46 protein-coding genes and 1 pseudogene (1 of these 47 running past the window's edge) are annotated in these 57,671 nt (G+C 64.7%); 31 read left to right on the forward strand and 16 right to left on the reverse strand.

Annotated features, from left to right (window positions below):
* The first annotated feature begins 309 nt into the window (after positions 1-309).
* From HH308_RS04525 to HH308_RS04545, 5 genes are all read left to right on the forward strand, one after another.
* Positions 310-972, forward strand: coding sequence for a lytic murein transglycosylase (locus HH308_RS04525; protein WP_170192995.1), 663 nt, complete (start codon positions 310-312; stop codon positions 970-972).
* A 17-nt stretch (positions 973-989) separates the two neighbouring features.
* On the forward strand, positions 990-2,654 hold the full coding sequence (locus tag HH308_RS04530) for a glycoside hydrolase family 183 protein (protein WP_170192996.1): 1,665 nt from the start codon (positions 990-992) through the stop codon (positions 2,652-2,654).
* An 82-nt stretch (positions 2,655-2,736) separates the two neighbouring features.
* Positions 2,737-3,075 (forward strand): WXG100 family type VII secretion target, encoded by a 339-nt coding sequence (locus tag HH308_RS04535; protein ID WP_170192997.1) that lies wholly within the window; start codon positions 2,737-2,739, stop codon positions 3,073-3,075.
* A 45-nt stretch (positions 3,076-3,120) separates the two neighbouring features.
* Positions 3,121-3,414, forward strand: coding sequence for a WXG100 family type VII secretion target (locus tag HH308_RS04540; RefSeq protein WP_170192998.1), 294 nt, complete (start codon positions 3,121-3,123; stop codon positions 3,412-3,414).
* A 79-nt stretch (positions 3,415-3,493) separates the two neighbouring features.
* A complete protein-coding gene (locus HH308_RS04545; RefSeq protein WP_170192999.1) occupies positions 3,494-8,473 on the forward strand; it encodes an RHS repeat-associated core domain-containing protein in 4,980 nt (1,659 codons plus the stop codon).
* A gap of 708 nt (positions 8,474-9,181) precedes the next feature.
* On the opposite strand, the gene HH308_RS04550 is transcribed toward HH308_RS04545, so the two are convergent.
* The gene (locus tag HH308_RS04550; protein ID WP_170193000.1) at positions 9,182-9,586 is read right to left on the reverse strand and encodes a DUF4259 domain-containing protein; all 405 of its coding nucleotides are present in this window, start codon (positions 9,584-9,586) and stop codon (positions 9,182-9,184) included.
* Positions 9,587-9,655: 69 nt separating this feature from the next.
* Between HH308_RS04550 and HH308_RS30640 the strand changes: the two genes are divergently transcribed.
* The 3 genes from HH308_RS30640 (at position 9,656) to HH308_RS04565 (ending at position 11,579) form a co-directional block, all read left to right on the forward strand.
* Positions 9,656-10,132 carry an RHS repeat-associated core domain-containing protein gene (locus HH308_RS30640; protein ID WP_376767172.1) on the forward strand — a complete coding sequence of 159 codons (477 nt, stop codon included), beginning with the start codon at positions 9,656-9,658 and terminating at the stop codon, positions 10,130-10,132.
* 608 nt (positions 10,133-10,740) lie between these two features.
* Entirely contained in the window at positions 10,741-11,190 is a 450-nt protein-coding gene (locus tag HH308_RS04560; protein WP_170193002.1) for a hypothetical protein, read from the forward strand.
* The gene (locus HH308_RS04565; RefSeq protein ID WP_170193003.1) at positions 11,190-11,579 is read left to right on the forward strand and encodes a hypothetical protein; all 390 of its coding nucleotides are present in this window, start codon (positions 11,190-11,192) and stop codon (positions 11,577-11,579) included. The genes HH308_RS04560 and HH308_RS04565 overlap by 1 nt, the downstream gene beginning before the upstream one ends.
* On the opposite strand, the pseudogene HH308_RS30645 reads toward HH308_RS04565, so the two are convergent.
* Positions 11,509-11,766 (reverse strand): annotated as a pseudogene (locus tag HH308_RS30645) (hypothetical protein); the annotation flags it as partial. The gene HH308_RS04565 and the pseudogene HH308_RS30645 overlap by 71 nt on opposite strands.
* 474 nt (positions 11,767-12,240) lie before the next feature.
* Here HH308_RS30645 and eccCa point away from each other — a divergent pair.
* The 4 genes from eccCa (at position 12,241) to HH308_RS04585 (ending at position 17,867) form a co-directional block, all read left to right on the forward strand.
* A complete protein-coding gene (gene eccCa, locus HH308_RS04570; RefSeq protein ID WP_211188185.1) occupies positions 12,241-16,344 on the forward strand; it encodes a type VII secretion protein EccCa in 4,104 nt (1,367 codons plus the stop codon).
* Positions 16,345-16,387: 43 nt separating this feature from the next.
* Positions 16,388-17,137 (forward strand): hypothetical protein, encoded by a 750-nt coding sequence (locus tag HH308_RS04575; RefSeq protein ID WP_170193004.1) that lies wholly within the window; start codon positions 16,388-16,390, stop codon positions 17,135-17,137.
* A gap of 89 nt (positions 17,138-17,226) precedes the next feature.
* Complete coding sequence (locus tag HH308_RS04580; protein WP_170193005.1) at positions 17,227-17,553, forward strand: hypothetical protein; 327 nt, start codon at positions 17,227-17,229, stop codon at positions 17,551-17,553.
* Positions 17,554-17,573: 20 nt separating this feature from the next.
* A complete protein-coding gene (locus HH308_RS04585; protein WP_170193006.1) occupies positions 17,574-17,867 on the forward strand; it encodes a WXG100 family type VII secretion target in 294 nt (97 codons plus the stop codon).
* Positions 17,868-17,928: 61 nt separating this feature from the next.
* On the opposite strand, the gene HH308_RS29675 is transcribed toward HH308_RS04585, so the two are convergent.
* Positions 17,929-19,422, reverse strand: coding sequence for a MinD/ParA family ATP-binding protein (locus tag HH308_RS29675; RefSeq protein ID WP_446684911.1), 1,494 nt, complete (start codon positions 19,420-19,422; stop codon positions 17,929-17,931).
* Positions 19,423-19,776: 354 nt separating this feature from the next.
* Between HH308_RS29675 and HH308_RS04595 the strand changes: the two genes are divergently transcribed.
* Positions 19,777-19,989, forward strand: coding sequence for a hypothetical protein (locus HH308_RS04595; RefSeq protein WP_170193007.1), 213 nt, complete (start codon positions 19,777-19,779; stop codon positions 19,987-19,989).
* Between the two features lie 5 nt (positions 19,990-19,994).
* Here the strand turns inward: HH308_RS04595 and eccD are convergent, their stop codons facing one another.
* From eccD to HH308_RS04620, 5 genes are all read right to left on the reverse strand, one after another.
* Complete coding sequence (eccD, locus tag HH308_RS04600; protein WP_170193008.1) at positions 19,995-21,317, reverse strand: type VII secretion integral membrane protein EccD; 1,323 nt, start codon at positions 21,315-21,317, stop codon at positions 19,995-19,997.
* A 47-nt stretch (positions 21,318-21,364) separates the two neighbouring features.
* Entirely contained in the window at positions 21,365-22,192 is an 828-nt protein-coding gene (locus HH308_RS04605) for a hypothetical protein (RefSeq protein WP_170193009.1), read from the reverse strand.
* A 47-nt stretch (positions 22,193-22,239) separates the two neighbouring features.
* Positions 22,240-22,911, reverse strand: coding sequence for a hypothetical protein (locus tag HH308_RS04610; RefSeq protein WP_170193010.1), 672 nt, complete (start codon positions 22,909-22,911; stop codon positions 22,240-22,242).
* 10 nt (positions 22,912-22,921) lie between these two features.
* Entirely contained in the window at positions 22,922-24,622 is a 1,701-nt protein-coding gene (gene pgi / locus HH308_RS04615) for a glucose-6-phosphate isomerase (protein WP_170193011.1), read from the reverse strand.
* Between the two features lie 87 nt (positions 24,623-24,709).
* Positions 24,710-25,075, reverse strand: coding sequence for a chorismate mutase (locus tag HH308_RS04620; protein WP_376767164.1), 366 nt, complete (start codon positions 25,073-25,075; stop codon positions 24,710-24,712).
* Between HH308_RS04620 and HH308_RS04625 the strand changes: the two genes are divergently transcribed.
* Positions 25,074-27,044, forward strand: a complete 1,971-nt coding sequence (locus tag HH308_RS04625) for a hypothetical protein (RefSeq protein ID WP_170193013.1) — start codon at positions 25,074-25,076, stop codon at positions 27,042-27,044. The genes HH308_RS04620 and HH308_RS04625 overlap by 2 nt on opposite strands.
* 364 nt (positions 27,045-27,408) lie before the next feature.
* Here HH308_RS04625 and HH308_RS04630 read toward each other — a convergent pair whose 3' ends face one another.
* On the reverse strand, positions 27,409-29,028 hold the full coding sequence (locus tag HH308_RS04630) for a Tox-REase-5 domain-containing protein (protein ID WP_170193014.1): 1,620 nt from the start codon (positions 29,026-29,028) through the stop codon (positions 27,409-27,411).
* A 257-nt stretch (positions 29,029-29,285) separates the two neighbouring features.
* Positions 29,286-30,884: a Tox-REase-5 domain-containing protein gene (locus HH308_RS04635; protein ID WP_170193015.1), complete on the reverse strand. Its 1,599-nt coding sequence runs from the start codon at positions 30,882-30,884 to the stop codon at positions 29,286-29,288.
* 139 nt (positions 30,885-31,023) lie between these two features.
* Between HH308_RS04635 and HH308_RS04640 the strand changes: the two genes are divergently transcribed.
* The gene (locus HH308_RS04640) at positions 31,024-33,507 is read left to right on the forward strand and encodes a UvrD-helicase domain-containing protein (RefSeq protein WP_170193016.1); all 2,484 of its coding nucleotides are present in this window, start codon (positions 31,024-31,026) and stop codon (positions 33,505-33,507) included.
* Between the two features lie 736 nt (positions 33,508-34,243).
* Here HH308_RS04640 and HH308_RS04645 read toward each other — a convergent pair.
* Entirely contained in the window at positions 34,244-35,371 is a 1,128-nt protein-coding gene (locus HH308_RS04645) for a M23 family metallopeptidase (RefSeq protein WP_170193017.1), read from the reverse strand.
* A 400-nt stretch (positions 35,372-35,771) separates the two neighbouring features.
* Between HH308_RS04645 and sucC the strand changes: the two genes are divergently transcribed.
* The 4 genes from sucC (at position 35,772) to HH308_RS04665 (ending at position 38,882) form a co-directional block, all read left to right on the forward strand.
* Positions 35,772-36,935 (forward strand): ADP-forming succinate--CoA ligase subunit beta, encoded by a 1,164-nt coding sequence (sucC, locus tag HH308_RS04650; RefSeq protein ID WP_170193018.1) that lies wholly within the window; start codon positions 35,772-35,774, stop codon positions 36,933-36,935.
* A gap of 13 nt (positions 36,936-36,948) precedes the next feature.
* Positions 36,949-37,851, forward strand: a complete 903-nt coding sequence (gene sucD / locus HH308_RS04655; protein WP_170193019.1) for a succinate--CoA ligase subunit alpha — start codon at positions 36,949-36,951, stop codon at positions 37,849-37,851.
* 88 nt (positions 37,852-37,939) lie between these two features.
* Positions 37,940-38,407 carry a hypothetical protein gene (locus tag HH308_RS04660; protein ID WP_170193020.1) on the forward strand — a complete coding sequence of 156 codons (468 nt, stop codon included), beginning with the start codon at positions 37,940-37,942 and terminating at the stop codon, positions 38,405-38,407.
* An 82-nt stretch (positions 38,408-38,489) separates the two neighbouring features.
* A complete protein-coding gene (locus HH308_RS04665; protein ID WP_312870379.1) occupies positions 38,490-38,882 on the forward strand; it encodes an RDD family protein in 393 nt (130 codons plus the stop codon).
* Between the two features lie 9 nt (positions 38,883-38,891).
* Here the strand turns inward: HH308_RS04665 and HH308_RS04670 are convergent, their stop codons facing one another.
* Both HH308_RS04670 and HH308_RS04675 read right to left on the reverse strand, forming a co-directional pair.
* Complete coding sequence (locus tag HH308_RS04670; protein WP_170193022.1) at positions 38,892-39,353, reverse strand: SRPBCC family protein; 462 nt, start codon at positions 39,351-39,353, stop codon at positions 38,892-38,894.
* Positions 39,354-39,363: 10 nt separating this feature from the next.
* Complete coding sequence (locus HH308_RS04675; protein ID WP_170193023.1) at positions 39,364-39,831, reverse strand: SRPBCC family protein; 468 nt, start codon at positions 39,829-39,831, stop codon at positions 39,364-39,366.
* A gap of 69 nt (positions 39,832-39,900) precedes the next feature.
* Between HH308_RS04675 and HH308_RS04680 the strand changes: the two genes are divergently transcribed.
* The 4 genes from HH308_RS04680 to HH308_RS04695 are packed head-to-tail and all read left to right on the forward strand — an operon-like array spanning position 39,901 to position 42,283.
* Positions 39,901-40,365: an NUDIX domain-containing protein gene (locus HH308_RS04680; RefSeq protein ID WP_170193024.1), complete on the forward strand. Its 465-nt coding sequence runs from the start codon at positions 39,901-39,903 to the stop codon at positions 40,363-40,365.
* A gap of 38 nt (positions 40,366-40,403) precedes the next feature.
* Positions 40,404-40,832, forward strand: coding sequence for a hypothetical protein (locus HH308_RS04685; RefSeq protein ID WP_170193025.1), 429 nt, complete (start codon positions 40,404-40,406; stop codon positions 40,830-40,832).
* Between the two features lie 41 nt (positions 40,833-40,873).
* On the forward strand, positions 40,874-41,509 hold the full coding sequence (locus HH308_RS04690; protein WP_170193026.1) for a TetR/AcrR family transcriptional regulator: 636 nt from the start codon (positions 40,874-40,876) through the stop codon (positions 41,507-41,509).
* Between the two features lie 42 nt (positions 41,510-41,551).
* Complete coding sequence (locus HH308_RS04695) at positions 41,552-42,283, forward strand: DUF5336 domain-containing protein (protein WP_170193027.1); 732 nt, start codon at positions 41,552-41,554, stop codon at positions 42,281-42,283.
* 246 nt (positions 42,284-42,529) lie between these two features.
* Here the strand turns inward: HH308_RS04695 and map are convergent, their stop codons facing one another.
* Positions 42,530-43,318 carry a type I methionyl aminopeptidase gene (gene map / locus HH308_RS04700; RefSeq protein WP_170193028.1) on the reverse strand — a complete coding sequence of 263 codons (789 nt, stop codon included), beginning with the start codon at positions 43,316-43,318 and terminating at the stop codon, positions 42,530-42,532.
* Positions 43,318-43,974 carry a TetR/AcrR family transcriptional regulator gene (locus tag HH308_RS04705; RefSeq protein ID WP_170193029.1) on the reverse strand — a complete coding sequence of 219 codons (657 nt, stop codon included), beginning with the start codon at positions 43,972-43,974 and terminating at the stop codon, positions 43,318-43,320. The genes map and HH308_RS04705 overlap by 1 nt, the downstream gene beginning before the upstream one ends.
* Before the next feature lie 100 nt (positions 43,975-44,074).
* Between HH308_RS04705 and HH308_RS04710 the strand changes: the two genes are divergently transcribed.
* Positions 44,075-45,601, forward strand: a complete 1,527-nt coding sequence (locus tag HH308_RS04710; protein WP_170193030.1) for a DHA2 family efflux MFS transporter permease subunit — start codon at positions 44,075-44,077, stop codon at positions 45,599-45,601.
* A gap of 98 nt (positions 45,602-45,699) precedes the next feature.
* Here HH308_RS04710 and HH308_RS04715 read toward each other — a convergent pair whose 3' ends face one another.
* Positions 45,700-49,227, reverse strand: coding sequence for an indolepyruvate ferredoxin oxidoreductase family protein (locus HH308_RS04715; RefSeq protein WP_170193031.1), 3,528 nt, complete (start codon positions 49,225-49,227; stop codon positions 45,700-45,702).
* Positions 49,228-49,543: 316 nt separating this feature from the next.
* On the opposite strand from HH308_RS04715, the gene HH308_RS04720 reads away from it, so the two are divergent.
* The 7 genes in view from HH308_RS04720 to HH308_RS04750 are tightly spaced (at most 59 nt apart) and all read left to right on the forward strand, a layout consistent with a single transcriptional unit that may run on beyond the window.
* Positions 49,544-51,076, forward strand: a complete 1,533-nt coding sequence (locus HH308_RS04720; protein ID WP_170193203.1) for a carboxyl transferase domain-containing protein — start codon at positions 49,544-49,546, stop codon at positions 51,074-51,076.
* 3 nt (positions 51,077-51,079) lie between these two features.
* Entirely contained in the window at positions 51,080-53,101 is a 2,022-nt protein-coding gene (locus HH308_RS04725; protein WP_170193032.1) for an acetyl/propionyl/methylcrotonyl-CoA carboxylase subunit alpha, read from the forward strand.
* 6 nt (positions 53,102-53,107) lie between these two features.
* Positions 53,108-54,271, forward strand: coding sequence for an acyl-CoA dehydrogenase family protein (locus HH308_RS04730; protein WP_170193033.1), 1,164 nt, complete (start codon positions 53,108-53,110; stop codon positions 54,269-54,271).
* Positions 54,268-54,771, forward strand: coding sequence for a MaoC family dehydratase (locus tag HH308_RS04735; RefSeq protein WP_170193034.1), 504 nt, complete (start codon positions 54,268-54,270; stop codon positions 54,769-54,771). The genes HH308_RS04730 and HH308_RS04735 overlap by 4 nt, the downstream gene beginning before the upstream one ends.
* A gap of 3 nt (positions 54,772-54,774) precedes the next feature.
* Positions 54,775-55,623, forward strand: a complete 849-nt coding sequence (locus tag HH308_RS04740; protein ID WP_170193035.1) for an HpcH/HpaI aldolase/citrate lyase family protein — start codon at positions 54,775-54,777, stop codon at positions 55,621-55,623.
* 59 nt (positions 55,624-55,682) lie between these two features.
* Positions 55,683-57,314 carry an AMP-binding protein gene (locus HH308_RS04745; protein WP_170193036.1) on the forward strand — a complete coding sequence of 544 codons (1,632 nt, stop codon included), beginning with the start codon at positions 55,683-55,685 and terminating at the stop codon, positions 57,312-57,314.
* On the forward strand, positions 57,314-57,671 hold the 5' end (the start) of the coding sequence (locus HH308_RS04750; protein ID WP_170193037.1) for an acetoacetate--CoA ligase. 1,589 nt of this gene lie beyond the right edge of the window; the window shows 358 of its 1,947 coding nt (coding positions 1-358); it begins with the start codon at positions 57,314-57,316; its stop codon lies off the right edge, out of view. Before HH308_RS04745 ends, HH308_RS04750 begins: the two co-directional genes overlap by 1 nt.

Consider the following 57,671-nt stretch of genomic DNA (forward strand, 5'->3'; position numbering starts at 1 on the left):
TTAGTCCGCGTCGATCATTCAGGGCGGATTGCTTGGGCTAGGCCCGAGTTCGAGGCCGGACCCTGTGTCCAATATGCAGATAATGTCGGATATGGGCTCTTTGTGGAGCGAAACTTCTCGTGGCCGCGAATGACGCTCGTGAGAGTGACCAACATCACCCTCAAAACGAGTATATCGACCTGACCAGGGCGACTACCGCAAGTGTCGTCTATCAACGCAAGGTGGTCGTATGCGCCAGCCCCGCACGTAGTTCGTTCGACTCACGAGTGGGGTAGGCTGCTGCGCGATGGGTCGGAGGGAATAGCAGCAATGCGAAAATTGGCGGGCTTTGTGGGCGTCCTGGTGATGGTCGCTGTTTTGGCGGGGTGTACGTCGCGGTTGAACAAGGATGACGGTCAGGCCAAGCAGGACGCGCCGTCGGTGCAGTTGCGGGCGTGGTCGCAGTTGCATAGTGAGCCCTACGGGATTCCGGTGCGGGTATTGCAGGCGTACGCCTATGCGGCCGCGGCGATGGACAAGGCGGTGCCGGGCTGCGGCATCGGCTGGTCGACGCTCGCCGCGATCGGCGAAGTATCGAGTGATCACGGCAGCGCCAGTGGGGCATCGGTCGACGCTAACGGGAATGTGTCGCCGAAGCTGCGCGGCCTGTCGCAGGCGAACCCGGCTCACGCGACGCCCGTCGCCGACACCGACGCGGGCCGCTATGACGGCAACTCGCTGATCGATGTCACGATGGGCCCGATGCAGATGATGCCCAGCAAGTGGGAGCAGTTTGCCACCGACGCCAACAATGACGGCGTCGCCGACCCCGACAACTTCGATGACGCGGCATTGACGGTGGCCCGGTTCCTGTGCGCGGCGGGCGGCGATCTGCGCAAGTCAGATGGGTGGGCAGCGGCTGTGGCGCAATACAATTCGACGCCGGGGTTGGTGGAGAAGGTGCACGCGTATGCGGGTCGGTACGGACGATGATGGGGAGAACAACGTCCATGGCAGGACAACGTAAGGCGCACCCGCGGGTGTTGGTGGGGTGTGTGCTGAGTGTGTCGGCGATCGTGGCGCTGGCGGGGTGTTCGTCGAACTCGGGTGGTGCACAGTCGACGCAGGTTCCCAATCTCAATGCTCAACCGCAGTTGAGTGTGCCGAATGTGGCGAACGCGGCGATGATCGTGCCGCCGGCACCGGCGGTCCCGGAACTGCCCAAGCCCACCGATGACCAGAACAAGAATCAGATCACCATCGTTCCCGGTGATAAGACAACCGCGCCGACCGGTCCGGGCAATGATCTCTATCCGGCGGCGAAGCCGGAGAACGTCGGTGACAAGCGGGGTACCGGGCAGCCGATCACCAAGGGTGGCGTGACCAACGGGTTCGTCACCAAATTGACCGGCGCCGATTCAGCCGATCACACCGACACCAAATGGAATGTCGCCGGTGCGGGCAGCGCGGTCATGTGGGACAACGGTAGCGGGCAAATCATCACGATGTTCGGCGACACGTTCGGCACGCCCCGCCCGCAGGGCGAGGGCAGTGATCAGCCGCCGCTGGTCAGTGGCGCCGGAGTCAATCTGCCGGTGATGTCGAAAGACATCCCGTTCCCGGCGTTGCCGTATGTCAATCTGAAGCAGGGTGGCACTCTGGGGTCGGGTTTCGCCGGGGACACCGGCACCACCTCGCCCACCGGATTCGACTGGCGCGTCAATACGCTGGCGTACAGTTCGACCCGCAATCTCAACCAGATGAGTTACAGCTCATTTCTGACCAACCGTGCCAACCATGCGCGGGAAGTGATCCCGGCACGCAGGGTGTACGGGTCGGAGATCACCACGTTGCCGACGTCGGGTATTTCCATCGGCGGCCGCCAGTACGTGTCGTATGCGTCGATCCGCCGGTACGGTCCCGCGCCGGGGTCGTGGACGTCGAACTATGCGGGTATCGCGGCGTCGGATGACAACGGCGCCACCTGGCGTAAGTCGGGGAGCGCCTTTTGGACCAATGCGGGCCCGGCCCGCAACTTCCAGATGCCCGCGCTGGCCAGGCGCGGCGGCATGGTCTACATGTTCGGCACCGAACAGGGCCGCATCGGCGGCGTGTACGTGGCGCGCGTCCCCGCGGGCCAGATCCTCAACCGGGCCGCCTACCAGTACTGGATGGGTGATCACTGGCAGACGGGGCTCACCGCCGAACCCCGATCCGTCGTCTCCGGCGGCATCGGTGAGGTGTCGGTCCAATACAGTCCCTCGCTGCGGCGGTGGCTGATGCTCTCGACCGACGTGTTCAACAACGGCATCGTGCTGCGGCAGGCCGCGAATCCGCAAGGACCGTGGACAGCGCCGCAAGTGGTCGCCTCGGCGTCGAACTACCCGTCGATCTACGGCGCGAGCATCCACCCCTGGTCGAAAGGCAACGACCTGTACTTCACGATGTCGCAGTGGTCGAGCTACAACGTGTACCTGATGCACGCGACCATCACTCGACGCGGCATACCCGCGCCCGCGCCCACCGTCCCCGAGATCCCGCTGCCCGGCGGTGCGCGTATTCCCTTCGGTCCCGCGCCCGACCTGGGCACACCCAAGCTCCCGACGCTGACGCTGCCGGACTCCATGCAAGGACCAGGCGGCGGCGGTGGCGCACCACGAGGACCGGGAGGCTGAGCCGAACGATTGCAGGAGTTCGTTGCCGCGGCTAACGTTATCGATTGTCCAAGGTTTTGTTTAGGCTAATGGGAGGGTTATCATGGCTGGTTTCTTTTCGGTCGAGCACGCCGCAGTCAAGGGGCATGCGACGAACCTGCAGGATGCCGTAGGAAAATTCACGTCGAATTCATCTGAGTTCGAGTCGGCGATGGATGACCTGCTGGGAAAGATTGAGGGCGGTGCGAAGGACGCGCTGTCAGGGTTGAAGGACCAGTGGAAGTCTGCGGCGGATCAGGTCAATAAGGCCCTGGGACAGTTGGGGAGTCGCACCGAGCAGGTGTCGTCGGACTACACACAGGGTGAATCGTCGCAGAACGACACGGTTCGTGCATCGGGGTCGCACATGAATTTTCACGATGCGGAGAGCACCCACATCTAAACTCGCTTGTTCTGTTGATTCATTCAAACGTGATTGGAGTTCGTGATGGCAGATTATTCGTATGACCACACCGCTGCGCAGCATGCGGAGCAGCGAGTAGAGACCGCGGCGACAAATCTTCAGTCAGCTGTCGACGATTTGGAAGCGCACGTCAAGAAGTTGGCGGCGGCGTGGTCGGGTGACGAGCATGATGCGTATTCCGGTGTGCACTCGAAGGTGTCTCGTGGTTTTGAATCGATTACCCAGGTGCTGACCCAGATCCGGCAGACCCTCGGCGATAATTCTCAGCAGGTGTTGTCGATGCAGAAGGGCATCAACAACACAATTCTTCATGGCTAGTTCATAGAGTTTGTGCGGGCCGCCCGCGCTCGGTGATCGATCGATTCGTTGCTGACCTTTTTCGGGAGGATGAGGGTTCGTGCCTGCTCCGTTGTTGCCGCAGTTGGAGACATTTACCGCGCAGATCGATCCGCGGCCGATGTGGTTGAGTGGAACGCCGTCGTCGGTGATGGACGGTGCAAAGAAGTATCTGAAATTCGCCGATCAGGCCGACGACGCCGCCCGGTTACTGCGGTCGTTGAACACGGCAGACTTCCAGGGCAGCGAGGCAGAGAAGTTTCGATCGAAGCTCGATAGTCATCTGCCGGATTGGCTGACGAAGGCCGCGACGGCTCACCGCAACGTGGGTCTGGGAATCAAGGCGTTTGGTGCGGTCTTCACCACCCAGCACACGTTGATGACATCAATCCGCACGCAAGCGCCGGGCTCACATCAGGCGGTGCAGACTGCAGCTCACAACGTGAATCGCCTGGAGGGGGAGTTGACTGCGGCTGAGGGGGCTGAGGCGACGGCGTCGGGCAATCTGGCGCAGGCGAAGGTTGCGGTGACAGCGGCGGCTGCCACCCCGGGCTTGCCCGCTGCAGTCGCGAATGAGAGTCAGGCGGATGCGGCGTTCACCGCTGCGGAAGCGCATACCAATGCTGTGCGCGCAGAGTTGGCGGCGGCCTGGACCCACTACCACGCGATGATGGCGGTGTGGAATGGTTTGTTGACGCAGGCCAACGGCGTCCACGAGGCGATGGAGACCGCGTCGGTGACGGCGAAGGGGATCGTCGACAAGGAACACGACACCCCGTTCGAGAAGAATCCGTCTGGGTGGGACGCCTTTTGGAAGGGTGTTGGTGATTGGATTGACAGTCACGCCGACATTTTGGGGAAGATATCGGAGTTGCTGACGTTCGTCGGAAGCATCTTGATGATGTTTCCTGGGCTGGGGACAATAATCGGTGGGGCGCTGGTGGGTATTGGGCTGGCGATCAGCGCCGCACTCGTGTTGACGGGAAATCGGTCGTGGGGTCAGTTCGCGATGGATGCGGTGGGGGCGATACCCGGGGTGGGAAAGCTGGGAGAGCTAGGAAAGCTCGGAAAACTGGCAAGCGAAAGTAAGTTCGCCAAAGGTGTAAAGAATGTTTTCGATTGTGGCGAACCAGTGGATGCCGCATCGGGACACTTGATTGATACGGAAGTAGATCTTCGAATCGATGCTGCGTTTCCGTTCATCTTGGAACGCTCGCATATATCGTCGTTCGGAGCGGGCCGATGGTTCGGTCCTTCGTGGTGCTCGACGATCGATTCGCGCGTCGAGATAGATGCCGAAGGGATTTCGGTTCTCACCGGGGAGGCTGCAGTGCTTCGATATCCCCATCCTCTTGGGGACGCCGAAGTGTTGCCCGAAATTGGCACGATGCCCCTGTCCTTTGTCGACGGCGCGTACCGCGTGCGTGATGTGCGTACGGGTGTGACTTATGAGTATGCGATGTTCGGTGAAACATCGTCGCTGGAGTCTGCTTCGGTCGTCGGTGAGGCGACCATCGTCGGCATACTCGACATGTCGTTGGTCGTGGGTCTGTCTGCGATCGTGCATCACACGGGGCATCGAATCGATGTCGAGTATGACGCTCACACCGGGTATCTGTCTCGTATGCTTCATTCGGGCGGCGCGATTGTCGAGGTGGCTACTGATGACATGACAGGCCTGGTCACCCAGCTGAGCGTCTATTCCGAGGATTCCAATCCGATAGTTGCGCGCCGGTTCGAGTATTCACCCGCGAATAATCTTGTCGCCGTGACCAATTGGTCGGGCCGCGCCATGCGCTATGAGTACGACGCTCAGCATCGATTGACCGGCTGGATTGACCGTAATGGACACGCTTACCGCCATCGTTATGACGTGAACGGGCGCGTCGTTGTTCAGGCGGGATCGGGTGGGGTTTACGCGAACGCGTTCGTGTACTTGCAAGACATCTACCCGGGTGCCCCTGCGGGTGGGCGCATGCTCGCGTTGATCGAGTCCGTGACGGAACTTGATTCGAGTATCGACGGTCCCGCGGTCGAGGCACGGCTGGATCGGCTGGCGTCGTTGCCGTTGGCGTCGGCGCTCGGCGAGCGGGGACTCGGCGCGGCTGGTATCGCCTTCGTGGGCGATGCGGGCGGCGTCGAAGTTCGCCCCGATGAGGCATCGGTTTCGTTATTCGACGAGGTATTGGGCAAGCTCCGGGTCCACGTGTATCGGTCGACGTCTGAGGGGGACGTGTGGCAGCACATTGATCCGGCTGGTGGGAGTACGACATATCGTCATCGGGCTCATGACGTGGTGTCGGTGATTGATCCCGTTGGTGGCGAGACGGTGATCGAGCGCGATGAGTTCGGCGCCGTGACTGCGACGGTGGGGCCTGACGGCGTGAGGTCGGCGACGCAGTTCGGAACGCTCGGCGTCCCGGTTCGACAGGTTGATCCGTTGGGGCGGGTCACTGAGATCGAGCTCGATGCGGCGGGGAATGTCGTCGGGGTGGTTGATCCCGCGGGACGTCGGACCGGCTACGAGTTTGACTACCGGGCAACGGGGTCGGTGTTGTCCGAGGTTGTGGACTCGTCGGGACTGGTGACCGAGGTGACCTGCGATGATGCGGGGCGTCCGATTCTGGTCGTGGAGCCGGGTGCTCGTGCGTGGACATACGTGTATGACGTGTTTGGCAATGTTGTCGAGTCGACGGACCCCGACGGTAATACGACGTCACAGGTGTGGAATGCGGATCATCTGTTGGTGTCTCTGAGGAATTCTGATGGGACTACGCAGTTCGGTGAGTACGACGGGGAAGGGAACCTGGTTGCTGCGGTAGATGAGGCTGGTCATCGTGTGACGGCCGAGTTCGGGCCGATGGATCTGCCGATTGTGTCGCTGGCTGCTGACGGTGGACGCCTGCGGATGTCGTATTCGACGCAGGGTGAGCCAATCGCGGTGACCAACCCCGACGGTGACGTCTGGGAGTTTGATCGGGACCGGGCCGGCCGTGTTCGGGCAGAGACTGATTTCAACGGTGCGATGACGTCGTACACGTATGACCTCGCTGGACGTGGGGTGATGCGGATCGACGCGTTGGGGCGACGGTCTGAGACGGTGTATGACGCTGCGGGGCGGGTTGTCCGAGTTGTCGCTGACGACGATGTGAAGGAGTTCGTGTTCAATGCTGCGGGCGAGATCATGTCTGCGGTTAATGGTGATGCCCGGGTTGAGTATGTCCGTGACGACGCCGGGCGTGTGATCCGTGAGTCGGTGAATGCGGTGTCGGTGTCGTGGGAGGAGGCTCCTGACCGAACCAGTGTCACTCGTAGGGTCGATGGATCGGGACTTGGGCCGGCGGGCGGTGTGTGGACGACGGTGTTTGGTTTCGACCCTGATGGTCTGATCGGGTCGGTGGTGACGACGGGGCCCGATGGTGGGGTTGGTGGGGCGTCGGGTGTTGATGGGTTGCGGTTCTCCTATGATCGGGTCGGTCGGGAGTCGGGTCGTGCAATTGGTGCGTCGTCGCGGGTGGAATTTGGGTACGACGCTCGGTCGCGTTTGACGTCGTTGCAGATCGGGTCTGCCGGTGGCGGTGGCGGTGGCGCGGTGGGTGGTCGACGAGTGGTCGGTGGGCGGCGGTGGTCGTATCGGGCCGATTCGTATGTGGAGTCGTTGACTGAACTCGTGTCGGGGCGGACTAGCCGTTTCGGGTTGGATGCGGTGGGTCGGGTCTGTTCGGTGTCGGCTGATGGTGTCGGCGGCGAGCGGTATGGATATTCTGCGGCGGGTGTGTTGGCCGCGAGTGGTGGTGCTGATGCCAGTGCGGACGGGGTGGCCTCGTCCCCGGTAGCTGGGGCAGCTCGGGTCGGTGGGTCGGAGCGGGTGGGCTCGTCGGGAACATTGGTGACGCGGGCCGGACGGTCACGTTATTCGTACGATGCCGCCGGTCAGCTTGTCACGATTGCGACGTCGCGGTTGTCGCGTAAGCCTGCGTTGACGCGGTTTGAGTATTCGTCGACTGGTCAGATTCGGGCGGTCGTTGCGTCGGATGGGACGCGGTGGAGGTATGGGTACGACGCGTTCGGACGTCGGGTATCGAAGTGTCACACCTCTGCTGACGGTGGTGTGTTGGATTCGGTGGTGTTTGGTTGGGATGGTGATGACCTGGCGGTTCAGGTGAACACTGCTCATACGTCGCGAGGCGGGATGGGTGCGGGTGGTGCGTCGGCGTGGGTGTGGACGTATCACCCCGTTTCGGGTGAGCCGTTGGAGCAGCATGGTCGGCATTTCAGTCCTGGGGAACGTCGTCGTGGTGCGGTGTCGGGTGAGATGCCGCAGGGGCGGGTTGATGCTGAGTTCTTTGCGATTGTGGCGGATCTGAATGGTGCGCCGACGGAGTTGATTGATCCTGTCACGGGGGAGGTGGCGGGTAGGGCGTCGGCGTCGGTGTGGGGGCAGGCGCGGTGGGTGGGTGCGTCGACGGTGTTGCGGTTCGCGGGTCAGCAGTATGATGCTGAGACGGGGTTGCATTACAATCGGTACCGGTATTACAACCCTGTGACCAGTGCGTATACGTCGACTGATCCGTTGGGTGTGGCGCCGAACCCGGCGTCGGCGACGGCGTATGTGCACAATCCGTACACGTGGATCGACCCACTCGGGCTGAAAATGTGTGGAGGTGTGTACGGCCTGTTCGACAAATCCACCGGGGAACTAAAATACATCGGTAAGGCAACAAATTTCGCGAGCAGAAGGATAGCGCATAAGGCGAATCCATTCCGTTCCGGATTGGACTTCCGTCAGTTAGAAACCATCTCGGGAAGGACCTCATCTGCCCGGGATCTTCGGTCTGGTGTCGAGCAAGTCTACATGAACCACTTCCCGCAAACGCAAAGCAACGGACAAATGGGCAACCTAATTCGTGGACTCTCTCAAAGTGGACCAAACGCTGGAAATAACCTCTATAAATATCAGATCGGAAGTCAGTATATATCGCAAATCAGAGGCGGAAGCTTTGGTATACTGGAGAACGTACTGAGGGTGGGGATGGCGTAATCTGAGGAGTTTGAGATGCTAGAACCGTTGACCGTGAAGAACCTCGTCCCTTCATTGTGGGTCAAGGTGCCACTCGAGAATAGTGGTCGAGCGGTAGGATTTGTGTCTAGGGTTGGGAGGCAGACAAAGGGTGTGGCTACTGCCATTGGCTACTTTTTCGTACCCTCTCTCGCTGCCACGGTTGAAGAGTGTAGGCAAAGCCACAATGCCGGCAACGCCGATTTAATCAAGGTGTTCTACGGTAGAAATCGTGACTTCAAGCGGTGGGCTGTGATTGGGCACGATGGGGCAGACTGGGCGGAAAGGTGGATTGAGCCTCTCTTTTATGAGCCCTCTTCTTCGCAGCTAGTTCAGTTAGGCGACCCGGAGCTGTCCTCGTGGCTACCAGTGGGTGATGTTGGTACCCGTAGTATTGACGGGCTTCCTATTGCCGGCGAGACTGACGCTGAGGGCATCGAAATACGATTGGCCCGAATTGAGCGTGATCGGCGGTTGTAAGCCTCGCGGAACTTCGAGTAGCTGCATTGTCATCGTTGCCGGGACGGAATTTGGGCAGATCAGGTTGAGATTCACCCGTCGATAGCGGGGCCACTTTTGGGCTCTGGTAATCTGGGACCGTATGCCTGGTGGTATGAGCCCGTTCGTCGATAGCATAGGCCGTTGCCAAAATGGCCGATTCCTCAATGGTGGATGGGCGATCGTTAGCGGCTACTTTGCTATGAGTGCCTGCAGCACAGCGTGTAGGGCTTCGAGTGCTTCATCGCGCCCATCGACCTCAGCCCATAGTTCCGACCATTCGCTTCCTGCTGCCGTAGCGACGATGAGTGATCGCCTAGCGTTGTCTCTGAGGTCCGGTGTCACTAGGACCCCCGACTCGTTCAACGACTGTGGCCCATAGGCCTCGTCGACGCTCGGGCCTCCGGGAATGAGGGCAGCGACAGTCGCGGCAGCCGCGATTATTGTCAAACATCGATCGATTTCAAGATTGTCGCCATCCGTCTGAAGAGTTGACCTCAGCAGGATCAACCGTTCGTCGGGTGAAGCCTCATCGAACTCGTCGACCCAGTCGCCCGCGTCGTCGTTGTCGAAAGGGCCGGTGTCCCATACTCCCATGGTCGTATTCGCGTTCCAATTCGTCGTGTGGGCTTAATGGGCAATCTTGTGTCCTGCTGTACCGACGCTATGCGAGGGCACGATCGGAGTCATACGACATGCTTGACCTTCCGGCTGCAATGCTATCAGGTCTCTTGCGGACCCGATCAGAACTGCGGTAAAGATGAGATATCGGTGTCGGTGTGGGGGCAGACGCGGTGGGTGGGTGCGTCGACGGTGTTGCGGTTCGCGGGTCAGCAGTACGATGCTGAGACGGGGTTGCATTACAATCGGTACCGGTATTGCAAGCCTGTGACCAGTGCGTATACCTCGACTGATCCGTTGGGTGCGGGGCCGAATCCGGCGTCGGCGACGGCGTATGTGCACAATCCGTACACGTGGATCGACCCACTCGGGCTGAAAAGTGTGTGGGCTCGCCAGCGTCTTGAAGGGAGACAAGGGAGTCGGGCGCGCTGCACGGGACCTTGCGTCAAGGAATTGGGAGGTTGTAGGCAAAGAGGTGACTCTCAAAGGAGCAGGAAAACGAATGAGGTAACAAGGCCATAGTCGAAGTCGAGAATGGTCCTTTCGCGAGATTTACGAGAAACCAAAAGGTATTGATACCGCACGTCGAGAATGGCGGTGCTATTACTTTCCACGGAAATAATGCTGCCAGAATGTCGAGCAAGATTCTTGACCAGAGTGGCCAGGTCGTTGATCTCGCTAAATCTCACACCGATTTCTCGTCGATCATCATGAAATACTAAAGTCTCTTGGAGTTCGCTATGAGTGATTCTGCAATCCAGAAGTTACAGGAGTCCGTTGAAGAAGTTGTACGGGGGTGGTTGGCGAAGAGGCTATGTTATCCAAATTGTGATGGCAAGCGATTAGTAGTCAAGCTGTCAGACGATATCTGCTTAGAGGTATGCGCGTACGTGTTTGCACTATACATCGATGACGGTTGCCGAGGGACCGGTCAGCCAACTGCGGAAATAGATACGAGCCTGTCATTACATTCTGAACGCGTGGCCGCGCTTCGCGGTGTAGCGGGACTCGACTCCGATGACCGTGCCTGGGCCTCCGGTCTAGCGACCGTCGCAGCTTCCCCAAGTAGTTGGAAATTTACCTTGCGGGAGAGCGGAGAAGTGGCTGCGTCTGACCGTACGGAGCGTTACGTGTCTACTGTTGAAGGAGCTGTCAATAGACTCCGTCATGAGATATCTGATCTTGACGACATATCCGCTCTATACCTTGCCAACTCGGACCAGGCTTGGCGGTTTAATGGTCTCCATTGCCTGGCTGTGACAGGTCTTGCTGGCGAGGTCGATGCAGGATACAGACTCTTCGAGAAGCTCTGCCTATCTGGGCCGCTCTCAGATGAGGGCCGTGCCGATCTCGCTGATGATGGAGCTAAGCTTCTCCAAGCGCTTGATCGTCGAGAGTTGGGTCGGCAGCTGATCGAATCGGTTGCCGAGCAGGCTCGTCGCAAACGAGAGGGTGAGGCTCAGCGGGAGGTTGAGCGTCGTGAGCGTATTGCTGCAAATGCAGAGCGGGATAGGACACGCGTGATCAAGCCATTGACGGTAAAGAAGGAATTTCGTCGACCGGGTAGGAGTGGTGAGTGATGTCGTATGATATCGCGGCGTTTGATGTGCGGGTGGCGCCACGTGAGCCTGATGAGTTTGTCGGGTGGTACGAGGATGTAATGGATGATGAGACCGAGCCGGGGGGTGTCGATCCGAGCTCGGCTTTGGGGCGTTGGTGTGCGTTGATGCAGAATGAGTTTCCGGACGGTGGTGGTGACGATGATGGTGGGCCTGCGGCTGATTATTCGTCGAGTTATCCGGCTTTGGTGTATGTGGCTGGTGGATGGGGTGACGCAGAAGAGATTCGAGCGGCGAGCTTGCGGTATGCGCGTTCGGAGGCAGTCGGAGTGTTCGCGCTCAGTGACGACGTACCGGCGTTGTGGTGGCCCGATGGCTCGGGTGGGTTAGAGTTGATCCACGAGTTTTGAGGTGTCCGGCGGTTCGTGGACAGTCGATTGTCCGAGAAATGTCACGCTGTACCGCGACCGAACCATTCACCTCTACTTGACTAGGCGTCGAATAGTCCAGCGCCGAATGGCGGCGCCTGCTATTGTATCGTAGTTCGACATACCGCGTGATGGCCTTTGCCGCACGCTCTCGTGTCGGGTATTGCTTTCGGTTGACACACTAGTTATTCAGAGTGCCGTTGAACGACTCGGCCCACGCATTGTCCTAACAGACGCTGGTGCGTCCAACAAACCGCTTGACGTTGTGTTTCGTGGCGCAGTGAGCAAAGTCTGACGACATATACTGACTTCCGCGGTCGCTGCGAAATATTGTGACGTCAGGAACGATAGGAACGTTCTCGGCGGCCATGTCGAGGGCGGCGATAACCAGACGATTGGCGCGGACCTGTGTCTACCGCGACGAATCTGAAGTGTAATTCCTGCGCATTCGCTATTCATCGGGATGGTGTTCGTTGTCACCAGACTCCCGATGTAGGGGAGTATCGTCCGAGCTCGGACTGAGAATTTGTAGCGCTATGGAATCTGATTGGGGCGGTTTCGGCACCCGGTCGCGGCGACAACTTGACCGCAATGGATGATAGGCGCAGCAGCAAGATAAACTGCGTCGGCGAAGTATCAAGAGATGGATCGGCGGGTACTGTGGAAGCCGCTTGCTGAGCGCAACCGAGGGGTGATTCTGTTGGGTACCAGACTGGTCCACCGACCAGCGCGTCTCCATAGCGACCCGCTACCCAAGGATCCGCTGGTCATTGCGCGTGTGCCGTCGATCGAGTCGACCGGCGGGGGCCAGTCGGCACTCCGCGCGATCCTGCCGTTGTTCGCCGGGTTGGGCATGATGGCGATGATGATGTCGTCGGGCAACCCGATCAGGATGATCGCTGGTGGCGCGATGGTGACGGGAGCGATCATCGGCGGCATCGCGATGCTGGTCTACGCCAAGACGGGCGCGCGCAAGAAGGCCGAGCAGCAGCGCGGCGTCTACGTCCAATATTTGGCCGGCACCCGGTCCGACATCGAGAACGAGATCCGCGATCAGCGCGAGCTGGCGACGCGGCGGCATCCAGCGCCGGCGAACCTCCTCGAAGTGATTCGCGACCCGTCAAGGTTGTGGGAGAGACGACCGACCGACCCCGATTTTCTGACTGTTCGCATCGGGAGCGGCGTCGGACCGCTGGCACGCACGGTACGGACCGCAACCGACGATGACCCCCTTAAACGGCCCGAGCCGGTTGCTCAAGCGCACCTGGACCGCGTCCTCGCGCTGACCGAGCGCATCGACAATCTGCCGATCGCGGTCCCACTCGCGGGAGTCGTCTCGGTCGTCGGGCCACCCGAACTCACATACGAGGCCGTCCGCGCGATGGCTGCGCACGTCGCAGCGTTCCACGCCCCCGATGATGTCCGCATACACCTTGCACTGCCGGTCCGCGGTCTATCCGAGGCGTACCGCTGGGCGCTGTGGCTTCCACACATCCTCGACCCCGAGAGGTTCGACGGCCCACTCGGGCGCCGACAGACGTCCACCGACGCAGACGACCTCACCGCTTTGACCGAGGAGATCGCCCGTCGCCGCGACGACCTGGCCGAGAAGGGTAAGCGCTACGGCGATCACATCGTCGAGGGCCACCACCTGATCATCGTGATGGACTCCACCGACCCTCACGGCCGAGAAGTATTGTCCAGGGTCCTCGTCGGCCCGGAATTGCGACAGCTCAAGATCGTTCTGGTCGTTCTGAACACCGACCGTCAGCTGGAGCCCGGCATCGTCGACTCCCGCGTGACGATCGCCGACGATCGTTCAGTCACAGTCGAAGTCGTTACCGAGGGCCCCAAACGGATCGGCGACGACGACATGTCTCAACGCGAGCGCCGACTGACCCGGGGGGCCACCCGTGGTTCGCTCGACGTCGTCAGCGTCGCGCTCGCGGAGAACATCGGACGCAGGCTGGCGCCGATCCGGCTTGTCGAGGACACCGTCCCGGACGCCCCGCTCGAAACGACGATCACGTTGGATCGGCTCCTCGGTATCGACGATTTCGGCTCCTACGACATCGACGCAATGTGGGCGCCACGGCCCCTCGACGACTTCCTCAATGTCCCGTTCGGCGTCGACGCCACCGGCTCACCGGTGCGGTTGAACCTCAAGGAATCAGCACAGGACGGAATGGGCCCGCACGGGCTCTGTGTAGGTGCCACCGGATCGGGAAAGTCAGAGGTGCTGCGCACTCTCGTTCTGGCACAAGCCGTTTGGCATTCGCCTGAGCGTCTGGCTCTCGTACTTGTCGACTACAAGGGTGGTGCGGCGTTCGCCGGACTCGACCAATTGCCGCACACCACCGCGATGGTGGACAACCTTTCCGACGACGCGGGACTCGTCGACCGCCTGCATGATGCGATTCTCGGCGAAATGCAGCGGAGGCAACAGGTATTGCAGGCCGCCGGGTCGTTGCCGAACGTCACTGAATACAACCGACGCCGTGACGCCGGGCAAGACCTGGAGCCACTTCCCGACCTGTTGGTGATCATCGACGAGTTCGGTGAGATACTCACGGCCAAACCGGATTTCATCGATCTCTTCGTCCAGATCGGCCGCATCGGCCGCTCCATCGGCGTACACCTCCTCTTAGCCACTCAACGTCTTGAAGAGAGCAAACTGCGAGGTCTTGAATCGCACCTGTCGTACCGCATCGCGCTACGCACCTTCTCTGCCCAAGAGTCCCGTACCGTGATCGGATCGCCCGACGCCCACCAACTTCCACCCATTCCGGGTTCCGGCATTCTCAAAGTCGATCCCGATATCTTCTCGCGATTCAAAGCCGCCTACGTGTCGGGCAAATACGTTCCACCCGCCGAGGCCGAAGACACCACCCTGCCGCCCATACCGATGCCGTTCGGACTGAACAACTCAACGTCGGCCTGGCTCGCAGACAAGCAACTCGAATACACGCGATCCATTCGCGGCACCGACGTCGACGCCGACGATGATCCATTCAGCATGACCACCCTCGACATGCTCGCCGTCCGACTGGGCCGGCATGCCGACAGAGTTCGCCAGATCTGGCTTCCTCCGCTACCGTCGTCGCTGACTTTCGACGCCGTCGTCGGTCCGATCGAGATCGCCCGTGACCGCGGCTTGACCGCCGCTGACCGAACCGATTGGGGTCAGTTGCGGTTCCCGATCGGGCTCAAAGACCGCCCGCTTCGGCAATGGCAGGGGCCGTTCATCCTCGACCTCGCGGGATCTGGCGGCCACATGGTCTTCATCGGATCACCTCAGTCCGGCAAGACGACGGCGCTGCGCGCATTGGTCCTGGGCGCGGCCCTTACGCACACCCCAGACGAAGCAGCGTTCTATCTGATCGACATGGCCGGAAGCGGGCTGCGACCGATGGCCCGTCTGCCGCATGTCGGCGACGTCGCAACGCGCTTCGACACCGACCGTATTCGGCGCACAGTCGCCGAGATGATGACCCAACTCGCCGAACGGGAACGGATCTTCGCCGACCACCAGCTGGAGACCGTCGAACAGATGCGTCAGCTGCACCGCGTCGGGAAACTACCCGAATTACGTTGCGCCGACGTATTTTTGGTCATCGACGGTTGGTGGACGTTCCGTGAGGAATACGAAGAACTCGCGCGGGAGGTGCAGGAATTCGCCGCCCGTGGCCTCGGCTTCGGACTACACCTCATCGTCACCACCGGCCGCTGGGCCGATTTTCGGGTGCAGATGCAGGGCATGCTGGGCACCCGCGTCGAGATGCGATTGAATGACCCGCTCGATTCGACGATCGGTCGCCGCCTCATCGAGACCATACGTCCCGACAATCCGGGGCGATGCGTCGACCAAGAACAGCTGATGTGCCAGGTCTCGACGCCCAGTTACGGGGCTGAGGCGTTGACGACGTCGGAGGCCACGATTACCGCCATCGCCGACGCCTGGCGCGGTGCCAACGCGCCGGCGGTACGGATGTTGCCCGACGAGATCTCGCTCGACGCGATAAAGCGTGAGCATCCTTCTGTCGGTCACGTCGTCATCGGAGTCAACGAATCCGACCTGATGCCCGCGCGCCTCGATTTGCTCGGGACCGATCAGCATTTGCTGGTCCTCGGTGATTCCGGCAGTGGCAAGACCAACATCGCGCGCACCATCGTCGACGACCTGTGCCCGCGATTCTCCGAGGGACAACTGGTGTTCGCCGTGTTCGACCTCAAACGGCAGTTGATGGACATCGTGCCGACGGAGTTCATCGGTGGCTACGCCGGGACGGTGAATGTCGCTGCGCAACTGGTGCTTTCGATCGTGAAGGAACTCGAGCGACGTGTGCCGCCTGATGACATCACCACCCAGCAACTGCGCGAGAGGTCTTGGTGGTCCGGCCCCGAAGTCGTGATCATCGCCGACGACTACGATTTGATGGAGGGAACGAACAGCCCGCTGCGCCCCCTCGTTCCTTTTCTGCCGCAGGCGCGTGATCTCGGGTTCCACGTGGTGGTGTTGCGGCGCGGAGGTGGCGCATCGCGTGCCATGTACGAGCCGGTGATCCAGGCGCTCAAGGAAAGCGGTTCAGCCGGTCTGCTGCTTTCGGGAGATCGGCAGGAGGGACAGATGTGGCCGAAAGCATGGATGTCGCAGTTGCCTCCCGGCCGAGGCGATCTCATTCAACGTGGCAAGTCTCCGCGACGAATTCAATTGGCGTTGGTGCCGGCCGACGCACACGGCGATTAGTTGTGACCGATCCAGACTCGATACGACAACCGAAGGGCAAGCAGTGACCGTTGACGGCGAGACAGACGACCGTACGGAGGATTCCGCACACGATGACCGGATATCTCCTCGTGAACTCGCCATCGAGTGGCACCCGGATGCTTTGCGGCCCAACTTCGAGTGGTCAGTCGCGTTACCCACCGATTGGGCGGTACTGCAGACGCACCCTTCGCTCTGGCAGCGTCAGAACGAGCGCATCGTCGACGACTATTACGGTGGTAAACGGGTCGCCGCAAGAGTGCGTCGTGCATTACTGCGGTCGCTGGAAGACGCCGTTGCGGTCACCCAGAAGAATCGCGTTCTGCTGACCTTGATTCGACCCGGCGTCGACGCGGAGGGGAGGATCGAAAATGTGGCCCTCAACGTTATGTTCACATCGAGTTCACCGCGGCTTGCGTCGATGGCTCCGATCCGGAAAGCCCTCGAAACAAAACCGGGTACGACCGAAGAACTGACCACGCCGTCGGGCAACGCGTACGTCGTCTTTGTACGGACCGACGAGCAACAAGACGGTGACACCACCAGGGAGTCAGTGTCGGTGCAGGCGTTCTATCCGCTGCCGTCGACCACCTGGACGCTCGTCGTCGGTACGACCGCTCCGCGGCCCGACCTGACCGAGGCCCTGCGGGACATGGTCATTCGCTTGATCGCCAGTGTGTCCTGGGGATCAGACGCGGTCCCGACTGAACCGGCTCCGGCCGCTGACCTGCCCGACGCCGTCTCGCTGGTCTCCTACCGAGTGAACAATGGCTGACGAGAGTCGGGGCCCGGGTGGCCGACACGATGTGATGATGTTAGCCTCGGCAACGAGTGATGCCGTCGACGGGGAAGGGGTGTTCTCGCGTGGGTGACTACATTCGCGTGCCCAAGCAGCACATGATCAGGCTGGGCCAGGATCTGCAGAACGTGAAGACACAGCTCGACGCTGAGAACGCCGCAGGCACCACGGTCACGGGTTACGACCACCGCCACGGCGCCAAGGTGGAGAGTTCCGAAGACGCCTTCCAGGGGGCGTGGAAAACCAGCATCAAGATGCTGTCGGAAGCTATCGGCGATCTCGGTAAAGTCGCTGAAGCGATCGGCAATGGCGCCGAGGCCATCGACAGCCAGTTGGCAGACGCTGCGAACAAAGCCGCGGGCAATTTGTCGCAATTCAATTTTCACATCTGAGATTGGGGACGGATCTCATCATGGCTGGAGATATCTTCGCTTGGCGTGACTCGGCAGCGACGTCGGCGAAAGACCGCGTGCTGAACATTTCCCATGCCCTGCAAGCCGACATCACAGACCTGGACGGCAAGATCAAAGGCCGCGGCGGGTGGGTGGGTACCGAACATGACACATTCGTCGACGTCTTCGACAGTTGGGACAAAGCGGCCACATCGGTGAGTCAGATTCTGGATGCCGTATCCAAGCTGATCGGTGCGGGTGGCGACGCGGTAGTCGGCTACAAAGACAAGGTCAATCAGGCGTTGGGGGATTGATTCCGACTCGATTCGTTCCTCCCCGACGCTCTGCAGAATGGCACATAACAGTCGTTACGCATCACCCTTTCCATTGCGGCGGAGCGCCATTCGGCGGCATTCCTACCGTGACCGGAAAACCGTCGGCAATAGTCGCGCCCAATTCGATGAACGCATCGCGGGTGGCTCGGTCGATGAGATCGAGGTCCACCTGGGATCCCTCAGCGAGGTGGTTGTCGTACGGGATCACCTGAACTGCACGAGTGCGCCCGAGGAAGTGTTGGGCCATCATGTCGATGTCGACCGCCGCTGAGCCCGGCTTCGACGACGATATGACGACCACCGACTGACTCACCAAGCGTTCGTGCCCGTGATGGTTGAGCCAGTCCAGTGTCGCCGACGCGCTCTGCGCGCCGTCGATCGCCGGCGACGTCACCAAGACGATTCCGTGCGCGAGCTCCAACACACCCTTCATCGCCGAATGCATCAAGCCGGTGCCGCAATCGGTCAGCACGATGTTGTAGTGATTGCGCAGGATGTCGACGACTCGACGATAGTCAGCCTCACTGAACGCCTCCGACACCGCCGGATCCCGTTCGGACGCAAGCACTTCCAAGCGGCTACGCGCCTGGCTGGTGTGCGCACGGACATCCGAGTACCGCACGACGTTGGGGTCGTTGAGCAGGCCACGGACATTCGACTGCGTCTGCTGCGGAACGCGGCTCGCCAGCGTTCCGAGATCGGGGTTGGCGTCGACCGCGATCACCCGATCCCCGCGCAGCGACGCGAAGATCGATCCGAGGCCGATCGTCGTAGTCGTCTTGCCGACGCCACCCTTCAGGGAGAGGACGGCAAGACGATAGTCGCCTCGGATCGGTTGCCGGACCCGCTCGATCAACGCGTCGATGTGCTGTTGGTGCGCACTATCGCCGAGATTGACGACGCCGCCGGTCGCACTGTGCACCGCCCGCCGCCATCCCGACTGCGGTGCCTTGCGCGAGCGCTGGATCAGCCGAATCTGATCCAAACCCGGTGGGGGAGTGAGGTTTCCGTTGCCTGCGGACGGGACTATCGGCTGTCCGGGGCCGGTCGGCGGCGGCTGCATGCGTTGGCGGAAGTCTCCCGACTGCGGTTGCCCGCCCGAGCCCTGCGGAGGATACGGTCGGTGTGATGGCTGCATCTGGGGTTGCGATTGCGGCGGAAATTGCGGTTGCGGTTGCGCGTAGTGCCGGGGCTGGTCATTCTGCGGACCAGGACTGAACTGCTGGGGCGTTCCGAACTGCTGCGGCGGGATCTGTGGGTGTGGTCCCGACTGCGGGAACGGCTGCATCGGAGGAGTCTGCTGCGTGGGCGGCTGATAGTGACGCGGCATCGAGGATTCGTCGGGCGCTGGGGGCAGCGGAGGAGTCGCGGGAAGCGCGGGTGCGGCCGGCTCGTCGTTGCGAGTGGTCAGTGGGATCTGCGTGGTCGTCGACGAGTCGAATGGTTCGTCGCGGACCGCGTCGACCTCAGAGTCAGCCTGGCCCCCGACCTCGTCGTCGACCTCGGCCGGGATCCACCCACGACGCGGCGGCATCGGAGCGGGGGCCGACGGGGAGACCGCGGCGGACGGAGATTCCGTTCCCGCGTCGACGCGCTTCTCGGCGTCGACGCCGGGTTCAGCCGGCGAACCGCCAACGACTGGCGCGGATTCAGCTGCGGACGGGGCGTCGAACTCGTCGGCGTCGTCGTCGGTCAGCCAGGACGGCACTCCTGCGTGGTCGTCGCTACTCAAGATTCCTCCCGGGGTTGTGCTCTGTGCTGCTGTTGTGCGGTTGTGTTGCGGCGGTCTCGATGACGGGACCGCGCTCCGCGCTGGTCTCTACTCGACTATCCGGTGGGCGCCGATCTCCCTACTCCACCATCTCCGCCGTTTAGTAGGATCGCCGACATGACCACTGGGGGTGACCCGCGCACAGTCTTGCAGGCGCACCGGCTTCGCACGCAACTGGCATCGTCGGCGCTTGTCCACGGAAGTCAGCAGGCGCGTGGCCGTGACCTCGCGATCCGGCTCATCGTGATCTCCCTGATCCTCGCGGGCGTGATTCTGGTCGGCATCATCGCCACTGGCTACATCATCGACTATTTCGCTTCTCGACGCTGATCCCCTCAGTTCGGCCAGAAGAAGCCGTAGATCCCCTGCCCGACGAACACGACAGGGAAGTACGCCAGCGCCAGCGGAAGGTCGATGCCGTCGAGGAATCGACGTAGCCGCGCGGCCGGAACATCGTCGAGCCCGGGCAGCTGCCCCGCCAGCACCACCGCACCGACGACCAGAGTCGCCACCACGCCGGCACCGATCACCGACGTTCCCGTCATCGAAAACCATTGCGGCACAGCGCAACCCAGTATCAAGGCGGAAACTCCCGCGGCACCCAGCATCGGCGCTACGTGTCGCACATGCGTGAAGGAACGACTGCGCAACGCGAAAATGAGCACCAACACGATCGCGACCAGCGCCTGCTCCCACACGCCGGTGACGGCGATCGTCGCGACCACTGGCACCACCAACACAGACTCCGCCCATACCAGCCCGTCCACGACGTCGCGCCCGCGGCGCAGCCCGGCGTCGACCGCTGCGCGATCGGCCAGTTCCATCTGCTCGCTGCGTCGAATCTGCGCCAACAGCCCTGACGACGTCAGCGCGATCCGCGGGGTCACGATGCAGCCGACGACCAGTCCGATCGACGCCCACACCGTGAACGCGGTCGGATTGGCACCGGCCGCAAACGCCGCACCCGCTATCAGGAAGAGCGCCGAGACGATCCCCGCCGCGACCATCACGGGTCGCGACCGCGCGGTCGCATACCCCGCGAACGCGACGACGGCCCCGGCAGCCGCCAATGACCAGCACAGCGGCGCCGCCACCGCAGAGGTGTGCGTGATCCGCCACACCGCCGCGCCGACGATCGGCGCGCCCGCCCAAATCAGGTAGCCCAGCGCACCCCGACGGCCGGCTATGCCCACCGCCATACATACCGCCGCAAGCACCGCGAGCGCACCGGCCACCACGGCGTCGTCGCCGGGCCGCAGATACACGAAGCCAGACCCGATGAGCATCACTGCGGCGAGCGTCGCGCTGAGCCAGCGTCGTCGAGTGTCTGGAGTCCACCGCTCGTACCCGCCGTCGACGCTGCGCTGCATTTCGGCGATCACGTCGTCGATGAACGGCGGCGGCGCGGCGTCGGGCGCTTTGGTGAGGAACAGCGTGGCACCGTCGGAAACCGAGTGGTCGGCGAGGGAGTCGTCGAGTTCGATCGGTCCGTGAGCCGACGACGACAGCGCCCACGCCGTCGTCGGTGACGCCGCCGAGGGCCCGAACATAGAGACCACGTCGTCGATGTACTCGACCACCGGCCGGTGTGCCGGGAGGCTTATGTCCAGCTGGTTGTCATCGGCAAGGATCGTTAGTCGCACAAAGTTTGCGGCCATGGTTGTCCATCATCGCAGACCTTCGCCGAACAGGTGCAGGCAGGCGATCAGCCGCGCGGTGAATCGTCCGGCTGCCCGTCAACTGTCGCCGACGCGCAGACCCGACGCAGCAACACCGCGTAGGCCAGCAGATCGTCGGGATCGTCGGGCAGTTCGACGCTGCCCGTTCGATAGCCCGTGCTCTGCAGTTGCGGCACCGGGACGATGTCGCCGTGCGCGCACTGAGTGCGCACGGCGTCGGTGCCGCCGAGCGCGGCGATCGTCACCGCGTTGCGGCGAGCGGATCGAGCCAGAATCGACTTCCCCTCGTGCAGCCAGCCGTGCCCGAGGTCGTCGGGGTCGCCGACCAGCAGGATGTGGGTCGCGAGGGCCGTTGCGACTGCGATCGTCGACTTCGGGACGCCACGCGGTACGTCGACGATCATCGAGGGGAACCGTCGTTTCAACTTCCACGCCGCAGACCGCAGCGAGTCGGGCGGAATTGCGCCCGGGCCGTCGAGCCAGCAAGTCGCGAGCGGGACGTCGGCGGCCATATCGAGATAATCGATCACCCGCGCTCGCTTGAGTGAGGCGTCGTGCGACGCCGCCAAGCCGATCAGATCGCCGGCGCCCGACGACGACAGCAGCTTGCGCAGCGGCTGAGACATTCCGTCGGCGTCGACCGCGACCACCGGATGCGGGAGCGTCGCTTGCATCAACAGCGCCAGCGTGGCGGTGACCGAGCTCGTGGTGGTGCGGGAATCGAGCGGCAGTACGACGACGGTCAGCGGAAGCTGCGCAGTCGGGTCGAATTCACGTTGCAGCCGGGCCAGTCGCCCCGTCGAACGCACCCCGCGCCATCGCCCCTGCCTGGACTGCCTCTGCCCCGTTCGCACCGTGCCAGTGTACGGACCGCCACCGACACCCGGCGAAGCTATCGACGTCAGCTGGTCGGTGCGGGCTTTGCGGGCGACGCGGGCGCACTGCTCGCCGGCGTCGGCGACGACCACACCACCGGCGACTGCTGGTAGTTCAGCGCGGGGTCGGTCGTCGTGTTGGCCCAGTAGATCACCGACGTCAGCGTCTTATCGGCGTCGACGACGGCGAGCTGGCACGTCGCATACGACTCGCCCGACTTCATCTTGTCCGGCGGCGTCGTGGCGACGCAGTCCTTGTTCTTCGACGGCGGCGCAACCATGAGCGCGGCCGTCTTACCGTCGACGGAACCGGCCAGACCGGTGATGTCGGGGGCCGGGGCCTCCTTGGGGTCCAGGGACGTCACGGTGAGGTAGACGTAGTAGGCCTTGCCGTCCTTGGTGGTGGAGTCGGGCACATTCGACGCCGGATTGACGCCGGTGACGGTGTACATCGCCAGCCCGGTCGTCGGGGCGAAGGTGTGAGCGGGAAGGAAAGCGCTTTGGCCCCAATGCAATCGAGTTCCGGTCGCCGTGAGCGCGGCCGGGGTTGCGGGAACCTTCACCGCCGCCGACGTCGCCACCGAACTGGTCGTCGGGCCGGTGTCCTTGTTCATCGTGCACGCCGACGTCGCGGCGAGGACGGCGAGTCCGGTGACGGAGACGGCGATGGCGCGCACGGTGGTCGGCGTCGGCTTCATGCGGGTAAGGCTACCGCGCGCGTCCGCGCTCGCCGCGATACCACCGCACCAACTCGTCGGTCGACGAATCGCCCTGCGGTCCTGGCGCGGACTCTTCGGTGATCACTCCGAGCAGCTCCTTGGCCTGCGTCTTGCCGAGTTCGACGCCCCACTGGTCGAATGGATTGATACCCCACACCGCGCCGGCGACGAACACCTGATGCTCGTAGAGGGCGATCAACTGCCCGATCACCGACGGCGTCAGCTTGGGCGCGAGGATCGAGGTCGACGGCCGGTTGCCCGGCATCACCTTGTGTGCGACGACGTGCGGGTCGACGCCTTCGGCGGCGATCTCGTCGGCCGTCTTGCCGAAGGCCAGCACCTTCGACTGCGCGAAGTAGTTGCTCATCAACAGATCGTGCATGGATCCCTGACCGTCCGCGGTGACCGGCAGATCGTCGGTCGGCCGGGCGAAGCCGATGAAGTCGGACGGAATCATGCGCGTGCCCTGATGCAGCAGCTGGTAGAAGGCGTGCTGCCCGTTGGTGCCCGGCTCGCCCCAGAACACTTCGCCGGTGTCGGTGATCTCGTGATGTCCGTACATGCCGACGGATTTGCCGTTCGACTCCATCGTCAGCTGCTGCAGATAGGCCGCGAACCGCATCATGTCGTTGGAGTAGGGGAGTACCGCACGTGATCCGACGTCCCAGAAGTTGTTGTACCACAAGCCGATCAGTGCCAGGATGACCGGCGCGTTGGTCTCCAGCGGCTCGGTGCGGAAATGTTCGTCGACGATGTGGAAGCCGTCGAGGAACTCGGCGAAGCCCTCCTTGCCGACGGCCGCCATCACCGACAGGCCGATCGCCGAATCCACCGAGTAGCGTCCACCGACCCAGTCCCAGAACCCGAACATGTTCGCCGTGTCGATGCCGAATTCCGACACCTTCTCGGCGTTGGTGCTCACCGCCACGAAGTGTTTCGCGACGGCGTCGGCGTTGCCCGTGGCGTCGAGCTCGTCCCACAACCACGTTCGCGCCGCTGCGGCGTTGGTCAGTGTCTCCAGCGTGGTGAACGTCTTGGAGGCGATGATGAAAAGGGTTGTCTCCGCGTCGAGTCCAGCCAGTGTGGCGACGATGTCGGCCGGGTCGACGTTGGAGACGAAGTGGCAACGAGGGCCGTCGGCGTAGTGCCGCAGTGCGCGGTACACCATATCCGGTCCCAGATCGGAACCGCCGATGCCGATGTTGACGACGTCGGTGATCGCCTTGCCGGTGAAACCGGTCCATTCGCCGCTGCGCAGTCGATCGGTGAACTGGCCCATCGCGCGCAGGACGGCGTGAACGGCGGCGACGACGTCCTGTCCGTCGACGACCAGCTCAGCGTCGGCGGGCAGCCGCAGCGCGGTATGCAGCACCGCACGGTCTTCGGAGGTGTTGATGTGTACACCGGCGAACATGGCGTCGCGCTTGTCTTCGACGCCGACCTCGCGCGCGAGACTGAACAGCAGTTCGAGGGTCTCGCGCAGCACGCGATGCTTCGAATAGTCGATGTGCAGGTCGCCGACGTCGACGAGCAGTTCACGACCGCGGGCCGGGTCGACGGCGAACACCTCCCGCAGGTGCATCGCATACACGTGCGGTTGGTGTGCGGCGAGCGCCTGCCACGATTGGGTGGATGTCACGTCCAGATCGACGTGGGCGGGGGCATCGGCGTCATGTGAGTCCAGACTCATGTTTGCAACCCTATGTGGTCGGCGACTCACACGCGATGTTAGGCAAAGATTGGGCTACCGCACCCGCGCGTTCCGCTCGGGCGACCGCTACCGCCCCAGCGGTCCACGCCCCAATCGCAGGAGCAGCATCGCCAATGTGTGCCCCTCCTGCCCCAGTTCGGCGAACCGGTCGAGCACCTTCACCTCGCGGCTGTGTACCAGGCGAGGGCCGCCGGAAGCCATCCGTGCCGCACCGATCTTCTTCGACACCGCGGAGCGTCGTTTGATGGCGCCGAGGATCACCGCGTCGAGGCGGTCGATCTCCAGACGTAAGACGTCGATGTCGTCGGGCAGGGCGGACACGTCGTCGTCGAGGTTGTAGGACGACAGATCGATGGGGGGCTGAGGATCGGTCACGACAGACGATTTTGCCACGCCGCGTGCCGAGGGCGACTTGGGCGCGTCCACTACCATGCGTCGAGTGATACGAGCCCACCGATCCACCCTGTTCGTGACGCTTGGCGTGGCACTGATGGCGATTCAAGCCGCCGTGCGGATCACGCTGGTGGCGACCGGCAACTTCTATTGGGACGATCTGATCGTCATCGGCCGGGCGTCGAGCAGTTCCATCGTCAGCCTCGATTATCTGACTCAGAACCACGACGGCCACTTCATGCCGGGAGCCTTCTTCGTCGCGGGTCTGGCGAACGAGATCGCGCCGCTGAGGTGGGCGCTTCCCGCGGCCGTACTCGTCGTCTTCTCGGTGATCGCGGCGGCGGCGGTGTGGCGGATGCTGAATCTCGTCGCCGGATCGTCGGCCGAGGCCGGCCTGACCCGACGTCGGGTGGTGGTACTCGCTGCCTTCGCGTTCTACCTGTTCTCGCCGATGACGGTGCCGGCCTTCGTCTGGTGGTCGGCTGGGCTCAACTCGCTGCCGATGCAGGCGGCGATGGCGTGGATCGTCGGGGACGCGTTGCTGTTGTGTGCGGGCGACGTCGATGATCGTCGACGCCGGGTGATCGTCGTGCGTTCGACGCTGATTCTGCTCGTCGGGCTGATGTTCTTCGAGAAGGCGTTGTTCATCGCGCCGGTGGCCTTCGTCGCGGCGGTCCTGTGGGTGCGCTGGCGGATGCCTGCCGCGAGCGACGGAAACGCGGCCGACGTCGCGGCTGCCTCGACCGCGCCGGCCGACACCGGGCGGCATCGACGGGTGGAGGACTCAGTGCCCGTCGCCGCTCCGCGCGTCGATTCTCGACCCACCGTCCCGACGACGCCGCTGACCGTCGCCTTCACCCGGGCTCGCGCGCTGTGGGCGGCACTCGCCGTCGTCACCGGCGTGTGGGCGGTGATCTTCCTGACCGCCACCGACGCGACGTCGGGCGGTCACTCGCTGACCCAGACCGCGAAGCTGGTCTGGCGCACAGTGAACAACGCGATCGTTCCGGCGCTGATCGGTGGTCCGTGGATATGGGATCGATGGATACCGTCGCCGCCGATGGCGGCCGCGCCGATCTGGTTGATCGCACTCGGTTGGGCCGCGGTCGTCGCGGCAGGCGTCTTCGCGCTGCTGCGATTCCGCGGAGCCGCGGCGGTATTCGCTTGTGCCGCAATCTACGTCGTCGGGGCGCAGGTGCCGGTGATGTGGAATCGGTCGGCGGTCACGACGGCATTGGAACTCGCCGAGGCGCTGCGGTATCTGCCCGACGCCGCGATGGTCCTCGCGATTGCCATTGTGCTGGTGGCGATTTCGCCCCCGCGTGAACAGGTCGGCGCCACGGCGCAGCCGCACCGTCGGGTCGCGGTCCCGATTGCAGCGACAGTCGTTGCCGCACTTGCTATTTCATCTCTGTGGACCACTGTGACATTCGGGCGATCCTGGCATGACAATCCGACCGGAGCGTACCTGGCGAATGGTCGGGCGGCGTTCGCCGAACATCCCGACTTCCCGATGTTCGATCAGGCGGTCCCACTGGAAGTGCTGCTGCCCGTTACCTTCCCGGACAATCAGATCAGCCGGGTGTTCGGCGGCCTGCGGCACGGACCGACGATCGTCACGTCGACGTCGAACCTGATGGTGCTCGACACCAAGGGCCGACTGGTGCCGGGCGGAGTGACCAGCGCCCGACTCTTCGACGCCGGGGCGGGCACCTGCCGACGTCCAGAAGTGCGTGGACCACGCGCGATTCGGCTCAACGGCCCATTGGTGCAGTGGTCGTGGACGGTCGCCCTGAGCTACTGCGCGAACACCGCGGGTGTCGCCGAGCTGCGGTTGGGCGACGGCGCACCCGTGCGCTTCCTCGTCGACGCCGGTCTGCACGTCGTCTACCTCCAGCTCGCCGGGCATGGCAGTGCGTTGGAGTTGTCGCCGCGCAGCCCCGGCCTCACCCTGCACACCGGTGCCGGCCGAGTCGGGGAAGTGGCCGAGGCGAAACTGCTGGGCTAGGTGCCGTTTGCTGGTGGAGCCGTACCTCTCCGCTGGTTGAGCCGGACCCCTTCCGCTGGTTGAGCCGTACCCCTTCCGCTGGTGGATCGGTACCCCTTCCGCTGGTTGAGCCGCGAGGAGCGCTAGCGACGAGCGTGTCGAAACCCCTGTACCACAATGCATTTGATGGTAGCGCACGTCGAAGTAGCGCTAGCCGAGGTCCGTGTCGAAACCACGGTGACACAACGGATTTCGTGTCCACCGGTGGTTTCGACTCGGCTGCGCCTCGCTCAACCAGCGGAGACGGGACGCCTCGCTCAACCAGCGGAGACGGGACGCCTCGCTCAACCAGCGGAGACGAGACCCCTCGCTCGTCAGGTACCTCCTAGGACTCCAGCTTGCTGTAGTAGACGTCGACCTTCTGGTCGGTGATGCCCGCCGAGGCCAGCAGCGCCTTGGCGGCCGTCGCGGTGTTCTCCTCCGCGGTGAACCACACGATGTGGATGTTTCCGGCCGCCGCGACCTGCTGCTTGGCCTGCTCGAGGAGCGTCTTGGTGCCCGCCCAGTTCGGGTCGAAGACGCCCCCGTTCACATGCTGGTCGTATCCGGTCGACAGGGTGATCAAGAACGAACCGGCCGGACCGAAACCGTCGAACTCATAGTCGCCCTGCTTGACGGCGTACACCGACGGCATGTCGGTGATCTGATAGTTGTACTTCGTCGCGTCACCCGGTCGCTTGGTACCGGTCCGCACCAACGTGATCTGTTGCTTGGCGGCCGCCTCGTTCTTGTCGATGATGTTGGACAAGTTGTCGCTCGTCTTGGTGTTGAACGGCAGGTATTTCGAGTTGGAGACGTTCGCACGGATCGACGTACCGTTGGGCAGGTTGCCGAGATTCACGGCGTCGCAGTTGGCGCGGGTCGTGGAGCCGAAATCGACCCGGACCACCTTGCTGCACGGGGAGGCCACCGCGTTTCCGTTGGCGGTGAACGAGACGTTCATGCCGTAGTTGATGTAGCCGGTGCGGTAGGTGTCCGACCGCAGCTTGCCCTGCAGATCCCAGGCGAACTGGCACAGCGCCGACGTGCACGAACCGGCGTTCGAGACGGCGCTCATCATCGGGTCGCGGACACCGATGCCGGGTGCGGGCACCGCGAGCAGCTCGGGTGCGAACGACCGCTCGTTGGCGAACAGCTTCTCCCGATCGTTGTCGGTCATCGGCGCGACATCGGTGTCGATCGTGTACTTGATGCCGTCGGCGGTGGTGCTGGAACCCTTGATGTGGGTGACTTCTTTGCTCTCCGGGTCGAAGGTCGTGGTCATGCTGCCGACCGTGATGGTGTTGCCGGTCATGGTGACCTTGGGATCCGATGTCGGCCAGAAGCGAGCGTCGGGCAACCCGTTGTTGGGTGCGGGCAGTTCCTGACCCAGCGACGTGCTTGCGGCGGAGTCGCCGATGGCGAGGCGGCCGGCGAGTTTGCGCGGCGACAAGAAGCTGCCCAGCCAGAGGAGTCCGGTGCCGTCGGTGTCGGCCCACTTGGAGGCCACCGAGTCCAGGTCGAGCGACGTCGGGGCATTGGGGATCAGCTTGGTCCAGAACTCCTTCGGGCCGTTCGCGTAGACGTTGTTGCCGATCTGGCGATACTGCGCTTCTTGCGTGTCGAGCTTGATCGTGCCCTCGGAGTTGTTGGCGCTGGACACCACCAAATTCTTGAACTCGATCGAGTCTTCGGTCGGGTTCGTCGAGGTGGTGTAGGTGTACTTCAGTGTCCCGGAGAATTTCGCACCGGCGGTCTGCCCGAACTTGAAGACCACCTTGTCGAGTTCCTGCTGCGCGCGGAACGCCGCAGTCGGGCCGCCGTCGCTGGAGTGCGGGAACGGAATGAACGACACCGCAAGAGCGATCACCAGCAGCACGGCCGCCGCGATCAGGGCGATCAGCGGCCCCTTGCCGCCTTTCGCCGCCGGAGCCGGTTGTGGCGCGCCCGGGCCGGGAGGCGCCATCGGAGCCCCGGGTCCTCCCGGGCCGCCCGGTCCAGCAGGTCCCGCCGGTCCGTACGGGGCGGACCCGGGGGCACCCGGTCCCGGAGGAAAGTTCGTCGCCATCGCTCATGCCTCTCGATCGTCACGTGACCGTCTATTCGAGGTTGCTGAAACCCCCGACGCAATTTTCGGGCATATCGTATCGCGTCGATACGACAATATCGCTGATCACCGGGCGACGAGTCAGTCGGCCGACCGATGGGCGCAACGGTCGCTGATCAGGCCGATGCGGGTCGGTCAGACACCTCGATCGAGGTGACGCCCGCGGTAGTGAGAAGTTTGCCGAATGCGTCGAGGGCCTCGTGTTCGCTGACGTACCAGATGATCGCGGTGCCCGACGCCGCATCGACTTGGCGTCGAGCCTGCGACACGAGCGTCGAATATCCCGACCAGGCCTCGTCGAAGCTGCCGTCTTTGACGTGATCGGCGTATCCCGGTGCCAGGGCGACGTAGTACTTGCCGGACGGGCTGAAGCCGTCGAAGGTGTAGTCACCCGCCCGCACACCGATCGTCGACGGGTTTCCCGTGACCTGGAAGTTGTACTTCTCAGCGTCGGAGAGTTTGCTGCCCGTGCGCACCAGCCGCGGCGACGTCGCACCAGCCTTCTGGTTGTTGTCGACGTCGGAGGTCAGCATGGCGGTTGAGTAGGTCGCAATCGGCAGGTACTTGGTGCCGGTGAACGACATCGACACGGTGCTCCCCGGCGGGGCGCCGTGGGCGGTGCACCGATAGGTCACATCCTGTTTCACGGGGACACGCACGACGCGGTCGCAGTCGCTGGTCAGCGTCGACTCGCCGGCGACGACCGACGATTTGACGCCGTAGTTCGTGTAGCCCTCGACGACGGTTGAGGCGTTCACCAGGGAACCGGTGAGGGTCACGTCGAAGGCGCACCCCGACGCCGAGCAGGGGCCAACGCGCTTGGCCGACGGGCGCTCGATCGCGGGGGTCGCGGCGATGACGGGCACCGCCGCCAGTTCGGGAATGAGTGCGCGACCGCCGGTGTAGACCTTGCCGATCGCCGCGTCGTTCGCCGGTTGAACGGTCAGATCGAGCTTGGCGGACTCGGTGTAGTTGCGGTACAGCCCCACGATTCTCGTGACGTCACGCGACTTCGGATCGAAGGTCGTCGTCAGATCGTCGATGGTGAACGTGTTGCCGGTGAGCTCGACGTCGGGGACCTGAGTCGCCCAGAATCTGCTGTCGGGCAGTCTCGGTTCGTCCGGGTCGACCGCGGGGCCGGGCGCCGACGTCGAACTGACGGTCGGAGTGACCAGCCGCATCCCCATGTTGAGCGGCGCGAGCAGTGCGCTCAGGTTCGGGACGCCCGATCCCTTCGACATGACCCATTTGTCATCGACGTTGGCCCAGTCGTAGCCGTCGGACGGAGCCGCGAGCACCGCCTTCCAGAAGGAGCTCGGGGCGTTGACGAAGGTTCGGTTGGCGAGCACGCGGTACTGCGCGCGATGCCCGGCGAAGATCAGTGTGCCCTCCGCGTTTCCCGACGTGGTCACGACCAGGTCGGTGAACTCGAATGTCTTCTCGCGGCCCGGGTTCGACGCCGCGCCGTACTTGCTGCCGCCGGAGGTGAAGGATCCGCTGTATTTGATGCCCGACTTACCGGCCATCTGGAACGCGATCTCATCGGCGGCCCGCAGTGCGGTGAAGTTGGGTCCCGGACCGCCCGACCCCGTCCGCGGAAACGGAATGAAGGACACGATCACCGCCGTGACCAGCACCAACGCTGCGAGCGCCACCGCGAGCGGGGCCTTCGTCGAAGAGTTGCGTGCGGGCATCGAATAGCTGGGATGGTTCATCGAGGCCCCCCGTGATCAGCGCGACTTCCTCATGAAGCGCGATTTGGCGATCGCAATGTTATCGGTCGGTCGTGCGGTGACCCGCGCAGGCATCGACCGACCGCGTTGTCAGTGGGCCGGAGTAGCCTTGGCAACCGATATGACAGCACCAGCCACGCACTCCACCGACTCTGATCGGATCGCCCCGCTACTCGACGGACTCAACCCGCAGCAGCGGGCTGCCGTGCTGCACAGCGGCCCCCCGCTGCTGATCGTCGCGGGCGCCGGATCGGGTAAGACCGCCGTGTTGACCAGGCGAATCGCCTACCTGCTCGCCGCCCGTGATGTCTCGCCGGGGCAGGTGCTGGCCATCACGTTCACCAACAAGGCTGCCGCCGAGATGCGCGAGCGCGTCATCGGACTGGTCGGTCCGCGCGCCAACTTCATGTGGGTCTCCACGTTCCACTCCACGTGTGTGCGGATACTGCGCGCGCAGTCGGCACTGCTGACCGGGATGAACTCCAATTTCTCGATCTACGACGCCGACGATTCGCATCGACTGCTCGGCATGATCATCCGCGACCTCGACCTCGATGTGAAGAAGTTCGCGCCGCGCGGCGTCGGCGTGATCATCTCCAACTACAAGAACGAGCTGATCGGGCCGGAACAGGCGATCGACGACACCGCCGACAGCGAGCCGACCGCCAAGCAGATCGCCGAGATCTATCGCATCTACCAACGCCGTCTGCGTGAGGCCAATGCCTTCGACTTCGACGACCTCATCGGCGAGACCGTCGCGCTGCTGCGTGAGCATCCGGCCGTCGCCGAGTACTACCGGCGGCGGTTTCGGCACGTCCTCGTCGACGAATATCAGGACACCAACCACGCGCAGTACGTTCTGGTGCGGGAGTTGGTCGGCGAGGAGCCGACGGCAGACGGGTTGACGCCGTCGGAGCTGTGCGTCGTCGGCGACGCGGACCAGTCGATCTACGCCTTCCGCGGCGCGACGATCCGCAACATCGAAGAGTTCGAGCGCGACTTCCCGAACGCGGAAACCATTCTGCTGGAACAGAATTACCGATCGACGCAGACGATCCTGTCCGCGGCCAACGCGGTGATCTCGAGGAATGCCGGCCGGCGTGAGAAGAGGTTGTGGACCGATTCGGGCGACGGCGAGCTGATCGTCGGGTACGTCGCCGATTCCGATCGCGAGGAGTCGAATTTCATCGCGACCGAAGTCGAACGCCTCACCGACTATTCGATCGGCGGGTCGTCGAGCCAGAAGTATTCGGACATCGCAATCTTCTACCGCACCAACACCGGATCCCGTGCCATCGAGGAGGTCTTCGTGCGGCATGGGATTCCGTACAAAGTCGTCGGCGGCACGCGCTTCTACGAACGGAAGGAAGTACGCGACGTCATCGCGTACCTGCGGGTGGTGGCCAATCCCGACGACGCCGTCAGCGTCCGGCGAATCCTCAACACGCCGCGCCGCGGCATCGGCGATCGGTCCGAAGCCGTCGTCGCGGTGCATGCGGAGAACCTCGGCATCACCTTCTACCAGGGGCTACTCGACGCCGCGGAGGGCAAGGTGGCACTGCTGAACAAGGGCGGTGTACGCGCGATCAGTACCTTCGTCGACCTGATCGAGGGGCTCCGCAATGACTTCCTGGCGACCTACGGCGACGCCGAGAGCGCCGAGGCCGACGTCGCCTTCATGGATGCAACCACCGACGGCCCCGACATCGGGGAACTCGTCGACGCCATCGTCGATCGCAGCGGATACCGCCGTGAACTAGAAGCGTCGAGTGACCCGCAGGACGGTGCGCGTCTGGACAACCTGAACGAACTGGTCGCTGTCGCACGGGATTTCAGCAGGGAAGCCACCGAGGCGGCCGACGACGATTTCGATGATCCCGACGGCGGAGCGGTCGTCGGCGCGCAGGACACCGACGGCGAACCCGAGCCCGGTTCGCTGGCCGCGTTCCTGGAGAAGGTGGCGCTCGTCGCCGACGCCGACCAACTGCCCGACGAGGGATCCGGTGTCGTCACCCTCATGACGCTGCACACGGCGAAGGGATTGGAGTTTCCCGTCGTCTTCGTAACCGGTTGGGAGGACGGGCATTTCCCGCATATGCGCGCCCTCGGCGACCCGGCCGAACTGAGCGAGGAACGACGCCTGGCGTACGTCGGCATCACTCGCGCCAAGGAGAGGTTATACCTGACCCGCTCGGTGACCCGGGCGTCGTGGGGACAGCCGGTGTCGAATCCGGAATCGCGCTTCCTGCAGGAGATTCCGCAGCATCTGCTGGACTGGCGCAAGACCGAGCGGCGTCGGGGGCCGCGCGACTTCGGGTCGTCAGGCGGTTCGTTCGGCTACAAGTCGACCGAATATGGTTCGGGCACAAGCAGTTTCGGCGCAGGCCGAGGCCGATCGTCGTACTCGTCGGATCCCGCGCGGGGCCGTAACAAACAGGTCCACTACAACATCGGCGAACGTATGAGCCACCCCAAGTACGGCATGGGTAAGGCCGTGGCGAAGGAGGGCAGCGGCAGCACCGAGCGCATCACCTTCGACTTCGGCGGCAAGGTCGGGCGGATGACCTTCATGACCCTCGGCGGATTGCCCGGCGAGAAGCTGTAGGGGAGGCGGCGTTCCCCGTGGCTCCTCCAGTGCCGAACGGGCGGCGTTCCCCGTCGCTCTGCGAGTGCTGTACGGGCGGTGTGCTGGCGGCGTTCCCCGTCGCTCCCCGAGTGCTGAACGGGCGGCGTTCCCCGTCGCTCCCCGAGTGCTGAACGGGCGGCGTACCCCAACGCTCCCTGAGTGCTGAACGGGCGGTGTTCCCCGTCGCTCCGCGAGTGCTGTACTGGCGGCGTTCCCCGTCGCTCCCCGAGTGCCGAACCGGCGGTGTACGGGCGGCGTACCCCATCGCTCCCCGAGTGCCGAAGCGAGGAACGAGCTTCGGTGTAACGAGGGGTTGGTAAGACGACAGTCTTACTGGGGGACGGGTTTCGGGGAGCGCAACCGCTGTGCGACACGATCGAGGACGGTGTCGGTGTTGCTGCTGCGATCGGCTCATGCACGTTGAAGACTTCGGCGCAGTGGAACTCTTGAATGAGGCGATTGTGGTTGCGTCAACGAGTTCGTCTCGCGGCCCCTGTAAGGAAGATGCCATGTCTCCGCAGTTCAGAGGTTTGACTGGACATGGCATCTTGCATTATCGCGTCCACCAGCGAAGCGGTGTCGAGGCTCGTTACACCGAAGCTCGCAAGCTCGCTTCGGCACTCGGGGAGCGGAGGTGGTCGCCTCGCCGCTCTGAGGAGCGGAGGTGGTCGCTTCGGCACTCGGAAAGCAGGAAACCTTCCAACAGACGCAGAACCTATCCGGTGTACGCCGACAGCCGCACGCCGTGCTGGGCGAGCCAGGGCATCGGGTCGATTTTGGTGGTGCCGTTCTTCCACACCTCGAAGTGCAGGTGCGGTCCGGTGGAGAAGCCTTCGCTACCGACCAGAGCGATCACGTCGCCCGCGGTGACGTGCTGGCCCTTCTGGACCAGCAGGCCGGCGGTCGCCATGTGCCCGTACATGGTGACGGTGCCGTCGGCGCCGCGGATCTGGATCCAGTTGCCGTAGCCCGACGCCGGGCCCGAGGCGATCACGACGCCGTCGGACGCGGCGTGAATCGGTGTGCCGAGCGGGGCGGCCATGTCGATGCCGCCGTGGAACGAGCCCCAGCGATCGCAGAAGCACGAGGTGAACTGGTAGGCGCCCAGCGGGATGGGCGACATGAACATCGGCCTGCGGGCCAAGTTCTCGCGAGCCTGCTCGGCAGCGGCGATCTGCTTGCCCACGGCAAGCTGCTTGGTGAAGTTGCTCATGTCCGCGCTCGACGCGGCGGGTGCCACGCCAGGCCCCTGATCGACGACGGTGCCCGCCGCGGGGTCGACGGGAGCCGTCGTGGCGGCCACGTTGTCGTCGTGGTTGGCGGTGATCTGGGTGGCCGCGGCTACCGCGGCGCCGGCGGCGATGGCGACGAGCGCGGCTCGCCCGCCCTTGAGAGCAGTCGGCGGCGCGGAGACGCGGTGCTTGCCCGACCCGCGGCGCGGAGACGGGGTCTTGGTCCGGAACGGCTTGGGTTCGCCGACGGCGTCGTAATCGTCGTCGGCGACGTAGGCCGGGATCTCCGGGACGTCCGGGGTGGTCCGCAGCGACCCGCGGTGGGTGCTGGTGGCGAGGTCGTCGTCGAACTCGCTCTCCGGGATCAGGATGTCTTGGGTGATCTCCGAGTGGGTGGGGCGGTAACCCTCGGTGCTGGTGAGCGCCGAAGCGTCGATCACCGCTGAGTACGGTGCCGAGGCCTGCTCCCACCGGGAGTACGCCAGGTCGGCGAACGCGGGGTCGTACTCGTCGACCGGAATGATGGTGGTGACCTCGTCGCCGGAGATCTGAGCGAAACCTCCCGTACGGGGGTTTCGAGTCGCCGAACGTGCGTCTTCGCGTACTGGCAAGGCTCTGCACTCATCCTTTCGCGCGTCGACTGCAGCCGGTCCGGGGTAAGACGATAGCCGCCTTGCCCGACGATGGCTGTGACCGTTTCGTGACTAACCCGTTTGACGGTAACGAAATGATTGCGGCAAGTCCAACGTTCGGTGGGTTTTGCCGGTGTTGCAGTGATTCACATCACAAAATTCAATCCGGTCGCAGCATGTCGGGATCCACCTAAACACGGATCGGCGTGATGTACCAATCGTTATAAAGCGGACGCTGACCTGTGTCTACTCGCGAGTAGCGGGTGACCTGGCGCACAACCCGGGAGGTGCCCTCAACCTCGAAATTCGACAGGTTTAAAGTCCGATATGGCCCGCGTTACACCCAACCGGGCGGCAAACCAACGAGACGGTGAGCTGAATGGATCTCTTCGAATACCAGGCGAAGGAACTGTTCGCCAAGCATGGGGTACCCACCACACCCGGTCGGGTGACCGATAATGCCGCAGACGCGCGGGCGATCGCCGAAGAAATCGGCAAGCCTGTGATGATCAAGGCACAGGTCAAGGTCGGTGGGCGCGGCAAGGCGGGCGGCGTGAAGTTCGCCCCGACCCCTGATGACGCACAGACGAACGCTGAAAACATCCTCGGCCTCGATATCAAGGGCCACATTGTCAAGAAGCTCCTCGTCGCTGAAGCCAGCGACATCGCGGAGGAGTACTACATCTCGTTCCTGCTCGATCGCGCCAACCGCACCTACCTGGCCATGTGCTCGGTGGAAGGCGGCATGGAGATCGAAGAGGTCGCGGCCACCAAGCCCGAGCGCCTCGCAAAGGTCGCCGTCGACGCCGTGAAGGGTGTCGATCTGGCCACCGCACGCTCGATCGCCGAACAGGGTCACCTGCCCGCGGAGGTGCTCGACGCCGCCGCCGTCACCATCGCGAAGCTCTGGGAGGTGTTCGTCGGCGAAGACGCGCTGCTGGTCGAGGTCAATCCGCTGGTGCGCACCCCCGACGATCAGATCCTCGCCCTCGACGGCAAGGTCACCCTCGACGGCAACGCCGACTTCCGCCAGCCCGGCCACGAGGAGTTCGAGGATCGCGATGCGACCGATCCGCTGGAGCTCAAGGCCAAGGAACACGACCTCAACTACGTCAAGCTCGACGGTTCGGTCGGCATCATCGGCAACGGCGCGGGCCTGGTCATGTCGACGCTCGACGTCGTCGCCTACGCCGGCGAGAACCACGGCGGCGTGAAGCCGGCCAACTTCCTCGACATCGGTGGCGGCGCCTCGGCCGAGGTGATGGCCGCGGGACTCGACGTCATCCTCGGCGACGAGCAGGTCAAGAGCGTGTTCGTGAACGTCTTCGGTGGCATCACCGCATGTGACGCCGTCGCCAACGGCATCGTCGGTGCGCTGGCGAAGCTCGGAGACTCGGCCAACAAGCCGCTCGTCGTCCGACTCGACGGCAACAAGGTCGACGAGGGTCGCGCGATCCTCAACGACGCCAACCATCCGCTGGTGACGCTGGCGGAGACCATGGACGCCGGCGCCGACAAGGCCGCCGAGTTGGCGAACAAGTAGGAGCCGCAAGCACATGTCGATCTTTCTGAACAAAGACAACAAGGTCATCGTCCAGGGCATCACCGGCGGTGAGGGAACCAAGCACACCGCGCTGATGCTCAAGGCGGGCACCAACGTTGTCGGCGGCGTCAACGCGCGCAAGGCGGGCACCACCGTCAGCCACGTCGACGCCGACGGCAACACCGTGGAACTGCCGGTGTTCGCATCGGTCGCCGAGGCGATCAAGGAGACCGGGGCCGACACGTCTATCGCGTTCGTGCCGCCGGCGTTCTCCAAGGACGCCATCATCGAGGCCATCGACGCCGAGATCGGTCTGCTCGTGGTCATCACCGAGGGCATCCCGGTTCAGGATTCCGCGTACGCGTGGGCCTACAACGTCGAGAAGGGCGAGAAGACCCGCATCATCGGTCCGAACTGCCCCGGCATCATCACCCCGGGTGAGGCTCTCGTCGGCATCACGCCCAACAACATCACCGGCAAGGGCCCGATCGGGCTGGTGTCCAAGTCGGGCACGCTGACCTACCAGATGATGTACGAACTGCGCGATCTGGGCTTCTCCACCGCCATCGGCATCGGCGGCGACCCGGTCATCGGAACCACCCACATCGACGCCATCGAAGCGTTCGAGAAGGACCCGGACACCAAGCTGATCGTGATGATCGGCGAGATCGGCGGCGACGCCGAGGAGCGCGCGGCCGACTACATCAAGGCCAACGTCTCCAAGCCGGTCGTCGGCTACGTCGCGGGTTTCACCGCTCCCGAAGGCAAGACGATGGGTCACGCCGGCGCGATCGTGTCCGGCAGCTCGGGCACCGCGCAGGCCAAGAAGGAAGCTCTCGAAGCCGCGGGCGTCAAGGTCGGCAAGACGCCGTCGGAGACCGCCAAGCTGGCTCGCGAGCTGTTCGAGGCGCTGTAGGTCTGGGCCTTCGTCGCACAACCGGAACCCGCGGGTCTGAGTTCGCTCAACCCGCGGGTTTTCTGTTGTGGCATGCGATGATTGACCGATGAGCTCCGACGACGCCGCGTCTACAGTCGGGTCGCTGGTGACGGCGCCGCTGCGAGTCGCGCAGGCGATTCCGATCGTCGGGTCCGTCGTCGGCGGCGTCCGGCGTCGCGTGTCGTCGACGATCGATGACGTTGTCGCGCAGCTGATCAAGGCCATCGTCGACGCTCTCGCCGACGAAGTGGACCTCACCCAGTTCGTGATCGACTCGGTCGACATCGAGACGATCGTCGCGCACGTCGATCTCGACCGGATCATCCGGCAGGTCGACCTGATCGGACTCGCCGACGAGATCATCGACGGCGTCGACCTCAATGCCATCATCCGTGACGCATCGACGTCGGTGACCGCCGACGTGATGACCGACGTCCGCAGCGGAGGTGAGCGCGCCGACGACGCGGTCGCGGAATTCGTCGGGCGGATGCTCGGCCGCAACCGCGCGGCCAAGCCGGGCGACGCGGATGCCTGAGGCCGTCGACGCCCCGAACCCGCACGGGCACAACGATGTTCATCACGGTACCGATCGTGACTCGGACCGTGCCGCAGGTGTCGTGAGCAGGGGAGCTGCAGCGGCGATCGACGCCGCGGTGGTGGCGAGCATCATCGGTGCGACCTACCTGGGGCTACTGGCGCTTCGCTTCGCGATCAACCTGAGACCGGACTGGTCGTGGCTCTCGGCACTGCTGACCACGACGGCGTTCGTCTCGCTCGCCGTCGTGTATCTCTTTGTGTGCTGGGCCATTTCCGGACGAACCGCAGGCTGCATGATCATGGGCCTGCGGGTCGTCGGATCGCGCGGGCAGGCCGTGCGGCCGGCGACCGCTCTGCTGCGCGCGCTGCTCTGCGTCTTCTTCGCAATCGGATTGGCTTGGTGCGCAATCGATTCCCGGCGCCGATCGGTCGCCGACGTGGTGCTGCGGACTCGAGTGGTGTACTCGCGGTAGGGCGCGGACTCAGGCCGCCTCGACGACGTTCTTGAGCGACGCGAGGCCCTTCTCGAAGTCCTTGCCGAGCAGTCGGTCGAAGAAGCCCAGCGCGCTGCCCACGCGCGAGAACAACGAGTGCGGACCGGTCATCGCCCAGGTGACTCGCGTGCCCGCACCGGACGAAACCAGTGTGAACACAACGTCATTCGTCGCTTTCATCGGACGGGAGAACACCAGCCGCACATCGACCCGCTCAGCGGCGTCGGCGGTGATCTCCATCGAACCGGCACCCGCCTTGCGGTTGCCGGTCCACGCGTAACGCGCGCCGACGCCGCGGTCGGCGCCCGAATACTCACGCTTGAGGTCGGCGTCGACACCCTCCCACGGCGACCAATGCACCCACTGCCGGAAGTCGTTCAGATACGGGTGGATCTGGGCGGGCTGGGCGGCGATCTCGGTGGATCGGGTGATGGTGTACGTCGGGCTCATTTCGGTCCCCTCAGGCGCCGGCTTCGACGACGGCCTTGAGTTGCGCGAGGCCGCGGTCGAGTTCCTGCTTGCCGAATTTGTTGAGCATGCCGGTCGCCTTGGCGGCGCGGGTCATGAGAGTGTGTTTGCCTTCCAGCGACCAGCGCACCTCGGTGTCGGCGCCCTGATCGACGAGGACGAAACCGATCTCGATGGTGATGTCGTTGGGGGTCAAGAAGTCGATGCGGACCTGTCCGCTGCTGGGTTCGGCCGCGGCGAGCATGGCCATCTTGCCGGACGCGCCGTTCGCGGGGACCAGCCAGCTGAACTCGGCGCCCTGCCCGCTCGGAGATCCCGTGTACTCGCGGTTCATCTCGAGCTCCGGGCTGTCGAAGGGACTCCACTTGATCCACTGGTGAAAGTCGGCGAGATAGGGGTAGATCGCCGCCGGAGTGGCGTTTACGGTGATGCTGCGATCAATGGTGTAGGTCGAGGCCAACCCGGGCTCCTAAAGTCGAACGGTGAACGGCGACCAGCCTACCCAACGCCGGGGCTACGGTTGACTTCCATGACGGCGCATCACTCGAACGGCCGACAGGTTCGACGCCGGGTGGGCGTCGGAGCGGTCATCACCGACGAACACCGACGACTCCTGCTGGTCCTGCGACGAAACGAGCCGCAGGCGGGCACGTGGTCGATCCCCGGTGGGAAAGTCGAAGCGGGAGAAACGCTCTGCGCTGCTGTGGAGCGAGAAGTGTTGGAGGAGACCGGCTTACGGGTCACCTGCGGCGATGAGCTGTGGGTCGTCGACCTGCCGGACGGGGTCGGCGGCGTCTACGAGGTCCATGATTTCGCTGCGACGACGCCGCTACCCGCCGCACGACCACGCGCCGCCGACGACGCCGCCGATGCCCGGTGGTTCACGGCGTCGGAGCTGGAATCGTTGACGTTGACCGACGGCCTGCTGACCTTCCTGCGGCGCGCCGGTGTCCTGCCCGCCGACGGCGTCGGGCCGTCGGGCGGCGTCGGATAAACTCGTTCGCTGAGTCACTCTGGCGGATGGGGAAGAAGATGCGTAGGCGTGTGTTGATTGCGGTGTTGGCCGCGACCACGGTGATGTTGGCGGCCTGTGGAACCGACACCGACACGCCGGCGGCCACATCGAGCGCAGACACCGCGCAGAGTGCGGATTCCGCGGCCGCGGCGTCGGATCCGCTGGTCGGGCAGTGGATCGGCACTTGGTCGTCGAACGGCGAGAATCGTCAGGCCATCCTCAACGTCGGCAAGGCCAATCCGCTGCGCGCGACCATCGACATCCCCGGCCGTTGCGGCGCCGATTGGGTGGAGTCGTCTCGCACGGGCGACAAGATCAGCGTCGACGCGACCGTGACCTACGGCGCGTGCTCGGACAATCGCTGGTCAGTGGTACTCGGAAACACCCAGATCACCGCGACCGACCCGGACAACGGTTCCAACACGCTGCGTTTCACCAAGCACTGAGGCGCTGCGTGGTAGTCCGCCGAGTAGAGTCGGAACGCACTATGGATTCTTCGACGACGGGCGCTGCGACCACCCGCAGTCAGGCGAAGGCGGCCCGCCGTGCGGAACTGCTCACCGCCGCCGCCGCTCAGATGGCGCAGCGCGGTTTCGCGGCGGTGCGGTTGGAAGACATCGGCGCGCAGGCCGGCATCAGCGGCCCGGCGATGTACCGGCATTTCTCGTCGAAGACCGACGTCCTCGACACATTGCTGCTGGACATCAGTGAGCGCCTCTTCTCCGGGGGAAACGCCGTCTGCGATCGCGGATTGCCACCGTATTCGACGCTGATCGAGCTGGTCGGATTTCACATCGATGTTCTGGTGACGAAACCCGACGTCATCGTCGTTCAGGACCGCGACCTGTCGTCGTTGACGCCGGAGGCCAACCACCAGGTCCGCCTGCTGCAACGACGCTACGTCGAACGGTGGGTCGACGTCGTCGAAGACTGTGCGGCACAAGGACTTCTGCCCACCATGGCGCGTGCCGAGGCGCGCGTGCGAGTGCACGCCGTGTTCGGCTTGCTCAATTCGTCGCCGCGGCTGCCCGCGATGGATTCCGACAGGTTGCGTCCGCTGTTGACGGCGATGGCGCTAGCGGCGCTGGGAGCGCAGATCGGCGATGGTCAATCGACCGATTGACTTGGCCACCACGAGGTTGATTGCGGTGATTGAATATCAGGCATGACCTCTTCGCCTGAGTCGAATCCCACCGAAGCAACGCAGTCGATCCCGACGCGTCCGCCGACGTCGGGCACTTTCGCTGCGCCACCGGGCCCGCCCGGGCCCGCGTACGACGGCCCGCCGCCGGCGTGGGGACCGGGCAGTGCGACGCCGGGACCGCAGCCCGGGGAACCGCCGACGTTCGGCGGACCGCCCCGGCACGGCGGACCACAGCCGGGGCCGCCGCCGCAGGGCCCTCCGCCCGGCTGGGGGCCGGTCGGCTATCCGCCGCCGCAGCCGAGTTTCCTGGCTCGTGCCGGGCTGGGGAACGTCTTGGCGGCGTCGTCGATCTTCTTCGGTGTGGTCACCTATTTCATGGGCACGGTGAGTTGGCTCGTCATTCCCGAAACGGTCGACCGGCAGGTGCAGAACTGGGCCGATCAGCAAGGCGATCGGATCGGCATCCCGGCGTTCCTGTCTTACGAGATGGTGCTCAACCCGGGCTGGTTCTTCCTCCTACTGGGCACGGTCGCGGTGGCGACCGGTATCGTGCTGCTGCCGCGCTGGCGAAACTTGTTGCCGTTCTTGGCATTCGGTGCGACGGCCGGATGGTTGGGCCTGCTCGCCGGAGTGATGGTGCTGCCGACGTTCATCGAGGTCGGGGTGGGAGCGATTCTCGCGCTGATCGCCGGATTCGTTCAGGTGGCCCTGCTGATCGCCGCGACGGTGGTGAGCGGTCGGAGCGTCGACTAAGACTGCGGGTTACACCCGGCAAGTGACGCGTGTGCAACCTACGGGTGCACACGCCTCGATGTTCGATTCCATCGCAGTTCGACACGTGCTCTTCCATCAAATGCATTGTGGTACAGGGGTTTCGACACGCTCGTCACTTCGACTCGGCTAGCGCCTCGCTCAGTACGGCGCGCTTGCGCTCCTCGCGGCTCAACCAGCAGATGCAGTGCCCGGACCGGTGAAACCAGGTTGAGCCGGGTCAGAGCGTTAGCGAAGGCCTGTGTCGAAACCACGATGACACGTCAGCACCCGTGGTCCCTGCTCGGTGATCGCGATCGTGTGTTCGCTGTGGGCGGCGCGCGAACCGTCGGCCGAGCGCAGCGTCCACCCGTCGGGGTCGTAGCGGATGCGGTCGGTGGTGGCACAGAACCACGGTTCCAATGCGAGGGTCAGGCCGGGGGTGAGCGCCATCCCGCGCCCACGCTTGCCGGAGTTCGACACGTGCGGATCCTCGTGCATCGTCCGACCGAGGCCGTGGCCGCCGAAATCGCCGTTCACCCGGTAGCCGAACTTCTTCGCGACCGCCCCGATCGCATGCGAGATATCGCCGAGGTGTCCGCCGGGCGCGGCTGCGGCGATCCCGGCGTCGAGCGCCTCCTCGGTGGCCCGGATCAATCGGAGATCGGCCGGTGCGGGTGTGCCGACGATGATGCTGCGCGCCGAATCGGCGACCCACCCGTCGATCGACACCGCGATGTCCATCGTCAGCAGGTCGCCGTCGGCGAGCACGTAGTCATGCGGAAGTCCGTGCAGCGCAGCGTCGTTCACCGACAGGCAGATGACATTCGCGAACGGTCCGCGGCCGAACGACGGTGCATAGTCGACGTAGCAGGACACCGCACCGCGCTGCGCGATGAGGTCGCGGGCACGCTGTTCGAGGTCGAGGAGGTTCACGCCGACAGCCGCACGCCCGGACAGGTCGTCGAGCAGCGTGGCGATGAATGAGCCGGTGACGGCCATCGAATCGATCTCGGCCGCCGTCTTCAACTCGACCATCAGTGCGTCTTCCGTTCGTGGATCTCGAGTAGTTGTTCGTGAGTGAGTGCGGGCACAGTCAGCGGTACGCGCGGGCCGTCGCCGCGCAGACTGTCGAGCAGCAGTTCGACGTAGCGTCGCCACGCGCCATCGATGCCCTGTGTCGCATCGCCGATCGCGGAGAGCATGCAGATCACTCCGAAGAGGTCGGTGAGTTCGATTTCGGGTCGAATCGCGTTGGCGGCCTTGGCCTTTTCGACGATGCCGGTGACGAGTGCCTCGATGTCGGACTTCGCCGCCTGCACGGCCGGGGCGCTGTGGTCGATCGAGGTGAGCAGTGCCGCGGTGCCGCGGTCGGCGGCCATGTGCTCGCCGATGGTCATCAGCACCATCACGACGCTGTCCCACGGGTCGGCATCGACGGCGACCGAACGGATGCGCGCGGCGACCTTCTGCAGGTGGTCGGCGAACACGCCCTCGATCAGCTCTTCCCGGTTGGCGAATCGGCGATACACCGTGCCTACGCCGACGCCCGCGTGGGCGGCGACATCGTCGAGTGTCACCTCCAGGCCACGTTGCGCGAAGAGTTCGCGCGCCGCGTCGATGATGAGCGCTCGATTGCGTGCGGCGTCGGCGCGCAGTGGGCGCGTCGTCGACGCCGAAGTGGTTGTGGTCATCTTCACATCATAACAAGTGGAGGAAATATCTCCGCTTTGTGCTAGCGTTAGTCCGGTAAGCGGAGGAGATGCCTCCGAATTCAACTTCACGGAGAATCACATGACTACTCTCACCAAGGAGCTCGACTCCGAGCTCGCCGGGGAGGCCAGCGGAAAGGACAGTGGGGCGTCGGCTTCTCGTTCCCATCGCCTGCGCTGGGTCATCCTCGGTGTCCTCGCGCTGGCGCAGTTGATGGTCGTGCTGGACGCGACCATCGTGAACATCGCGCTGCCGCACGCTCAGGCCGCACTCGGCTTCGACAACGCCAGCCGCCAATGGATCGTCACCGCCTACGCGCTGGCCTTCGGGTCGCTGCTGTTGCTCGGTGGCCGACTCACCGACCTGTGGGGTCGCAAGATCTCGCTCATCATCGGGTTGGTCGGGTTCGCCGGGATGTCGGCGATCGGCGGCGCTGCGGTCAACTTCGACATGCTGGTCGTCGCTCGCGCAGGTCAGGGTGTGTTCGGTGCGCTACTCGCGCCGGCCGCGCTGTCACTGTTGACCACCACCTTCACCGACGCGAAGGAACGTGCCCGCGCATTCGGCATCTTCGGTGCGATCGCCGGCGGCGGTGGCGCACTGGGCCTGCTGCTCGGCGGCATGCTGACCGAATGGGTCGACTGGCGGTGGTGCCTCTACGTCAACCTGCTGATCGCCGCGATCGCACTGGTCGGCGCCTGGCTGTTCCTCGACGGATCACGTTCGGAGCATCGCCCCAAGCTCGACATCCCCGGCGTGATCGCCGTGACCATCGGCCTGTTCGCCATCGTCTACGGATTCTCCAACGCCGAGACCAACGGCTGGGCCGACTGGGCGACCATCACCTGGCTGGCATTCGGTGTCGGATTCATCGCGCTGTTCGCCTGGTTGCAGACCCGCACCGAGCACGCCCTGCTTCCCCTGCGCGTCATCCTCGACCGCACTCGTGGCGGCTCCTATCTGGTGGTGTTCATCTCCGGCATCGGAATGTTCGGCATCTTCCTGTTCCTCACCTATTACCTGCAGCAGAACCTGGGCTTCACCCCCATCACCACCGGACTCGCGTTCCTCCCGATGATCGGCATCGTGATCGTGATGTCGACGCTGGCGACCGCAATCCTGTTGCCGCGCTTCGGTCCCCGCTGGATGGCAGCGGCCGGCATGTTCATCGCCGCCGGCGGAATGGTGTTCCTCACCCAACTGAGCACGACGTCGTCGTATGCCACCGACATCCTGCCCGGCCTGCTGGTGATCGGCTTCGGTCTGGGTCTGTCGATGGCCCCGGCCATGCAGGGTGCGATCTCCGGCGTCAGCCCCGACGACGCGGGTGTCGCCTCGGCCACCGTCAACACCATGCAACAGGTCGGCGGATCCGTCGGAACCGCTCTGCTGTCGACAATCGCGTCGAGTGCGGCAACGGCTTTCGCCGCCGACCACCTGACGATGGCGCCCGCTCGGCTGGCCGCGCAGGCCGCCGTGCACAGCTACACCACCGCATTCTGGTGGGCCGCGGCGATCTTCGCCATCGGCGGCTTGCTCGCCGGCACGGTGATGCGCAGCGGCACGCTGCCGGACACCCCGGAGGGCGCGGTCGCGATGGCGCACTAGGGCGTGGCTCCCCAGGGCGCTCACCGACAAATCCCCCCGAACTTGCTCAATCCCTCAACGACACAAGGGGTTTCGCAGGATCGGGGGATTTGCGTGTGCTATCTCAACTGCCCCATCAGCCGTGCCAACTCGGCTCGGTACTTCGCCACATTCGCCATCTTGACACCCTCGTAGCCGCGCACCATGTCGGGCAGTTCGGCGATCGCAACGGCGGTCGCGAGGTTGGCCGTGTTCGACGACCCGCCCAGTCGCGCCACCAACTGATCCACGACACCCCGATATTCGACGACGAGTTCCCGCTCGGTGCGGCGTATCTCGGTGTGGCCGAACGGATCCATCGCGGTCCCGCGCAGGCGCTTCATCGCGGCCAGTCCCTTGAGGCCCGGCTTGGCCCACCGGCCCAGCGCCATCTTCTCGCGCATGCCCATCGCGCGCAGTGTCGGGGGATGCAGCCGTACCGCGACTTTCGCGTCGGTGCCGAAGGTGTCGGCGACCTCGGCGGCGAACGCCGCGTCGTCGGTCAGCCGGGCCACTTCGTACTCGTCTTTGTAGGCCATCAGCTTGAACAGATTCTTCGCTACCGCGACGCTGAACTGTTCGCCCAACCCGGACAAGTGCACCCGCGTGACGTCGGCCAGGTAGGAACGGGCGTAGTCCTCGTTCTGGTAGGCGACCAGTTCGTCATAGCGGCGCATCACCGTCGACGCCAGATCCGACTCACCGAACGGCGCCACCGCTCGTGCCGCGGCATCGCTCGGTGTGTATTCCGGAGCGGCGACGCGGATCGACTCAGCCGCGGCGGCAACGGCATTCGGGTCGACGACGGCTTGCCGTCCACGGCGGAACGCCTGCACATTGGCTTCGACGGCGACACCGTTGAGGTCGATGGCCCGTTCGATCGATTCCGCACTGATCTGCAGCGCACCGGTCTGATACGCCGCGCCGACCATCATCATGTTCGCGTACTGCTCGTCGTCGAACAATTCCTCCGACAGTGCCGCGGCATTGAGATACACCGCACGGGCGACCCTGTCGTCGATTGCCGAATGTACTTGCGCCGCAGCGGGAAAGCCGACCCTGGTGTCGACGACCATCGAGCCCGTGGGTACTTTCGCGGTCGATACGACGGCGACCGTCTTCTCCTGTGAGGCGACCTTCAGGTTGACCGGATCGGCTCCGACGAGCTGATCGCAGGCGAGGTAGACGTCGCAGTCGTCGCTGGCGACCTTCGCGGCCTGCTCGACCGGTTCGCGCGAGACCTTCAGGTCGCTGACCACCGCGCCGCCCTTCTGGGCGAGACCGGTCATGTCGACCGTGCGCGCCGCATGGCCGTCGAGCACCGCCGCGGTCGCGAGGATCTGCGAGACCGTCACCACGCCGGTGCCGCCGATGCCGGTGACGCGAACGGTGAAGTTGCCGGTGGCCAGCGGCGAACGCGTCGGCTCGGGCAGCGACGCCGCGAGTGCGGGCACTCGATCACGCGCCCGCTCGGTACCGGGTGTCACCGTCACGAATGCCGGGCAGTCACCCTTGAGGCAGGAGAAGTCGAAGTTGCACGAGCTCTGATCGATATGCGTCTTGCGGCCGAACTCGGTCGAAATCGGGTGCACCGAAAGGCAGTTCGACTTCTCGCCGCAGTCGCCGCACCCCTCGCAGATGCGTTCGTTGATCATCACGCGCTGCGTCGGTGTGTCGTACGTGCCGCGCTTGCGCTTGCGGCGCTTCTCCGCGGCGCAGTGTTGATCGTGGACGAGCACCGTCACACCCGGGACGTGGGCCAGCTCGGTCTGGACGTCGAGCAGGTCGTCGCGGTGGCGCACCTCGACGGAGTCGGGCAGGCGTAGCGCCCGCGTGCGAGCCGGGTCGTCGGAGGTCACCACCACCTTCGACACCCGTTCGGCGAGAAGCAGATTCACCATCTGCGGCAGGTCCATCTGCCCGACCGGGTCCTGGCCGCCGGTCATCGCGACGGTTCCGTTGAAGAGCAGCTTGTAGGTGATGTTCTCGCCCGACGCCACCGCCGCACGCAGCGCCAGCGAACCCGAATGCATGAACGTGCCGTCGCCGACGTTCTGCACGAAGTGCTTCTCTTCGACGAACGGTGCCATGCCGAGCCACTGGCTGCCCTCGCCGCCCATCTGAGTGACCCCGGCGACATCGCCGACCTGCTGCGGGTCCATCAGCAGGACCATTGCATGACAACCGATTCCGGCGCCGACGAGCGTGTCGTCGGTGACCTTCGTCGAGCTGTTGTGCGGGCATCCCGAACAGAAGTACGGGGTGCGGACCGCGAGCGGCAGATTGATTCGCTCGCGTCGATTGGTGTGGTCGTCGAGCCAGCGCTGCGCCGACTCGATGTGGTGGTGGCCGCCGAGCCGCGACGCCATGCCGCGGGTGACGGCGTCGACGTCGAGTTCGCCGAAGCGGGAGAACAGCGTGGAGCCGTCCTCATGCGTCTTACCGACGATGGCCGGGGCATCGGGTCGGCGAAAGAGTATGTCGCGCATCATCGTTTCGATGAAGTCGCGCTTCTCCTCGACGACGATGACCTCGTCGAGGCCGGCGATGAACCGGTCGAGGATGCTGCGCTCGATCGGGTAGACCATGCCGAGTTTGAGGATGCGGATGCCCAGCCGGGCGAGGTCGGCGTCGGTGATACCGATGAGCCGCAACGCTTCTCGGACGTCGAGGTAGGTCTTGCCCGCGGCGACGATGCCGATGCGGTCATCGGCGGTGTGCGTGACGATCTGATTGAGCCCGTTGAGGCGGGCGTATTCCAGGGCGCGCGGCAGACGGATGGTGAGCTGATTCTGTTCGAGCTCCATGAGATTGGCGCCGAGCAGGCGCCCGCTCGGGATATGCGGACTGGTGCCCAGGGCGCCGTAGTCGACGACGATGCGCTCGGGATCGATGAGCGCGGTCGACGCACCGTCGGCGACGTGTGCGGAGATCTTCAACGAGGTCCACAATCCCGACGCCCGGCTCATCAATGCGGCGTGCACGCCGTAGTCGAGGATGTCGGCGCTGTCGGCGGGGTAGAGGATCGGCATGTAGAGATCGGCCAGCGCCATCTCCGACGCGCACGGCACCGTCGACGACTTGGCGCCCGGATCGTCGCCGACCAGCGCCACCGCTCCGCCGTTGGGGTGGGTGCCGATGATGTTCGCGTGGCGTAGCGCATCGGTGGCGCGGTCCAGGCCGGGAGCCTTGCCGTACCAGTATCCGACCACGCCGTCGCGTTTGGTCCCCGACGCATCGGCGGCGAGACGGCCGACGCGCGCGGCGACCTGCGAGCCCATCACCGAGGTCGCGGCCAGCTCCTCGTTGAGGGCGGGGCGGTGGGTGATGTCGTAGGGCGTGAGGTACTTGTGGCGTCGGGCGATCTCGAGGTCGTAGCCGGCCAGGGGTGAGCCTTCGTAGCCGGAGATGTACGACGCGGTCTGCAGGCCTGCCGCCCGGTCGACGATGGCGCGGTCACGGACCATGCGCACCAGAGCCTGAATGCCGGTCAGATAGATCGATCCCGAGTCGCGGGTGTAGCGATCGTCGAGGGAGAACGAGCCGCTCGGCGTGGAGACGGCGGGGGTCGCATGCGCGCGGCGAGCGCGATCATCAGCGAGGGTCACGGGATTACCTGGCCTTCGTTTCGGCCCCGGCGTCGGCAATCCGTGGGTGGTGGATTTCCGGGTCAGGGCAGGTGTGTGTAGTCCGCGGGGTGTGCGGTCCACTGACCAGACTAGAGGAAAATCGTGAGCCGCGTCACGTCCGATGAGAGAATCGCATGTGGGGGTGACAAATGTGCGCGGCGTCACCTACACTCAGTTCAGTTAATAGCGAATAACTGAAAGGCTTGCGGTGACCAGCACATTCGACGACGCCGCGGTCGATGTCGACGCCGGGCCGACTGCCCAGCCGACACGCCGCTCCGTCCATGAGGCCAACGTGGCCACCTTGCGCGCCCGGCTCCACGAGGTCGCCCAGGGCGGCGGGGCGAAGGCGCGCGAACGCCACACCTCGCGCGGCAAACTGCTTCCCCGCGACCGGGTGGACCTCCTCCTCGACTCCGGCTCGCCGTTCCTGGAGATCGCTCCGCTCGCCGCGCACGACATGTACGAGGGCAAGGCGCCGTCGTCGGGAGTTATCGCCGGCGTCGGACTCGTCAGCGGCCGCGAGTGCCTCATCATCGCCAATGACGCGACGGTCTCCGGCGGCACCTATTACCCGATGACCGTCAAGAAGCACCTGCGCGCACAGGAGATCGCCGCGGCCAACCGGCTGCCCTGCATCTACCTGGTCGACTCCGGCGGCGCGATGCTGCTGCAGCAGGACGAGGTGTTCCCCGACCGCGAACACTTCGGGCGGATCTTTTTCAACCAGGCCAACATGAGCCGCAACGGGATCGCACAGATCGCGGCGGTCCTCGGATCGTCGACCGCGGGCGGCGCCTACGTTCCGGCGATGAGCGACGAGACCGTCATCGTCCGCAACCAGGGCACCATCTTCCTGGCCGGCCCGCCGCTGGTGAAGGCGGCCACGGGGGAGGACGTCAGCGCCGAAGACCTGGGCGGCGGCACCATGCACTCGTCGGTCTCCGGCGTCACCGACCATCTCGTCGACAACGACGAGCAGGCGCTGGAGAAGGTGCGCGAGATCATCGCCACCCTCGGCCCGCGCGAACCCGCGCAGTGGGAGGTCTGCGCGCCGGTGGCCCCGTCGCGCCCGCAGACCGATCTCTACGACGTGGTGCCGACCGACCCGCGCACTCCCTACGACGTTCGCGAGGTCATCGAAATCCTCAGCGACGGTGGGCAGTTCACCGAGTTCAAGGCGAACTACGGAACCTCGCTGGTGACCGCGTTCGCCAAGATCGACGGCCATCCGGTCGGATTCGTCGCCAACAACGGCGTGCTGTTCTCCGAGTCCGCTCTCAAGGGAGCGCACTTCATCGAACTGTGCGACCAGCGTCGCATCCCGCTGGTGTTCCTGCAGAACATCACCGGATTCATGGTCGGCCGCGAATACGAACAGGGCGGCATCGCCAAGAACGGCGCCAAGATGGTCAATGCCGTTGCGTGCGCACGTGTTCCGAAGCTCACCGTGATGATCGGCGGATCGTTCGGCGCGGGCAACTACTCGATGTGCGGACGTGCCTACTCGCCACGTTTCCTGTGGATGTGGCCGAACGCGCGGATCTCGGTGATGGGTGGCCCGCAGGCCGCCGACACGCTGGGAACGGTGCGCCGCAATCAGATCGAGCGGGGCGGCGAACAGTGGCCGGCCGACGAAGAGGAAGCCTTCAAGGCCCCGATCCGCGAGCAGTTCGAGCGTCAGTCCGACGCCTATTACTCCACCGCCCGACTCTGGGACGACGGCATCATCGACCCCGCCGACACCCGAACCATTCTCGGACTGGCCCTCGAAGCCACCCGCCACGCCCCCCTCGCCGACGCCGGCTACGGCGTCTTCCGGATGTGAGACATGTCAGATTCCACGAACTCTCCCAAGACAATTCGCCGTGTACTCATCGCCAACCGCGGTGAGATCGCCTGCCGCGTCATCGCGACGCTGCGGCGCCTGCGCATCGAATCGGTCGCCGTCTACTCCGACGCCGACGCCGGCGCACAGCATGTCCGCGACGCCGACATCGCCGTGCGAATCGGCCCCGCCCCGGCGATCGAGAGCTACCTGCGCATCGACGCCGTCGTCGACGCCGCCGTGCGCGCCGGTGCCGACGCCGTTCACCCCGGTTACGGATTCCTCTCCGAGAACCAGCAATTCGCCGCCGCCCTCGACGCGGCCGGGATCGTCTTCCTCGGCCCGCCCGCGTCGGCAATCGCCACGATGGGCGACAAGATCAGCGCCCGTGCGGCCGTCGTCGAACGCGGCGTCCCGGTGGTGCCAGGCCTGTCTCGTCCGGGCTTGACCGACGACGAATTGATCGCCGCCGCACCGGAAATCGGCTTCCCGGTGCTCATCAAACCGAGTGCGGGCGGCGGTGGCAAAGGCATGCACCGCGTCGAGACCGCCGACGCCCTGCCCGCGGCGCTGATCACCGCGCGACGCGAGGCCGCGGCGGCATTCGGCGACGACACGCTGTTCGTGGAGCACTTCGTCGACACCCCGCGCCACATCGAGGTGCAGGTGCTCGCCGACCGCCACGGCAATGTCATCCACCTGGGCGAGCGTGAATGTTCGCTGCAACGCCGCCACCAGAAGGTCATCGAGGAGGCGCCGTCGGCGCTGCTCGACGCGCAGACCCGTGCGCGCATCGGGCAGGCGGCCTGCGACGCCGCCCGCAGTGTCGCCTACGTCGGCGCGGGCACCGTCGAGTTCATCGTCTCGGCGAAGCACCCCGACGCGTTCTTCTTCATGGAGATGAACACCCGTCTGCAGGTGGAGCATCCGGTGACCGAGATGGTCACCGGCGTCGACCTCGTCGAGCAGCAGATCCGGGTCGCCGCCGGTGAGCCGCTTGCGTTGTCGCAGAACGACATCACGCTGACCGGACACGCCGTCGAGGCCCGGGTGTACGCCGAGGACCCGGCGTCGGGCTTTCTCCCGACCGGCGGCACCATCGTCTCGGTGCGCCATCCGGTGCCGCCGAATCAGCCCCAGGCGGGGCCGGTGCGCGCCGACTCGGCGATGCGCGACGGGCTCGTGGTCGGCTCCGACTACGACCCAATGCTCGCGAAAATCATTGCCTACGGCGATGATCGGGCGACGGCACTCGCGCGGCTCGACGCGGCGCTCGCCCAGACCCATGTGCTCGGCGTCGGAACCAACATAGATTTCTGCCGATTCGTGCTGCGGCGCCCCGAAGTGGCCGCCGGAACGCTCGACACCGAACTGCTCGACCGTCTCGTCGTCGACTATGCCGCTCCCGCAACCGATCCCGCCGCGGTTGCGCGGGTCGCGCTGCATCATGTCGGGCAGGACACCCCGCGCGCCGCGACCGACGGGCTGTGGCGCACCGCCGTCGGCTGGCGGATCGGCGAGCCCGCGGCTCTCACGCACACGGTGACCGACGGCACCCGGACCTACGTGTCCTCGTTGGTTCCCGGTGCCGGGATCACCATTCGCAGCGAAGGCGAATCAGATTGGGCGGCAAACGTTTCGGCGACGTCGACCACGCTCACCGTCGACGGTCTCACGCAGGGGTGGTCGCTCGCCGTCGACGAGGACGACGCCAACTGGGTGGCCGGCCCCGGTGGAACCTGGGTGCTGCGGCCGTTGCACGTGCTGGCCGACGCCGCCGACGCCGAGCACGCGGGCGACATCAACTCGCCGATGCCGGGCACCGTCGTCGCGGTGTCGGCGGCCGACGGCGCCGACGTGACCGCGGGGTCGGTCGTGGTGGTCGTCGAGGCGATGAAGATGGAACACGCACTCAAGGCCCCGGCCGACGGGGTGGTCGCGGTCAAGGTCGCCGTCGGCGACAAGGTGAAAGCCAATCAACTGCTGGCGCACGTGGCGCCGGCGGTACAACCGGAAGAGGCATAGCAGCACATGGAACTGTCGCAGGAATACGCCGACCTTCGCGATTCGGTCCGCGACTTCGCGCAGCAGGTGGTGGCGCCGGTCGCCGCGAAACACGATGCGGAGCACAGCTTTCCGTATGAGGTGATCGCTCAGATGGGGCAGATGGGCCTGTTCGGCCTGCCCTTCGCCGAGGAGTTCGGCGGAATGGGCGGCGACTACTTCGCGCTGGCGCTGGCGTTGGAGGAACTCGGCAAGATCGATCAGTCGGTGGCCATCACCCTCGAAGCCGGTGTGGGACTGGGCATCATGCCCCTCTACAAGTTCGGCAGCCAGGAGCAGAAGGAGCGCTACCTCCCCGACCTCATCGCGGGCAGGGCGCTGGCCGGGTTCGGCCTGACCGAGCCGGGGGCCGGCTCCGATGCGGGTGCCACCGCGACCACCGCCCGCGACGACGGTGACTCCTGGGTCATCAACGGCGCCAAGCAGTTCATCACCAACTCCGGCACCGACATCACGTCGCTGGTGACGGTGACCGCGGTCACCGGCACTCGGGACGGGACGGGCGATCGACGCGGCGGCCGCAAGGAGATCTCGACGATCATCGTGCCGAGCGGCACACCGGGATTCGTTGCCGAACCGGCCTACAACAAGGTCGGGTGGAATGCGTCGGACACCCATCCGCTGTCGTTCTCCGACGTTCGCGTCCCCAAGGAGAACCTGCTGGGGCAGCGCGGCCGCGGTTACGCGAACTTCCTCAACATCCTCGACGAGGGGCGCATCGCGATCGCGGCGCTGGCGACCGGCGTCGCGCAGGGCTGCGTCGACGAGTCGGTGAAATACGCCAAGGAGCGTCAGTCGTTCGGCAAGGCGATCGGCGACTATCAGTCGATCTCGTTCGCGATCGCGCGGATGGAGGCGCGTGCCCACGTGGCACGCACCGCCTACTACGACGCCGCCGCGAAGATGTTGGCGGGCAAGCCGTTCAAGAAGGAAGCCTCGATCGCCAAGATGATCTCGTCGGAGGCGGCGATGGACAACGCGCGGATGGCGACGCAGATCCACGGCGGCTACGGCTTCATGAACGAATACCCGGTGGCCCGGCATTACCGTGATTCCAAGATCCTGGAGATCGGTGAAGGCACCACCGAGGTGCAATTGATGCTTATCGCACGAGAGTTGGGTTTCGCATGAGTGACACCGACGCGACCACCGCGAATCGGGTGGTGCAGCGCGGCCTGTGGTTCGAGGAGTTCGTCGACGGCACCGTCTACGAACACCGGCCCGGACGCACCGTCACCGAGGCCGACAACGTCCTGTTCACCACGCTGACGATGAACACCCAGGCACTGCATCTCGACGCCGCATGGTCGGCTCAGCAACCCGGGTTCGGCGGACAGCGGCTGATCAATTCGATGTTCACGTTCTCCACCATCGTGGGGCTCTCGGTCTCCCAACTGACCCAGGGCACGCTGGTGGCGAACCTCGGATTTTCTGAAGTCGCCTTTCCCGCACCGCTTTTCGCCGGCGACACGCTCTACGCCGAGACCGAGTGCGTGAGCAAGCGCGAGTCCAAGTCGCGGCCGGGGGAGGGCGTGGTGAACCTCGTCCACATCGGCCGCAACCAGGACGGTGTGGTGGTAGCCCGAGCGGCGCGCGCGACGCTGGTACGCAAGCGCCCGGAAGGAGTCTGAGCCGTGACACTCGCCCGAACACCGACCGGCGTGAATGCGTGGCTGCCGCCCGGCCCGGCACTGCTGTTCTGCCCGGCCGACCGCCCCGAACGCTACGCCAAGGCGCTCGAACGCGCCGACGCCGTCATCCTCGACCTCGAGGATGCGGTGGCCCCGGAGAACCGCCAGGCCGCGCGCGAGGCGTTGGTGGCCAATCCACTCGACCCCGATCGGGTCATCGTTCGGGTCAACCCGCCGTCGACCGGTGACCATCGCCGCGACTTGGCGGCGATCGCCGAAACCGCCTACCGAGTCATCATGGTCGCCAAAGCGGAGTCGGCCGATGCGGTGCTGGCGACGGGTCTGCAATCGATCGCACTCATCGAGACGCCGCGTGGCGCGGTACACGCCAATGAGATCGCCGAAGCCGCCAACTGCATCGGATTGATGTGGGGCGCAGAGGATCTCGTCGCCGGACTCGGCGGCAAGTCGAGCCGCTACGGCGACGGTGAGGAGCGCCCCGGCACCTACCGCGACGTTCCGCGCCACGTGCGATCGACGGTGCGGCTGGCCGCGGCGGCATTCGGTCGATTCGCCGTCGACGCGGTGCACCTGGAGATCGGCGACATCGACGGGCTGGCCGCCGAGGTCCGTGACGCGGTGGCACTCGGGTACACCGCGACGGCCTGCATCCACCCCTCACAGGTGGCGACCATCCGCGCGGGCTACCGACCCGACGATGCCGAGATCGCTTGGGCGCGTGAGATTCTCGCCGCCGCCGTGGAGAATCCCGGTGTGTTCAGCCTGAACGGGCAGATGGTCGACGGACCGGTGCTCCGGCAGGCGGAGAGCGTATTGAGCCGGGTTCCCTAGACGAGCAGACCAGACCGGCAGATCACCAACCACCCGCCAACCCATCACGAGGACGTCTGATGACCGAGAATCCCGAAATGTCCTACGCACAAGGAGAATCCGAGCCGCCGCTGCTCGACGACACGATCTACGACAACTTCCTCGCGACCGTCGGGAAGTTCGGCGACAACCTCGCGCTGGCCGAGGCCGCATCCGGGCGCACCTGGACCTATCGCGAGCTCGCCCGCGACGTCGAGGCGCTGGCGGCAGGTCTGCTGCGCGGCGGCGTCGGGCGTGGTGACCGGGTCGGAGTGTGGTCGCCGAACCGCTCCGAATGGGTGATGGTGCAATACGCCACCGCCGCGATCGGCGCGGTGCTGGTGAATCTCAATCCGTCGTATCGCCAGACCGAAGTCGATTTCGCCCTGCAGCAGTCCGGAATCACCGTGGTCCTGGCGGCCCCGGCGTTCAAGGACTCCGACTACCCCGCGATGCTGGCCGCCGCGCAGCAAACGGTTGACAACCTGTCCCGCGTCGTCATCTTCGCATCGCCGGAATGGGAAGCACTGCTTGCCGATCCGGCGCCGGAGGAAGTAGCGGCGGTGGCCGCCGCGGCCGCCGGCCTCGATGCGAACGACCCGATCAACATCCAATACACCTCGGGCACCACCGGTGCGCCCAAGGGCGCGACGCTGACCCACCGCAACATCCTCAACAACGGATACCTCGTCGGCGAGCTGTTGAACTACACCGACGCCGACCGCATCTGCCTGCCGGTGCCGTTCTATCACTGTTTCGGCATGGTGATGGGCAATCTGGCGGCCACCAGCCACGGCGCGGCCATGATCATTCCAGCCCCGGCCTTCGACCCGGCCGCGACGCTCGCCGCGGTCGCCGAATACGCGGTGACCAGTCTCTACGGCGTGCCGACCATGTTCATCGCCGAGCTGGCGCTGCCGAACTTCGACGACTACGACCTGAGCACCTTGCGCACCGGCATCATGGCCGGATCGCCGTGCCCCGAGCAGGTCATGCGCGAGGTGGTCGAGCGGATGCACATGACCGAGGTGTCGATCTGCTACGGCATGACCGAGACCTCCCCGGTGTCGACGCAGACCCGCGTCGACGACGAACTGCAACTGCGCGTCGGGACGGTCGGCCGCGTCGGGCCGCACCTGGAGATCAAGGTCGTCGACCCGGTCACCGGCGACACCGTCGAGCGCGGTGCGGCCGGTGAGTTCTGCACCCGCGGATACAGTGTGATGCAGGGGTATTGGAACGAACCGCGCAAGACCGCGGACGTGCTCGACGAGCAGGGGTGGATGCACACCGGCGACATCGCGGTGATGGCCGACAACGGGTACGTGCAGATCACCGGCCGGATCAAAGACATGGTGATTCGGGGCGGCGAGAACATCTACCCGCGCGAGGTCGAAGAGTTCCTCTACACCCACCCCGACATCCTCGACGCACAGGTGATCGGTGTGCCCGACGCAAAATACGGCGAGGAGTTGATGGCCTGGGTGCGGCTGCGCGACGGCGTCGACGATTTCACCGCGGCAGATCTCGCCGAGTTCGCGGCGGGCCAGATCGCGCGCCATAAGATTCCGAAATATGTCCATGTGGTTGACGAGTTTCCGATGACGGTCACGGGTAAAGTACGCAAGGTGGAAATGCGATCGGAGGCAATAAACCTGCTGGGCCTGCGCTGATGGCGCAGATCGACGAGTTCGCCGCGCTTGCGGCAGCGCGCGCCGGCCGGGAGTTGTCCGGCTACGACGATCTGTGGCAGTGGTCGGTGTCCGACGTGGCCGGGTTCTGGCGGGCCGTGTGGGACTTCTACCGGCTCGACGACCGGGCCGCCGCACCGCTGGGTCCGGCGCGCAGCGATGTCCTCGCCGACGCCACCATGCCTGGCGCGCAATGGTTTCCACAGATCCGGTTGAACTACGTCGATCAGATCCTCACGCATGCCGAGCTGCCCGGCGCGGCGATCGTCGGCCTCGACGAAGCGGGGGAGCGCACCGAGATCGCCTGGGCGGAGTTGCCCGGCCTGGTCGCCGCGATGG

Origin of the sequence: Gordonia asplenii, assembly GCF_012933505.1 — a bacterium.
Classification (GTDB): domain Bacteria; phylum Actinomycetota; class Actinomycetes; order Mycobacteriales; family Mycobacteriaceae; genus Gordonia; species Gordonia asplenii.

Bases quoted from the DNA above. Each gene is read 5' to 3' on its own strand.
- HH308_RS04525 (WP_170192995.1), top strand. From the start codon at position 310: ATGCGAAAATTGGCGGGCTTTGTGGGCGTCCTGGTGATGGTCGCTGTT.
- HH308_RS04530 (WP_170192996.1), top strand. From the start codon at position 990: ATGGCAGGACAACGTAAGGCGCACCCGCGGGTGTTGGTGGGGTGTGTG.
- HH308_RS04535 (WP_170192997.1), top strand. From the start codon at position 2,737: ATGGCTGGTTTCTTTTCGGTCGAGCACGCCGCAGTCAAGGGGCATGCG.
- HH308_RS04540 (WP_170192998.1), top strand. From the start codon at position 3,121: ATGGCAGATTATTCGTATGACCACACCGCTGCGCAGCATGCGGAGCAG.
- HH308_RS04550 (WP_170193000.1), bottom strand. From the start codon at position 9,586: ATGGGAGTATGGGACACCGGCCCTTTCGACAACGACGACGCGGGCGAC.
- HH308_RS30640 (WP_376767172.1), top strand. From the start codon at position 9,656: ATGCGAGGGCACGATCGGAGTCATACGACATGCTTGACCTTCCGGCTG.
- HH308_RS04565 (WP_170193003.1), top strand. From the start codon at position 11,190: ATGTCGTATGATATCGCGGCGTTTGATGTGCGGGTGGCGCCACGTGAG.
- eccCa (WP_211188185.1), top strand. From the start codon at position 12,241: ATGGATCGGCGGGTACTGTGGAAGCCGCTTGCTGAGCGCAACCGAGGG.
- HH308_RS04585 (WP_170193006.1), top strand. From the start codon at position 17,574: ATGGCTGGAGATATCTTCGCTTGGCGTGACTCGGCAGCGACGTCGGCG.
- HH308_RS29675 (WP_446684911.1), bottom strand. From the start codon at position 19,422: ATGCCGCCGCGTCGTGGGTGGATCCCGGCCGAGGTCGACGACGAGGTC.
- HH308_RS04595 (WP_170193007.1), top strand. From the start codon at position 19,777: ATGACCACTGGGGGTGACCCGCGCACAGTCTTGCAGGCGCACCGGCTT.
- eccD (WP_170193008.1), bottom strand. From the start codon at position 21,317: ATGGCCGCAAACTTTGTGCGACTAACGATCCTTGCCGATGACAACCAG.
- HH308_RS04610 (WP_170193010.1), bottom strand. From the start codon at position 22,911: ATGAAGCCGACGCCGACCACCGTGCGCGCCATCGCCGTCTCCGTCACC.
- pgi (WP_170193011.1), bottom strand. From the start codon at position 24,622: ATGAGTCTGGACTCACATGACGCCGATGCCCCCGCCCACGTCGATCTG.
- HH308_RS04625 (WP_170193013.1), top strand. From the start codon at position 25,074: ATGCGTCGAGTGATACGAGCCCACCGATCCACCCTGTTCGTGACGCTT.
- HH308_RS04620 (WP_376767164.1), bottom strand. From the start codon at position 25,075: ATGGTAGTGGACGCGCCCAAGTCGCCCTCGGCACGCGGCGTGGCAAAA.
- HH308_RS04630 (WP_170193014.1), bottom strand. From the start codon at position 29,028: ATGGCGCCTCCCGGCCCGGGCGCGCCACAACCGGCTCCGGCGGCGAAA.
- HH308_RS04635 (WP_170193015.1), bottom strand. From the start codon at position 30,884: ATGAACCATCCCAGCTATTCGATGCCCGCACGCAACTCTTCGACGAAG.
- HH308_RS04640 (WP_170193016.1), top strand. From the start codon at position 31,024: ATGACAGCACCAGCCACGCACTCCACCGACTCTGATCGGATCGCCCCG.
- sucC (WP_170193018.1), top strand. From the start codon at position 35,772: ATGGATCTCTTCGAATACCAGGCGAAGGAACTGTTCGCCAAGCATGGG.
- sucD (WP_170193019.1), top strand. From the start codon at position 36,949: ATGTCGATCTTTCTGAACAAAGACAACAAGGTCATCGTCCAGGGCATC.
- HH308_RS04660 (WP_170193020.1), top strand. From the start codon at position 37,940: ATGAGCTCCGACGACGCCGCGTCTACAGTCGGGTCGCTGGTGACGGCG.
- HH308_RS04670 (WP_170193022.1), bottom strand. From the start codon at position 39,353: ATGAGCCCGACGTACACCATCACCCGATCCACCGAGATCGCCGCCCAG.
- HH308_RS04680 (WP_170193024.1), top strand. From the start codon at position 39,901: ATGACGGCGCATCACTCGAACGGCCGACAGGTTCGACGCCGGGTGGGC.
- HH308_RS04685 (WP_170193025.1), top strand. From the start codon at position 40,404: ATGCGTAGGCGTGTGTTGATTGCGGTGTTGGCCGCGACCACGGTGATG.
- HH308_RS04690 (WP_170193026.1), top strand. From the start codon at position 40,874: ATGGATTCTTCGACGACGGGCGCTGCGACCACCCGCAGTCAGGCGAAG.
- HH308_RS04695 (WP_170193027.1), top strand. From the start codon at position 41,552: ATGACCTCTTCGCCTGAGTCGAATCCCACCGAAGCAACGCAGTCGATC.
- map (WP_170193028.1), bottom strand. From the start codon at position 43,318: ATGGTCGAGTTGAAGACGGCGGCCGAGATCGATTCGATGGCCGTCACC.
- HH308_RS04705 (WP_170193029.1), bottom strand. From the start codon at position 43,974: ATGACCACAACCACTTCGGCGTCGACGACGCGCCCACTGCGCGCCGAC.
- HH308_RS04710 (WP_170193030.1), top strand. From the start codon at position 44,075: ATGACTACTCTCACCAAGGAGCTCGACTCCGAGCTCGCCGGGGAGGCC.
- HH308_RS04725 (WP_170193032.1), top strand. From the start codon at position 51,080: ATGTCAGATTCCACGAACTCTCCCAAGACAATTCGCCGTGTACTCATC.
- HH308_RS04730 (WP_170193033.1), top strand. From the start codon at position 53,108: ATGGAACTGTCGCAGGAATACGCCGACCTTCGCGATTCGGTCCGCGAC.
- HH308_RS04735 (WP_170193034.1), top strand. From the start codon at position 54,268: ATGAGTGACACCGACGCGACCACCGCGAATCGGGTGGTGCAGCGCGGC.
- HH308_RS04745 (WP_170193036.1), top strand. From the start codon at position 55,683: ATGACCGAGAATCCCGAAATGTCCTACGCACAAGGAGAATCCGAGCCG.